Annotated in this window: 50 protein-coding genes and 2 pseudogenes (1 of these 52 only partly in view); 24 read left to right on the top strand and 28 right to left on the bottom strand. The window is 61.9% G+C overall.

The genetic code is table 11. The features are described from left to right. The 9 genes from M0D67_RS09400 to M0D67_RS09360 all read right to left on the bottom strand — a co-directional run. Positions 1-1,320, bottom strand: partial view of an NAD(P)/FAD-dependent oxidoreductase gene (locus M0D67_RS09400; protein ID WP_266238658.1) — the 5' portion only. The gene continues 51 nt to the left of window position 1, outside the view; the window shows 1,320 of its 1,371 coding nt (coding positions 1-1,320); it begins with the start codon at positions 1,318-1,320; its stop codon lies beyond the left edge, outside the window. Beyond that, on the bottom strand, positions 1,305-1,619 hold the full coding sequence (locus M0D67_RS09395; protein ID WP_266238657.1) for a (2Fe-2S)-binding protein: 315 nt from the start codon (positions 1,617-1,619) through the stop codon (positions 1,305-1,307). The genes M0D67_RS09400 and M0D67_RS09395 overlap by 16 nt, the downstream gene beginning before the upstream one ends. Then, entirely contained in the window at positions 1,616-3,460 is a 1,845-nt protein-coding gene (locus tag M0D67_RS09390; RefSeq protein WP_266238656.1) for an ABC transporter ATP-binding protein, read from the bottom strand. Before M0D67_RS09390 ends, M0D67_RS09395 begins: the two co-directional genes overlap by 4 nt. Next, complete coding sequence (locus M0D67_RS09385) at positions 3,460-4,413, bottom strand: ABC transporter permease (RefSeq protein WP_266238655.1); 954 nt, start codon at positions 4,411-4,413, stop codon at positions 3,460-3,462. Before M0D67_RS09385 ends, M0D67_RS09390 begins: the two co-directional genes overlap by 1 nt. After that, positions 4,410-5,363: an ABC transporter permease gene (locus M0D67_RS09380; protein WP_097394290.1), complete on the bottom strand. Its 954-nt coding sequence runs from the start codon at positions 5,361-5,363 to the stop codon at positions 4,410-4,412. The genes M0D67_RS09385 and M0D67_RS09380 overlap by 4 nt, the downstream gene beginning before the upstream one ends. Before the next feature lie 122 nt (positions 5,364-5,485). Then, positions 5,486-7,102: an ABC transporter substrate-binding protein gene (locus M0D67_RS09375; RefSeq protein WP_266238654.1), complete on the bottom strand. Its 1,617-nt coding sequence runs from the start codon at positions 7,100-7,102 to the stop codon at positions 5,486-5,488. A 67-nt stretch (positions 7,103-7,169) separates the two neighbouring features. Beyond that, entirely contained in the window at positions 7,170-8,444 is a 1,275-nt protein-coding gene (locus M0D67_RS09370; protein ID WP_266238653.1) for an FAD-binding oxidoreductase, read from the bottom strand. Between the two features lie 54 nt (positions 8,445-8,498). After that, positions 8,499-9,167, bottom strand: coding sequence for a haloacid dehalogenase type II (locus M0D67_RS09365; protein WP_154562435.1), 669 nt, complete (start codon positions 9,165-9,167; stop codon positions 8,499-8,501). A gap of 299 nt (positions 9,168-9,466) precedes the next feature. After that, entirely contained in the window at positions 9,467-10,969 is a 1,503-nt protein-coding gene (locus M0D67_RS09360) for an aldehyde dehydrogenase (RefSeq protein WP_266238652.1), read from the bottom strand. 278 nt (positions 10,970-11,247) lie between these two features. Between M0D67_RS09360 and M0D67_RS09355 the strand changes: the two genes are divergently transcribed. From M0D67_RS09355 to M0D67_RS09340, 4 genes are all read left to right on the top strand, one after another. After that, positions 11,248-12,141 carry a GNAT family N-acetyltransferase gene (locus M0D67_RS09355; protein WP_266238651.1) on the top strand — a complete coding sequence of 298 codons (894 nt, stop codon included), beginning with the start codon at positions 11,248-11,250 and terminating at the stop codon, positions 12,139-12,141. Between the two features lie 6 nt (positions 12,142-12,147). After that, positions 12,148-13,074 carry a glyoxylate/hydroxypyruvate reductase A gene (locus tag M0D67_RS09350; RefSeq protein ID WP_266238650.1) on the top strand — a complete coding sequence of 309 codons (927 nt, stop codon included), beginning with the start codon at positions 12,148-12,150 and terminating at the stop codon, positions 13,072-13,074. A 197-nt stretch (positions 13,075-13,271) separates the two neighbouring features. Then, positions 13,272-14,669, top strand: a complete 1,398-nt coding sequence (locus M0D67_RS09345; RefSeq protein ID WP_154562441.1) for an aspartate aminotransferase family protein — start codon at positions 13,272-13,274, stop codon at positions 14,667-14,669. Between the two features lie 53 nt (positions 14,670-14,722). Continuing rightward, positions 14,723-15,220: an Lrp/AsnC family transcriptional regulator gene (locus M0D67_RS09340; RefSeq protein WP_054039304.1), complete on the top strand. Its 498-nt coding sequence runs from the start codon at positions 14,723-14,725 to the stop codon at positions 15,218-15,220. Positions 15,221-15,232: 12 nt separating this feature from the next. Here the strand turns inward: M0D67_RS09340 and M0D67_RS09335 are convergent, their stop codons facing one another. From M0D67_RS09335 to M0D67_RS09325, 3 genes and pseudogenes are all read right to left on the bottom strand, one after another. After that, the gene (locus M0D67_RS09335; protein WP_266238797.1) at positions 15,233-17,518 is read right to left on the bottom strand and encodes an LPS-assembly protein LptD; all 2,286 of its coding nucleotides are present in this window, start codon (positions 17,516-17,518) and stop codon (positions 15,233-15,235) included. A gap of 146 nt (positions 17,519-17,664) precedes the next feature. Continuing rightward, positions 17,665-18,066 (bottom strand): annotated as a pseudogene (locus M0D67_RS09330) (hypothetical protein). Beyond that, on the bottom strand, positions 18,059-18,238 hold the full coding sequence (locus M0D67_RS09325; RefSeq protein WP_266238649.1) for a hypothetical protein: 180 nt from the start codon (positions 18,236-18,238) through the stop codon (positions 18,059-18,061). The pseudogene M0D67_RS09330 and the gene M0D67_RS09325 overlap by 8 nt, the downstream one beginning before the upstream one ends. A 335-nt stretch (positions 18,239-18,573) precedes the next feature. Here M0D67_RS09325 and bamA point away from each other — a divergent pair, with 335 nt between their 5' ends. Both bamA and M0D67_RS09315 read left to right on the top strand, forming a co-directional pair. Beyond that, entirely contained in the window at positions 18,574-20,883 is a 2,310-nt protein-coding gene (bamA, locus tag M0D67_RS09320) for an outer membrane protein assembly factor BamA (RefSeq protein ID WP_266238648.1), read from the top strand. Positions 20,884-21,239: 356 nt separating this feature from the next. Next, entirely contained in the window at positions 21,240-21,938 is a 699-nt protein-coding gene (locus M0D67_RS09315; RefSeq protein WP_266238647.1) for a winged helix-turn-helix domain-containing protein, read from the top strand. Between the two features lie 80 nt (positions 21,939-22,018). On the opposite strand, the gene M0D67_RS09310 is transcribed toward M0D67_RS09315, so the two are convergent. Together M0D67_RS09310 and M0D67_RS42090 are read right to left on the bottom strand one after the other, a co-directional pair. Next, entirely contained in the window at positions 22,019-22,357 is a 339-nt protein-coding gene (locus M0D67_RS09310; protein WP_266238646.1) for a hypothetical protein, read from the bottom strand. Between the two features lie 123 nt (positions 22,358-22,480). Next, entirely contained in the window at positions 22,481-22,843 is a 363-nt protein-coding gene (locus M0D67_RS42090; RefSeq protein WP_308112563.1) for a DUF2866 domain-containing protein, read from the bottom strand. Positions 22,844-23,099: 256 nt separating this feature from the next. Between M0D67_RS42090 and M0D67_RS09300 the strand changes: the two genes are divergently transcribed. Together M0D67_RS09300 and M0D67_RS09295 are read left to right on the top strand one after the other, a co-directional pair. Further along, positions 23,100-24,764, top strand: a complete 1,665-nt coding sequence (locus M0D67_RS09300; RefSeq protein ID WP_266238645.1) for an ATP-binding protein — start codon at positions 23,100-23,102, stop codon at positions 24,762-24,764. Continuing rightward, positions 24,761-25,468 (top strand): response regulator, encoded by a 708-nt coding sequence (locus M0D67_RS09295; RefSeq protein ID WP_266238644.1) that lies wholly within the window; start codon positions 24,761-24,763, stop codon positions 25,466-25,468. Before M0D67_RS09300 ends, M0D67_RS09295 begins: the two co-directional genes overlap by 4 nt. 56 nt (positions 25,469-25,524) lie before the next feature. Here M0D67_RS09295 and M0D67_RS09290 read toward each other — a convergent pair whose 3' ends face one another. Beyond that, the gene (locus M0D67_RS09290; RefSeq protein WP_266238643.1) at positions 25,525-26,466 is read right to left on the bottom strand and encodes a LysR substrate-binding domain-containing protein; all 942 of its coding nucleotides are present in this window, start codon (positions 26,464-26,466) and stop codon (positions 25,525-25,527) included. Positions 26,467-26,601: 135 nt separating this feature from the next. Here M0D67_RS09290 and M0D67_RS09285 point away from each other — a divergent pair, with 135 nt between their 5' ends. The 6 genes and pseudogenes from M0D67_RS09285 (at position 26,602) to M0D67_RS09260 (ending at position 31,468) form a co-directional block, all read left to right on the top strand. Continuing rightward, positions 26,602-27,684: a tartrate dehydrogenase gene (locus tag M0D67_RS09285; RefSeq protein WP_154562463.1), complete on the top strand. Its 1,083-nt coding sequence runs from the start codon at positions 26,602-26,604 to the stop codon at positions 27,682-27,684. 53 nt (positions 27,685-27,737) lie between these two features. Then, positions 27,738-28,721, top strand: coding sequence for a succinylglutamate desuccinylase/aspartoacylase family protein (locus M0D67_RS09280; RefSeq protein WP_266238642.1), 984 nt, complete (start codon positions 27,738-27,740; stop codon positions 28,719-28,721). A gap of 34 nt (positions 28,722-28,755) precedes the next feature. Next, positions 28,756-29,100: a cupin domain-containing protein gene (locus M0D67_RS09275; protein WP_154562467.1), complete on the top strand. Its 345-nt coding sequence runs from the start codon at positions 28,756-28,758 to the stop codon at positions 29,098-29,100. 258 nt (positions 29,101-29,358) lie between these two features. Continuing rightward, positions 29,359-29,645 (top strand): annotated as a pseudogene (locus M0D67_RS09270) (hypothetical protein); the annotation flags it as partial. Further along, positions 29,642-31,000, top strand: coding sequence for an MFS transporter (locus M0D67_RS09265; RefSeq protein WP_266238641.1), 1,359 nt, complete (start codon positions 29,642-29,644; stop codon positions 30,998-31,000). The pseudogene M0D67_RS09270 and the gene M0D67_RS09265, both read left to right, overlap by 4 nt. 138 nt (positions 31,001-31,138) lie before the next feature. Next, complete coding sequence (locus M0D67_RS09260) at positions 31,139-31,468, top strand: hypothetical protein (protein ID WP_266238640.1); 330 nt, start codon at positions 31,139-31,141, stop codon at positions 31,466-31,468. A gap of 57 nt (positions 31,469-31,525) precedes the next feature. Here M0D67_RS09260 and M0D67_RS09255 read toward each other — a convergent pair whose 3' ends face one another. The 6 genes from M0D67_RS09255 to M0D67_RS09230 form a co-directional block, all read right to left on the bottom strand. Further along, the gene (locus tag M0D67_RS09255; protein WP_266238639.1) at positions 31,526-32,683 is read right to left on the bottom strand and encodes an arabinogalactan endo-1,4-beta-galactosidase; all 1,158 of its coding nucleotides are present in this window, start codon (positions 32,681-32,683) and stop codon (positions 31,526-31,528) included. A 150-nt stretch (positions 32,684-32,833) separates the two neighbouring features. Further along, complete coding sequence (locus M0D67_RS09250; protein WP_266238638.1) at positions 32,834-34,798, bottom strand: beta-galactosidase; 1,965 nt, start codon at positions 34,796-34,798, stop codon at positions 32,834-32,836. Positions 34,799-34,835: 37 nt separating this feature from the next. Continuing rightward, on the bottom strand, positions 34,836-35,687 hold the full coding sequence (locus M0D67_RS09245; protein ID WP_054039330.1) for a carbohydrate ABC transporter permease: 852 nt from the start codon (positions 35,685-35,687) through the stop codon (positions 34,836-34,838). A gap of 19 nt (positions 35,688-35,706) precedes the next feature. Beyond that, on the bottom strand, positions 35,707-36,612 hold the full coding sequence (locus M0D67_RS09240) for a carbohydrate ABC transporter permease (RefSeq protein WP_266238637.1): 906 nt from the start codon (positions 36,610-36,612) through the stop codon (positions 35,707-35,709). A gap of 65 nt (positions 36,613-36,677) precedes the next feature. Next, positions 36,678-37,931: an ABC transporter substrate-binding protein gene (locus M0D67_RS09235; RefSeq protein ID WP_266238636.1), complete on the bottom strand. Its 1,254-nt coding sequence runs from the start codon at positions 37,929-37,931 to the stop codon at positions 36,678-36,680. Between the two features lie 126 nt (positions 37,932-38,057). Next, positions 38,058-39,197, bottom strand: a complete 1,140-nt coding sequence (locus M0D67_RS09230) for an ABC transporter ATP-binding protein (RefSeq protein ID WP_266238635.1) — start codon at positions 39,195-39,197, stop codon at positions 38,058-38,060. 206 nt (positions 39,198-39,403) lie between these two features. Between M0D67_RS09230 and M0D67_RS09225 the strand changes: the two genes are divergently transcribed. The 7 genes from M0D67_RS09225 (at position 39,404) to M0D67_RS09195 (ending at position 47,039) form a co-directional block, all read left to right on the top strand. Beyond that, complete coding sequence (locus tag M0D67_RS09225) at positions 39,404-40,420, top strand: LacI family DNA-binding transcriptional regulator (protein ID WP_266238634.1); 1,017 nt, start codon at positions 39,404-39,406, stop codon at positions 40,418-40,420. Positions 40,421-40,629: 209 nt separating this feature from the next. Then, positions 40,630-42,102, top strand: coding sequence for an NAD-dependent succinate-semialdehyde dehydrogenase (locus M0D67_RS09220; RefSeq protein WP_154562485.1), 1,473 nt, complete (start codon positions 40,630-40,632; stop codon positions 42,100-42,102). Positions 42,103-42,254: 152 nt separating this feature from the next. Beyond that, on the top strand, positions 42,255-43,154 hold the full coding sequence (locus M0D67_RS09215; RefSeq protein WP_154562487.1) for a LysR family transcriptional regulator: 900 nt from the start codon (positions 42,255-42,257) through the stop codon (positions 43,152-43,154). Between the two features lie 247 nt (positions 43,155-43,401). Next, on the top strand, positions 43,402-44,724 hold the full coding sequence (locus M0D67_RS09210; protein WP_154562490.1) for an MFS transporter: 1,323 nt from the start codon (positions 43,402-43,404) through the stop codon (positions 44,722-44,724). Positions 44,725-44,812: 88 nt separating this feature from the next. Then, positions 44,813-45,853: an amidohydrolase family protein gene (locus tag M0D67_RS09205; RefSeq protein ID WP_154562493.1), complete on the top strand. Its 1,041-nt coding sequence runs from the start codon at positions 44,813-44,815 to the stop codon at positions 45,851-45,853. After that, positions 45,850-46,530: an RraA family protein gene (locus M0D67_RS09200; protein WP_154562495.1), complete on the top strand. Its 681-nt coding sequence runs from the start codon at positions 45,850-45,852 to the stop codon at positions 46,528-46,530. Before M0D67_RS09205 ends, M0D67_RS09200 begins: the two co-directional genes overlap by 4 nt. A gap of 110 nt (positions 46,531-46,640) precedes the next feature. Then, positions 46,641-47,039, top strand: coding sequence for a hypothetical protein (locus M0D67_RS09195; protein WP_266238633.1), 399 nt, complete (start codon positions 46,641-46,643; stop codon positions 47,037-47,039). A gap of 23 nt (positions 47,040-47,062) precedes the next feature. Here the strand turns inward: M0D67_RS09195 and M0D67_RS09190 are convergent, their stop codons facing one another. Further along, positions 47,063-47,917, bottom strand: coding sequence for an AraC family transcriptional regulator (locus M0D67_RS09190; RefSeq protein WP_266238632.1), 855 nt, complete (start codon positions 47,915-47,917; stop codon positions 47,063-47,065). A 23-nt stretch (positions 47,918-47,940) separates the two neighbouring features. Then, a complete protein-coding gene (locus M0D67_RS09185) occupies positions 47,941-48,654 on the bottom strand; it encodes an alanyl-tRNA editing protein (RefSeq protein ID WP_168435785.1) in 714 nt (237 codons plus the stop codon). A gap of 223 nt (positions 48,655-48,877) precedes the next feature. On the opposite strand from M0D67_RS09185, the gene M0D67_RS09180 reads away from it, so the two are divergent. Both M0D67_RS09180 and M0D67_RS09175 read left to right on the top strand, forming a co-directional pair. Beyond that, the gene (locus tag M0D67_RS09180) at positions 48,878-49,444 is read left to right on the top strand and encodes a chromate transporter (protein WP_154562503.1); all 567 of its coding nucleotides are present in this window, start codon (positions 48,878-48,880) and stop codon (positions 49,442-49,444) included. A 2-nt stretch (positions 49,445-49,446) separates the two neighbouring features. Then, positions 49,447-50,019, top strand: coding sequence for a chromate transporter (locus tag M0D67_RS09175; protein ID WP_154562505.1), 573 nt, complete (start codon positions 49,447-49,449; stop codon positions 50,017-50,019). Between the two features lie 10 nt (positions 50,020-50,029). Here M0D67_RS09175 and M0D67_RS09170 read toward each other — a convergent pair whose 3' ends face one another. The 5 genes from M0D67_RS09170 to M0D67_RS09150 all read right to left on the bottom strand — a co-directional run bounded on the left by M0D67_RS09170 (position 50,030) and on the right by M0D67_RS09150 (position 55,555). Further along, positions 50,030-51,277: an enolase C-terminal domain-like protein gene (locus tag M0D67_RS09170; RefSeq protein WP_266238631.1), complete on the bottom strand. Its 1,248-nt coding sequence runs from the start codon at positions 51,275-51,277 to the stop codon at positions 50,030-50,032. A 115-nt stretch (positions 51,278-51,392) separates the two neighbouring features. Next, positions 51,393-52,685 (bottom strand): MFS transporter, encoded by a 1,293-nt coding sequence (locus tag M0D67_RS09165; protein ID WP_154562510.1) that lies wholly within the window; start codon positions 52,683-52,685, stop codon positions 51,393-51,395. An 80-nt stretch (positions 52,686-52,765) separates the two neighbouring features. Then, complete coding sequence (locus M0D67_RS09160) at positions 52,766-53,533, bottom strand: SDR family oxidoreductase (RefSeq protein ID WP_171926694.1); 768 nt, start codon at positions 53,531-53,533, stop codon at positions 52,766-52,768. Positions 53,534-53,623: 90 nt separating this feature from the next. Next, a complete protein-coding gene (locus tag M0D67_RS09155; protein ID WP_168435786.1) occupies positions 53,624-54,343 on the bottom strand; it encodes a FadR/GntR family transcriptional regulator in 720 nt (239 codons plus the stop codon). Between the two features lie 216 nt (positions 54,344-54,559). Continuing rightward, the gene (locus tag M0D67_RS09150) at positions 54,560-55,555 is read right to left on the bottom strand and encodes an ABC transporter substrate-binding protein (RefSeq protein WP_154562515.1); all 996 of its coding nucleotides are present in this window, start codon (positions 55,553-55,555) and stop codon (positions 54,560-54,562) included. A 345-nt stretch (positions 55,556-55,900) separates the two neighbouring features. On the opposite strand from M0D67_RS09150, the gene M0D67_RS09145 reads away from it, so the two are divergent. Then, complete coding sequence (locus M0D67_RS09145; RefSeq protein WP_154562518.1) at positions 55,901-57,259, top strand: MFS transporter; 1,359 nt, start codon at positions 55,901-55,903, stop codon at positions 57,257-57,259. Positions 57,260-57,411: the final 152 nt, after the last annotated feature.

The raw sequence follows: 57,411 nt of genomic DNA, 5'->3' as shown, positions 1-57,411 counted from the left end.
CTGGCCGCGCAACCGTCCCACCGAAGACAACGGCACACAAGCCGCCGCCGCGATGATTTCCGCGCCTGCGTGGCCGCAATAGCGCCCCTGACAGCGGCCCATGCCGATGCGCGAAAACGCCTTCGCGCGATTGGCTTCCTGCGCGCCGGTCGCGTGCACCACACGGCGCAGTTCGCCGGCTGTAATTGCTTCACAGCGGCAGACGATCGTTTCATCCGGCAAGGACGCGGCGAATTTCGCCGGCCATGGGAAGGCTTCCCGCAGGCCCGTGGCAAAGCGCGTGAAACGTGCGAGTTCGGCGCGCAACTGCTCGACGCCTCCGACCTGCATGCCGTGATCGCGCAACGCCGCCAAAGCCGCGAGGCGCCCCGAACGTTCGGCTGCATCCGCACCGCGCACTCTTGCGCCATCGCCCGCCAGGTAGACGCCCTTGACGCTGCTACGGCCGTCGTCGTCGATTTGCGGAAGCCACTGCTGCGTGTTGTCGTCGAACAGGAAGCGGCACCCGGCGAGGTCAGCAAGCTGCGTCTCCGGACGCAGGTGATAACCGAGTGCGACGGCATCGCATGCCAGTTCCAGCAGCTCGCCGTCAGCCAAAGCAACCAGGACGCCGCTTACGCCGTCTTGCGGCGAGCCTTTGATCTCCAAAGGTTGCACGCCGCGATGAACCGGCACGCGAGCCTTTGCCAACACACGCGTCAACGCAATCCCCTTTTTGAGCGCGGCGGGAATCGCCAGCAAACGCGGCAGCGCAGCCACACGCTGCATGAATGTCGACGTATCGAGCACTGCGGCCACTTGTGCACCCGCCTTCACGTATTGCGCGGCCACGAGATACAGCAGCGGCCCGCTGCCCATCATCACGATGCGCGAACCGATCGCGCAGCCCTGCGATTTCAGCGCGACCTGCGCGCCGCCGAGGCTATACGTGCCGGCCTGGTGCCAGCCCTTGACCGGCATCAACCGATCCGTCGCGCCGCTGCAAACAATCAGGGAATCGAACCTTAGCGTCTGGTAATGCGTGCCGCTTGCCAGATGCACGGTGTTCGGCGAAATATTCCAGACCAGCGTCTCCGGCAGATAATCTATCTTGCCCTTCAGCGCATCGAAGCTTTGGTGCAACGAAGCAGCGCGCTCAGCCTCAGTGCCGTACAACGTCTCGTAGCTGCGCGAAAACCCTTCCGGTTGCCGCCGATAGATCTGGCCACCGTCGCGCCGCCCTTCATCGATGACTGTCGGCCGCAGCCCCGCTTCGACCAGCGCCTGTGCAGCGCGCACGCCCGCCGGCCCGGTGCCGATGATCACTACACGCGGGGCCATACACCCTCCGCAGCTTCGGCCAGCTTCGTCACGATCGACATGCCCGGCGCCGCAGGCGTACTGCACGCCCGCATGCGTTCGCCTTGCGCGGTCCAGACCCAGCAATCCTGGCACGCGCCCATCAAACAGAAACCGGCCCGGCGGCCATCGCCGAATTCGGAATCGCGCAACGTGCTCACGCCGGTCAGCAAGGCAACCATCAACGTGTCGCCCTCGGCGGCGTCGCGCTCGACGCCGTCTACGGTAATCGAAAACGTCTTGCGGCCCGTCTCCGCGAGCCGCACAAATCGTCCGTTCATACCGGGGCCACCTCTTCGGTCTGCAAGCGATTCAACTCGGCGGCCGGATGATGGCAAAGAATCTCCGCGCCCGAAGGTAGTTTCTTCAAGGACGGCGGCGTCATATTGCACATACCGTCGATACGCACCGGGCAGCGCGCGCGGAACGCGCACAACTCGGGAATATCTGCGCTCTCACCCATCGCCGGCAACGTGGCACAACCGATCTCGCGGCGCGCATCGAGCCAGCCCGGTTTCAAAGCAGGCACCGAATCCACCAGCAATTCCGTGTACGGGTGATACGGCGGCGCTGCGAGCACATCGCGTTGCCCGGCTTCCACGCGATGCCCCGCATACAGAACGATCACTTCGTCGCAAATCGCTCGCACGGTCGAGATGTCGTGGCTGATGAACATGTACGACACGCCGAGTTCACGGCGCAATTCGGCCAGCAGATCGAGGATCGCCGCACCGACCACCGTATCGAGCGCGGAGGTCACTTCGTCGCAGAGGATCAACGCGGGATCTGCCGCAAGCGCGCGCGCCAGATTCACACGCTGCTTCTGGCCGCCGGACAGTCCGGCAGGCGTGCGCGTGGCAATCGAAGCCGGCAGCTTCACCAGATCGAGCAGTTCCAGCATGCGTTTCTTCGCAGCCGAGCCACTCAGATGGTGATAGAACGCGAGCGGACGGCCCAGGATATCGGCGATGGAATGACTCGGGTTCAGCGCCGTATCGGCGTTCTGAAACACGATCTGGATCTGGCGATACTGCTCCGGCGTGCGGCGCGACAGTTGTGCGGGCAACGGCTTGCCGTCGAACAACACTTCGCCGCCCGCACGGTCGACAAGACCGGCCACCACGCGCGCGAGCGTCGTCTTGCCGGAGCCGGATTCGCCGATCACGCCGAGCGTGCTGCCGCGCGGAATCGACAAACTGACGTCGTCGAGCACGCGCACGGCGGGATTACCGAAGCGATCGATACGTCCGTAACCCGCCGAGAGCCCACGAATTTCGAGCAGCGGCGGGATGTGCTTGCCGAGATTCTTCGGCGTCTCCAGTTCCGCTTCCGGCCGACGTGTAGCGGCAAGCAGTTGACGCGTATAAGCATCCACCGGCGCATCGAGCACTTGCGCGACCACGCCGTTCTCTTTCACCGCGCCGCCATTCAGCACGACGATGCGGTCCGCCATCTGCGCGACCACAGCCAGATCGTGCGACACGTACACGGCGGTCGTGCCCAGTTCGCGAATCACTTTCTTGAAGGCCGCAAGCACCTCGATCTGCGTGGTGACATCTAGCGCGGTGGTCGGCTCGTCGAACACCACCACCGCGGGATCGGTGATCAACGCCATCGCGGCCATCAAGCGCTGCAACTGGCCGCCGGACACCTGATGCGGATACCGCTCGCCGATCGTCTCCGGCGCGGGCAGCGCCAACGCGCGAAACAGGTCGATCGCTTTCGCGCGCGCGGCGTCTTTCGTCATCAAGTGATGCAGCAATGCGGGCTCGGTCACCTGATCCATGATCGTGCGCGCCGGATTGAACCCTGCCGACGCACTCTGCGCAACATACGCCACAGTCCGTGCCCGCAGTGCGCGACGGCCCTTGGCATCGAGCGACAGCACATCCACCTCGCCGACGCGCACCGAGCCACTGCTGATCGAACATCCTGCCCGCGCATAACCGAGCAACGACAACGCGATGGTCGTCTTACCCGAGCCCGACTCGCCGATCAGCGCCAGCACCTCGCCCTTCTTCACCGAAAAATCGACGCCCTTGACGATCTCCGTCACCGGCCCCGGCGCCGCACCGGCGACGACCCGCAGGCCCTTCACTTCAATCATGTCCCGATCAGCCATCATGCACCTCCATGGCGGCCACGGCGCCGCAAGTTGTCGATCAGCAGATTCATGCCGATGGTCAGCGTCGCAATCGCAACGGCCGGCATCAGAACGGCAGGCGCGCCCTCGGACAAACCACCGATGTTCTCGCGCACGAGCGACCCCCAATCAGCATTCGGCGGCTGCACGCCAAGGCCGAGGAAACTCAGCCCGCTCAGCAGCAGCACGATGAACACGAAGCGCAAACCAAAATCGGCGAGCATCGGATGAATCATGTTCGGCAGCACTTCGACGCGTGCAATATAGAAGATGCCCTCGCCGCGCGCTCTCGCCACCTGCACGTACTCCAGACCCATCAGGTTCACCGCGAGCGAGCGCGAAATACGGAATGCGCCGGGGATGTAGGCCAAAGCGGCAACCGTCGTCAACATCGGGATCGACGAACCGAACGCCGCGATCACCACGAGCGCGAGCACCTTGCTCGGAATCGAAATCAACGCGTCGAACAGACGGCTCAGGATTTCATCGACCCAGCGCCCGGACACCGCGGCGAGCAAACCGAAGAACGTGCCGATCAAACTGGCGAGCACGGCTGCGGCCAGCGCGAGGCCCATCGTATAGCGCGCGCCGTAGAGAATCCGGCTCAACATATCGCGGCCGAGATAGTCGGTGCCGAGCGGATATGCCGCGCTATAGCGGCCGAAAATCTCCGTCGACGTCAGCGTGCCGCCTTTATACGGTGCAACCAGCGGCCCGATGAACGCGACGATCAGCCAGAAAGTCACCAGCACGAGGCCGATCAGGCCGAGCACGGAGAAGCGGTGCACCAGCCGTTTCAACACGCCCTGCTTCAGCGCGGCCGTCTCGACGACTGGCGTCTCGATGACGGGTTCATCGACGCCCAGGTCGTACAGCTCAGTAGTGGCATGGGGAATATGAGGAACGTGGGGATTGGTAGGTTGGCTCATCATCGACGCAGCCTCGGATTGGATACGATTTGACACAGGTCGGCGATCAACACCAACGCGAGATACGCTGCGCAGAACACCATCACGCAGCCCTGCACGAGCGGCATGTCACGATTGGTGACGGCATCCACCATCAAGCTCGCGAGGCCAGGATAGTTGAAGATCGATTCCACGATCACCACGCCGCCGAACAGATACGAGAGGCTCAACGCCACCGCATTGGCAATCGGGCCGATGGTGTTGGGCAACACATGCCGCAGCACCACGCGCGCAGGCGACGCGCCCTTCAACACCGCCATTTCCACATACGACGAATTGAGCTGATCAAGCACCGCGGCTCGCGTCATGCGCGCCATCTGCGCGACGATCACGCAGCACAGCGTCATCACCGGCATCGCGTAGATGCGCAGCAGCGCGCCGAACGAATGCACTTCCGAGAGATACGACAGCGCCGGCAGCCAGCGCAGCTTGACGGCGAAGATCAGCACGGCGATGGTGGCAATCAGAAACTCCGGCACGGCCACCGTCGACAGCGTGAGCACGTTGAGCGTGCGATCGAGCAGCGAACCACGGAACATCGCCGACGAAATACCGATCAGCAAGGCCACGGGCACCGAGACCAGTGCCGTCAGCCCGGCCAGCACCAGCGAATTCGGCAGGCGCGTGGCGATCAACTCGCTCACGGGCAGATTGTTCGACAGCGAGGTGCCGAAGTTGCCGCTCACAATATGAATGAGCCACTCGAAGTAGCGTTGCAGCGCCGGCTGGTCGAGCCCGAACTGATGCCGCAATGCCGCGACGGCTTCCGGCGTTGCCGCCTGGCCGAGCGCCTGTTGAGCGGCATCGCCGGGAAGCAGCCCGGTGATGGCGAACACGACCGCGGAGACCAGCAGTAGCGTAAGCAGCGCGAGGCCAAGGCGCGCGGCGATGAGTCGTTGCGCATGTGCTTTCATCGAAAGTCGGCTCCAAGGGTGAAGCCGCACGCCGCGAACAGGCGGCGTGCGTATTGCCGGGTTCGACTTCCCAGTTCGTCAGACTGGAAACCCTTTGTTACTGTCCGTCAGGCACGGCCGGCTCAAGCATCCAGCCAGACGTTTTCCGCGAACATGAAGCCCATCAGGCCGGCCAACGGAATCGAGCCGAGGCCCTTGAGCTTCGCCGTGTAGGCATCGAGCGAACTCTGGAACAGCGGAATGCCGACGCCGCCGTTTTCATGCACCAGCACCTGCATGTCGCCGTAAATCTTCTTGCGCTTCGCATCGTCCGGTTCGCCGCGTGCCGCAAGCAGCATCTGGTCGAACTTCGGGCTCTTCCAGTTCGCTTCGTTCCACGGTGCGTCCGACTTGAAGAACTGGGTGAAGATCACGTCGGCGCTCGGACGCGCGTTGACGTTGCCGAAACCCAGCGGATGCTTCATCCAGTGGTTCGACCAGTAGCCATCGGACGGCACGCGCGATACCTGCAGATTCAGGCCGGCTTGCGGCGCCACCTGTTGAAGGAACATCGCCATTTCAACCGAGCCTTCCGCCGCCGGCGACGCGAAAATCTGGATCGGCGCGCTGCCGACCTTCGCCTTCTGGAAATAGAACTTCGCTTTGTCCGGATCGAAGGTACGCTGCGGCAAACCGGCCAGGTAGTACTTGTTGGTCGGATCGATAGGTTGGTCGTTGCCGATCGCGCCGTAACCCTGGAAGATCGCGCGGCGCATCTGCTCGCGGTCCTGCAGGTACATCATGCCTCGCCGAAAATCGTCGTTGCCGGTAATGCCGCCTTCGTCGCGAACCACCAGGTCGGTGTACAGACCCGTCTTCGTCTCCAGCACGGAGAAACCGCCAGCGCCCTTGATCTGCGTGGTCGAACGCGGGCTCACCGCGTTGATCAGTTGCACGTCGCCCGAGAGCAGCGCGTTCACGCGCGCCGACTCGTCGCCGATGCCGATCAGTTCGACTTCGTCCAGGTGCGGCAGGCCCGGCTTCCAGTACTTCTCGTTCTTCACGCCAACCGTACGCACGCCCGGCGAGAATTCCTTGACCTTGAACGGGCCCGTGCCGACCGCCGTTTTGAAATCCTTGGTGCCGTCCTTGATGATCTGGAAATGCGAGGTGGCGAGAATCACCGGCAGATCGGCGTTCGGACCTTCCAGCGTGATCGTCACTTCGTTCGGGCCCGTCGCCTTCACTTCCTTGATCTGATCGGCGAGCGTCTTCGCTTTCGACGCCGTCGCCGGATCCTTATGGCGCATGATCGAGTACACGACGTCTGCCGGTGCGAGCGACTTGCCGTCGTGGAACTGCACGCCGGGACGCAGCTTGACGACCCACACCGTCGCATCCGTCGTCTCCAGCGAGGTGGCGAGCGCCATCTTCGCGCCGAGATGCGAATCGAGTTCGGTCAGGCAGTTGTAGAACATGAAGCCGCGGACATAGTCCGTGCCGAGCGCGCCCTTTGCCGGATCGAGCGTGTCGGCAGCCGAAGCGGACTGCGTCGCCACCCGGATCTTGCCGCCCTGCTTCGGCTTCGCTTGCGCGAATGCCTCGCCGCTCGCGGTCAACAGGCCGGCGCCCGTTACCGACATCATCCCGGCCGCGGCCATCGCGCGCAGCACACCGCGCCGCGACGTGCCTTTTGACGTCAATCGCTCCAACTCGGTGCCGAGTTGAAGAGCGCCATGTTGTGAGGTTTCCTTATTCATCGAACTTCTCCGCGAGGGTGACAGGGATAGCAGCGTGGTTTCTAGTGGCAAATACAACAGTGAAGAATCAATAGAAAATGTCTTTGATGCGGTAGTACGTCCCTACCAGCGGCAGGAACCAGGGTTTGCCGGTGTGGCCTGGAATCGCGGGCCATTCGGACTCTCGCCACGGATTGCGCTCTTCGTGGCCGTCCATCACGTCGGCCATCACCTGGCCCATGTGCGTCGACATCTGCGTGCCGTGGCCGCTGTAACCCAGCGAAAAATAGATGCCGTCGTGCTGCCCGGCATGCGGCAGGCGGTCCGCGGTCATGTCCACAAGGCTGCCCCAGCAATAGTCGATGCGAGCGTTGGCCAGCATCGGAAACATCGCGGCGAGACCTTGCTGCAGAATCCTGCCGCTCTTTGCATCGGAAGGCCGCTCGGACGCCGTGAAGCGGGCACGGCCACCAAACAGCAAACGTGAATCGGGCGTCACGCGGAAGTAGTTGTGCATCAGCCGCGTGGTGGTGTACGCGCGCCGGTTCGGAAACACCTGTGCCAGCAATTCCGGCGACAGCGGTTCCGTCACGACGATGAACGAACCGACCGGCGCAAGCCGCCGCCGATACCAGCCGAACGGCCCATGCCGCGACGGGCCGGTGGCGATCAACACCTGCTTTGCGCGCACTTCACCGCGTGCGGTGGTGACCTTGAAGCCGGCGCCGTCCTTCGCAATCGCGGTGACCGCCGCGTTTTCATACAGCTTCGCGCCGCGACGAACCGCGGCATCGGCGAGTCCGACCGTGAACTTGCCCATATGCATCTGGCCGCCGTGCCGTTGCAGCAGTCCGCCGTAAAAACTGTCCGACTGGATCTCGCTGCGAATCCGCTCACGTCCGATTAATTCGATATCCGTATCGACTTCGCGCCGGATCAACTCCGCCGTCTTCTCCAGATGCGCCAGGTGATGCGGTTTCGACGCCAGTTTCAGCTTGCCGGTCGCGCTGTAATTGCAATCGATGTCTTCCTCGCGAATCAGACGCTCGACCGTATCGACCGCATCCGAAAACGCGCGGTAGCAGGCGCTCGCCCGCTCCACACCGAGTTGCGCGACCAGCGCGACGAAGTCCTGTGCGACGCCGGTATTGACCTGCCCGCCGTTGCGCCCGGACGCGCCGCCGCCGATTCGCCCCGCGTCGAGCACCGTCACCGAAGCGCCGCGCTTGCCCAAGGCCTGCGCCGCCGACAGCCCGGTGAAGCCGCCACCGATCACGACGACATCGGCCTGGCCCTCGACCGGACCTTCACACGCCGAAACGAGCGGCGGTGCGGTGTCGAGCCAATAGGAATCGAGCTTCATCCGGTCTGTCCTTGAGATGGGCAATGAGCGAGGCGGTAAATGTGCAAACGTCGCTTACAGGCCGAGTTCCGCGGCCAGATGCGGAATGTCGTTGACTTCGTAGTACTGGTAGTACGGCGTCGACGGTTCATGGCCGCGCTTGACGAAGGCCTTGTGTTTGACTCCCATGTCATGCACTGTCATCAGGTCGTAGCGCAGGCTCGACGACACGTGCAGCACGTCTTCCGGATTGCAGTTCAACTGGTCGAACATGTATTCGAAGCCTTGCATGCGCGGCTTGTACGACTGCGCCTGCTCGGCGGTGAAGACTGCGTGGAACGGCGCGCCGAGCTTGTCGACGTTGCTCTGGATCTGGTTGTTCGACGCGTTCGACAGAATCACCAGCTTGTACTTCTTCGCCAGACGCGAAAGGCCTTCCGGTACGTCCGGATGCGGACCCCAGGTCGGCACCGCCGTGTAGATCTTCTCGGCTTCGACTTCATTGAACTCGACATTCATGCGCTTGCAGGCGCGGCGCAACGCATTGACGACCACGTCGCGATACGGCTTCCATGCACCGAGCACTTCGTCACGACGATAGCCGGAGTAAAACGTAACGAGCTTCTCCAGGTCGTCGCCTTGCAGCACGTGGCCGAACATTTCGCGGGTCATGTCCGCCATGCGAAATTTGGTCAGCGTGCCGTAGCAGTCGAAGGTGATGTACTTCGGTTCGAATTCGATCATGGTGCAGTCCTATCGTGGTGGTGAACCCACATTGAGTTCAGTGACGAAAACAGTTGATGCTCATTCCTGTTAAAGATTTAATCAGCGCAAAAACATAGATGTTCCTGATTAGGGCGCTGCTGATGACACAAACCATGCGTTTTGAGGCCGTTGCGCAGCACAGTCTGCGGTGGACGGGCTGAAAGCCCCGTCCGTATTGGCGTTGCGGGATTCGCTGCTGATCGACTCGTTGTACCGGCCGGTGAAAGCCGAACCCGTGGAACCGCGTACGGGTTTCCGCTTACGAGTCATTGCTGACATCAAGCACGCAAGTCGATCAACACGCTCTTGAAGCGCAGGTTTGCCTCGTAAGCCTGACGACCGAGGTCCTTGCCGATGCCTGAACGCTTGTAGCCGCCGGTGGGGATCATGAAGTCGGAGGTGCGGCCGTAGCGGTTGACCCAGACCGTCCCCGCTTCGAGGCCGCGTACGAAGCGCAGCGCCCGGCCGAGGTCGGCGGTGTGCACGCCTGCTGCGAGGCCGTACTCAGGATGCTGGGCGAGCGCGAGCGCTTCTTCTTCGGTGTCGAAGGTTTGCAGTGTCAGCACGGGGCCGAACACTTCTTCGCGCACGGCTTCGGAGTGGGCCGTGACGTTCGTGAGCAAGGTGGGTGTATAGAACGCGCCGCTCGATGCACCGGCCACCCCGCCGTCGGCCCGCACGCCGCCAAAGCGCAGCGTCGCGCCCGCCTCCAGCGTGCGCCCGACAATCCCTTCGATGCGCGCCGCCTGTGGCGCGGAGATGATCGGCGACAACGTAGTGCCCGCGGCCCACGTCGCGCCGGGTTTCAACTCGGCGAAGACCTTGCCGATACGCTCGGCGAGCGGCTCAGCCAGGCTTTGCTCGACCAGCAGCCGCGAGCCCGCCACGCACACCTGGCCCGCGTTGCCGGTAATAGCGCCGGCGATCCGGCGCGCCACATCGTCGAGACGCGGGGCGTCGGCGAACACGATTTGCGGGCTCTTGCCGCCCAGTTCGAGCGTGACCGGCTTGGTACCGCTATTGGCGCAGGCCGCCATGATCGCGGCGCCGGTACGCGTGGAACCGGTGAAGGTGACCTTGCTGATCTTCGGATGGCGCACCAGTTCATCGCCGGTGACACGGCCATCGCCCTGGATCACGTTGAAGATGCCGGCCGGCACACCCGCCTGCACGGCCAGCTCGGCAAGCCGCAACACCGAAAACGGCGTCATCTCCGAGGGCTTCAACACGACGGCGTTGCCCGCCGCCAGTGCGGGCGCGATCTTCCACGACGCCATCACCAGCGGGAAATTCCATGGCGCGATTGCCCCGATCACGCCGTACGGCTCGGCGATGGTCATGCCGAGGTGGTCATGATCGGTTGCTGCCACATCGCCACCCACCTTGTCGGCGAACTCGGCGTAGAAGCGGATGCCCTCGGCAGTGAACGGCACGTCCCAGCCAACTGCCTGAGCAATCGGACGCGTCGAACCGAGCGCCTCCAGACGGCCCAGGAACGGCGCATCGGCTTCGACCAGCTCGGCGAAACGGCGCAGGATCTTCGCGCGCTCACGCGGCGCCATGCGCGCCCAGCCGCTCGTTCTGAAGGCCTGCCAGGCGTTCTCCACCGCGCGGTCCACCATCCCGGCGCCGGCGAGCGGCACAGAGGCATAGATCACCCCGTCCGAGGGGCGCGCCACCTCGATGCGGCGCTCACCGCCGCGCTCGTTCTCGTCGACATACTCACCGCCGATGAAATGCCCGCTGCGAATCGCGACGTCGTCCGGATTGAAGCTGTCCATGAGAAAGGTTTCCTGTGTGACTGCTGTGGGTCCCGGGCGGTGCGTCTCGACCGCGCCGCCGCCATGGCAAAATCGTAGAGCCACAGGCGCGGCATATATCGCCGACAAAAATCCCCACGCAGCAGAACACGCTTGTAATGCACGATGAAACGTGGCGTTTTGCATCGATTTGCGATGCGGCCCTGTCGGGCGGCCCGGATAAAAAGATCGTCCTAGTCACACCGCGCACCGAATGACAAAGTGACGGCGTGAGCCTTCAGCCATCCAGGGAGTACGGCGTGTCCGATTCGATTACCTACAGACGCTTTACCCACGAGGACATCGCCGCCGCGCATGCGCTAACGGTCGAGCTCAAATGGCCGCATCGCCCGGACGACTGGAGATTCGTGGCGCAACTCGGCGTCGGTTTCGTCGCGGAAGATGCGAGTGGCGTGATCGGCACGGCGTTGTGCTGGAAATACGGCGCCGACCGGGCCTCACTCGGGATGGTGATCGTCTCCCCCGAGCAGCAAGGGCGCGGCATCGGCAGGAAGCTGATGGACCTGGTGCTGGAAGAACTCGGCGGCCGGATCACGTTGCTGCACGCCACCACGGCGGGGCAGCCTTTGTATGAAAAGCTCGGTTTTCGCGCGATCGGCACGCTCGACCAGCATCAGGGCGCCGCATTTCAGCCGCCCCTCGTTTCATTGCCGCCGGGGGAACGTCTGCGCCCGCTCGGTTCAAGCGATACGGCACGACTGGTCGAACTGGCCTCGCAGGCAAGCGGTCTGGATCGCGGAGAAGTCTTGCCCGCACTGTTGAGCGCCGCCGACGGCATTGCCCTCGATCGCGACGGCGAACTGGTCGGCTTCGCCCTGTTTCGCCGCTTCGGACGGGGCTTTGCGATCGGACCAGTGGTCGCACCCGAGTCGGAAGATTCGAGCCGCGCCAAAGCGTTGATCAGTCACTGGCTCGCGCTTAACGAAGGTGTGTTCGTTCGCATCGATACGCCAGGCGAAAGCGGGCTGACCGAATGGCTGGAGCAGTTGGGGCTGCCGCGGGTGGATACGGTCGTCAAAATGGTTCGGCACGCCACGCCCGCTGATCTTGCGAGCACGGGCAACACCAGCACCAGCGCCGGCAAGGACGCGCCCTATCTGCAATACGGCATCATCAACCAGGCAATCTGCTGATCCACCATGGCCTTCCTTTACAAAGCCGACCCGGCGCGTGGCGCGCAATGGGCCAAACTCTTCGCACAGAAAGCACCGAACCTGCCGTTCCACGTCTGGCCCGATCTCGGCGACCCAGCCGCGATCCGCTATCTCGCCGCCTGGCAACCGCCGGAAGATCCCACGCGCGCCTTCCCCAACCTCGAAATCGTGTTCTCGGTCGGCGCGGGCATCGACCAGTTCGACCTGTCGGGCGTGCCGGCCCATATACCGGTGGTACGGATGATCGAGCCGGGCATTATTGAAGGGATGGTCGAGTACGTGACGCAAGCCGTGCTGACGATCCATCGCGATCTGTTCGACTATGGCCATCAGCAACAACAGCAGGTCTGGCGTGAACTGCCCGCCCAGCCGGCCAGCGCTCGCCGCATTGGTGTGCTGGGGCTCGGCGTGCTGGGCACGGCGGTGCTGGAAAAGCTGCGGCTATTCGGCTTCGCCTGCGCGGGGTGGAGCCGTTCGCCGCGTGAGATCGCAGGCGTCGACTGCTATGCAGGCGAAGGCGCGCTAGATGAGTTTCTCGCCCGAACCGACGTTCTGATCTGCCTGTTGCCGCTCACGCCCGCCACACGCGGCCTGCTCAATGCCGAATTGTTCGCGAAGCTGCCGCGCGGCGCATCGCTGATTCAAACGGGGCGCGGTCCGCATCTGAATCAGCCTGATCTGCTGGCAGCGCTGGACAGCGGCCAGTTGCACAACGCCATTCTCGACGTCACCGATCCCGAGCCGCTACCCGCTGGTCATCCGTTGTGGACGCATCCACGTGTGCGTATCACGCCCCATATCGCCAGCTCGACGCGCCCCGAGAGCGCTGTCGACGTGGTGCTCGAGAACCTGCGCCGCCATCGCGAAGGCCTGCCGATGCTCGGTCAGATTGACCGGACCCAGGGATATTGACTCTGGGACACTGAGCGCAGCGCTGAATGGAACCCCCACCCGTCGCGGCTTTTCAGCGTCCGCAGCAGAAAATGCTGAGGCCGCACATCAAAACGCGTCGGATGCGCTTTTCAGACAATTGTTTAGGTGAGCGGGCGATCGTCGTGGGTCAGTAGTATGGAACAGTCAACAGCCCTTCCCCGCGACGAGAAACCATCATGCCGATTCATTCGCTCATTGAAGCCGACCGCAAGCATCTGATTCACCCGGTCATCAACTACCGCGCGCACGAAGCCCGCGGCGTCACCGTCCTCGAATCGGCCAGCGGCGCGTTCCTGCGCGACGCGGCCGGCAACGAACTACTCGATGCCTTCTCCGGCCTCTGGTGCGTGAATGTGGGCTATGGCCAGCAAAGCATTGTCGACGTCGCCACCGAGCAGATGAAGAAACTGCCCTACGCGACCAGCTATTTCCATTTCGGCTCGGCTCCGGCGATCGAATTGGCGCAAAAGCTGGTGGAGGTGTCGCCCGCTTCGCTGCAACACGTGTACTTCACGCTCGGCGGTTCCGATGCAGTGGATTCGGCGATCCGTTTCATCACGCACTACTTCAACGCAACCGGGCGGCCGTCGAAGAAACACATCATCGCGCTGCAACGCGGCTACCACGGCTCGTCGACGATGGGCGCGGGGCTGACCGCCTTGCCCGCGTTCCACCGCAATTTCGATCTGCCGCTGCCGAACCAGCATCATCTGCCGTCGCCGTACGCGTACCGCAACGATTTCGCCGACGGCGCCGCGTTGATCGCCGCCTCGGTCGCCGCGCTCGAAGCAAAGGTGGCCGAACTCGGCGCGGACAACGTCGCGGCCTTCTTCTGCGAACCGATCCAGGGCTCGGGCGGCGTGATCGTGCCGCCGGTCGGCTGGTTGAAAGCGATGCGCGAAAGCTGCCGTAAGCTCGGCATTCTGTTCGTCGCCGATGAAGTCATCACCGGTTTTGGCCGTACGGGTCCGCTGTTCGCATGCCAGGGCGAAAACGTCGAACCGGACCTGATGACGGTGGCAAAGGGTTTGACCTCCGGCTATGCGCCGATGGGCGCCGTGCTGATGTCTGACGAAATCTATCAAGGTATCGCCGATGGCGACGCCGAAGCGATCGTCGGCCACGGCCATACGTATTCGGCGCATCCGGTCAGCGCGGCGATCGGTCTCGAAGTGCTGCGCCTCTATCACGAAGGCGGCCTGCTTGCGAACGGCGTGGCACGTGGCCCGCGTTTCGCCCGCGGCCTCGACGCGCTGCTCGCGCATCCGCTGGTGGGCGACTCGCGCCATCGTGGCCTGCTCGGCGCACTCGAACTGGTATCGGACAAGGACACCAAAGCGGGTTTCGATCCTGCGCTGAAACTGTCCGAACGGATCGCCGCGGCTGCGTATGAAAACCGCCTGATTTTCCGCGCGTTCGGCGACAATATTCTCGGCTTCGCGCCGGCGCTGTCGTACACCGAGGCCGAGTTCGATCTGATGTTCGAGCGCCTTGAAAAAACCCTCGATGACGTTCTCGGAGAAGCCGATGTCCGGGCCGCGCTGAAGGTCAAAATTCATGCCACTGCATGCTAGAGTAGAGGGTCCTTCGAGACCCTTTCACCCATCGCCGGAGCGATAACGTTACGATGAGCAGCGACAGCAAGCTGGACCGGATTGACCTGCGCATACTTTCCCAGTTGCAGAAGAAAGGCCGCATAACCAACGTCGAGCTTGCCGACGCGGTCGGCCTTTCGCCCAGTCCTTGCCTGATCCGCGTCAAGCGTCTGGAGAAGGCCGGCTACATCATCGGGTACGGCGCGCAGATCCAGCTCGAAAAGCTCGGCGACGTGCAGATCGTGTTTACCGAAGTCACGCTCGCCGATCATCGGCGGGAAGACTTCATCAAGTTCGTGAATGCGATCAAAGACGTCGACGAAATCGTGGAGTGCCATCTGGCGAGCGGCGGCTACGATTACCTGCTGAAGTTCGTCACCCGCAGCGTGAGCCACTATCAGAGCATCATCGAGGGTCTGCTGGAGCGTGATATCGGCATCGAGAAGTACTTCAGCTACGTGATCATCAAGTCGCCGTTCGTGAAGAGTCACTATCCGCTCGAAACGCTGTTCTCGCAGAATCACAACTAGTCCAGCAGCCCGTTACGGATAATCGCTGAAGCGGGATGTCGGTTCGGTTTCCGTTGTCGCCGGTGTATAGCCCGGCACATTCGCGCGAAACTGATTGAGCAGACCGTTATCGACCTGCGAAAAGCCTTTGAGCTGAAGCTGCATCAACACGCGCGTGCCGGTGCTCGGCGACGTGGTCGAGCTGGTGGCGTTGGTGTATTTCTCGAACGCCACGCCGAGCGACCAGCAATCCGCGTCGTATTGAAGTCCCAGCAAGCCCGCGATCAGCCGATGGGTGCTCATGTCGTAATTGACACGCGCCACGCTCACAACGTTGTGCAATAAGGGCCATTGCTCGGACACGATGAACTGATTGACCGGTTGAAAATCGAGCGTGCTGTTGGCACGCGTATAGCGATACGCGACATTCAACACCTGCCGTGAAGCCGGTGACCAGCCAAAGCCGGCTTCCGCATTCGTCAGATAGTGGTTGGCCTGACTGTACTCCACCGCCTGTTCCGCCGAAAAACCCGCCCCCAGCTTGTACGACGCGCCGCCAATCACACTCGTGCGCGCAACGGTGCCAATTGCATCGTCTGTGTTGAGCGTCACGCGTGGCGTGCGAAAGTCGTATTGCTCTGCAAGGACGAAACGGGATCGTTCGTCACCGCTCGAAGCATCGATGAAGCGCGTCGTCAGCGCCGCCGTGAGGCGGTTAGCATCCGACACCCGGTCATTGCCGACGAAGCTGTTAGGCATGAACAGTTCCGCCAGCCCGAAATCGGCCGTCGCCGTATCGAACAGCGGCGCGAATGCCTGGTTGCGGTAAGGCGTGTACACATAGAACAGCCGCGGTTCGAGTGTCTGGATGTACGACTGTCCGAAGAGCCGCACGCTTCGCTCGAAGCGCATGCCCGAATCGAGGGTGAAGGTCGGCACGTTGACGTCGAACGTCTTGGGCTGCCCGGCAGGCGCATCCGATCCGATCGTCGTCAGGTCATACGCGGCGAAATGCCATGCGAGCTTCGGCGTGATGAACCAGCCAGGACGCTCGATCGGATAGCTGACGTACGGGTTGAAAACGAAGCGGCTGCCTTGCGTCGCATCGGCCGACGAAATCGTGAAGCGCGTCGCATCCGCTTCGGCGCCGAAGTCGAAGCCCCCCACGTTATAGCGTGCGTAATGAACGTTGACCTGCGGTTCGCGGTTATAGGTCGAGTCGCTTGTAAAAGCCTGCCAACGTTGCTCGCGAGCCAGCACACTCCACGGCCCGTTTGAGTAAGTCAAACCCGCTTCCTGCTGATACAGCGTGGTGGAACCCGTCGGAAACGCGACACCCGACGCAAGATCGGTCACCACCGTCGAGTCCGACACCCGGCTGTAGTTGACGTAGGCGCCAAAGCCCGAGCCGAGGTTCCAGTTCTGATTCAGCGCGATCGAGTACCGATCGGTGTTGGTGATCGCATCGTGTGGCAGCCACGCGATCGAGAGCGTCCCCGAATCGTTCGGCTGCAGATAGCGGTAGTCCGCCGTCAACATCTCGCCTCGCTTCGACATGATGCGAGGCGTCAGCGTTAAATCGTAGTTCGGTGCGAGGTTGAAGTAGTACGGCAACGCGACGTCGACGCCGTTGGTCGAACTGATCGAGAACGTCGGCGGCAGGAAGCCGCTGCGCCGCGCGCCGGACAAGGGAAACGATAGCCATGGGCTCGCCAGTAGCGGCACGCCCTGAAAAAACAGCACACCGTTGTGCGCGATCCCCTCGTCGTTGCCGCTGTCGATGTCGAATTCGGAGGCCTTCAGATACCACGCGGGTTCCGACTCGCATTGGCAGGTGCTGTACGTACCGTGATGAACGACCGTGCGCTCGTTATCGACCAGATCCACGCGTTGAGCGCTACCCCAGCCACCTGTCAGATGAAACCGGTATTTCGGCACGCTGATGTAGCCTTCATTCGCTTCGACGTAGAAATGCGCGTCCGGGCCATCGAACACATTGCCGTTGTCGACCAGTCGCACCTGTCCAAAAGCGTCGGCCTTGTCGGTATCGACGTCGTAGTGCAGTGCATCGCCTTTAACGATCGACGCGTAACGCCGCAGTTGCGCGTGACCCTTCAGCGAAACGTCCGTGGCGGTGGTGGCGGTTACCGAATCGGCGATGGCCGAAGTAACGGACTTGTCGCCCGGCCGCAGGGGTTGCTCGGTCAGTTGCGGATCCAGCCGCAGACCCCAGACACCGTCGAGCGGTTCCGGAATCGCAGACGCACCGACTAATTGAGCATATCCGGCGAGGGGCACGCATCCAGCCGTACCCAGTATGAAAGAAACGAGAGGCCTTAAGCGTAGGCGTCGAAATACACCGCGTAGTATCAAAACAGATAAGGATCGGAAAGGATGACAGACGCATCAAGGCGAACGGAAGCCCTGACTTGCGTCAGGATGAACAGCGGCGAATGCACACGGTGCTATTGGAGTGTGACGTCGTTAGAGCGGGGGTCCGCTGCTGCGCCTGCCCCGCTCGCAGCGCCGCCCAGCGCCTGAAGCAGATACGGAATCTGCTCCGCAGGCAACGAAAACGACAGCCCCGCGCTGCCGGATAGACGGAACCGGATCACGACCATTTCCATGCCGTTCAGTCGGCCGACTTCCCAACCCTGGCAGTGCAGCGCGAAGCCCATCTCCTGATTGTTATGAATCACGCGGTCGGCGTGCTCTATTGCGTTAGGCAGCGCCACCAGCAGATCGTTGAGCACCGAACGGTGCAGCGCCGCCGTGGGTTAATTGCCGTGAATCAGCAGATATTGACCGTCCGCCGTCAACTGCATATCGGTGATCGAATTCAGCATGAACGTCGACGGATCAGACATGACGTGTGCCCTCCTGCACAAGCTCGGAGCGGCCTGCCGCACCGCTCACCGAGTTGCCGGGCGCAGCGCGAAGCGTGCGCATCGACGCCATTGCCAGACGGACTGAAAAGATCGGTGAGGAACTGACGCGCAAGACAGCCGCAAGAACCGCCGGTGAAAGAAATTCAATCATGACCACTTCTCCAGATCGCGTTACGCAGGTAGCGGAATCGACAATTTGACGATAGCAGTGCAAAGTCGCCGCCAGGTTACGCGCGGACTACGCTTCTTTTGAGTCTGTAACGCATTATTTCGACACTCGCGCTCCAATCGGCGTCCGCCTGCGCGGGCGCTCGATGCGCACCTTGGCGGCCTGAATGGTTGGAAAGTTTTCAGTAACGATCGGCAGAAAACGCGTCCCTATACTTCGCGCTTTCCAGAGTCATGGAACGTCGTTTCGAATGCGTCGCTTGCTTTCGAGCGCTCCCGTCTGCGCTCCGCGCGCTGCATCAGGACTGAAAACCCAAGATGAAACTTCAAGTTTTAACGAACCGTATCGCCGGCGCACTCTCGCTCGCCGGTGTCGCGCTGACAAGCGGGGCAGTCCACGCAGCGCAGCCGTTCGTGGTGCAGGACATCCGGATCGAGGGATTGAAGCGCGTCGAGCCCGGTACCGTGTTTGCTTACCTGCCCATCAAGCAGGGCGCCACGTTTAACGACGATAAGGCTTCGGAATCGATTCGCGCGCTGTACGCCACGGGCTTCTTCAACGACGTCAATATCTCGACCGAAGGCAATGTCGTCATCGTTCACGTTCAGGAGCGCCCCGCGGTCGGCACGATCGACTTCGCCGGCATTCACGAGTTCGACAAGGAAAACCTGACCAAGGCACTCAATGCGGTTGGGCTTTCGCACGGCCGCTACTACGACAAGGCGCTAGTCGACAAAGCCGAGCAGGAGTTGAAACGCCAGTACCTGACGCGTGGCTACTATGCCGCCGAAGTCACCACCACGATCACGCCGATCGACCGCAACCGGGTCGCGATACTGTTCTCTGTCGCAGAAGGCCCGAGCGCGAAGATCCGCCAGATCAACTTCATCGGCAACAGCGTTTTCAGCACGGACACGTTACGCGACGAAATGCAGATGTCCACGCCGAACTGGTTCTCGTGGTACACGAAGAACGACCTGTACGCGAAAGACAAGCTGACCGGGGACCTGGAGCGCATCCGCTCGTACTACCTGAACCGCGGCTATCTGGAGTTCAGCTTCGAGTCGACCCAGGTATCGCTTACGCCGGACAAGAAGGAGATGTACCTCACGGTCACGCTGCACGAAGGCGAGCCGTACACGATTTCGTCGATCAAGCTCGCGGGCAATCTGCTCGATCGCGAGCCCGAGCTGGCCAAGCTGATCAATATCAAACCAGGCGAGCGTTTCAACGCTGAAAAATTGCAGGCAACCACCAAGGCGATCGTCGACAAACTCGGTGAATACGGCTACGCGTTTGCCACCGTCAACGCGCAGCCGCAGATCGATCAGGAACACCACAAGGTCGACCTGACGCTGCAAGTGGACCCGAGCCGCCGCGTGTACGTGCGTCACATCAACGTGGTCGGCAACTCACGCACGCGTGATGAAGTGGTGCGCCGTGAAATGCGTCAGCTTGAAAGCTCGTGGTTCGATTCGAACCGCCTCGCGCTGTCGAAAGACCGGGTCAACCGTCTCGGCTATTTCACCGATGTCGACGTGACCACAGTGCCGGTGGAAGGCTCGCCGGACCAGGTCGATGTGGACGTCAAGGTGAGCGAAAAGCCCACCGGCGCGATTACCTTGGGCGCGGGCTACTCGTCCACGGACAAGGTGGTGTTGTCGGCCGGGATTTCGCAGGACAACGTGTTCGGCTCCGGCACCAGCCTCGCCCTCAACGTGAACACCGCGAAGACCTACCGCACCCTGACCCTGACGCAAACCGATCCGTACTTCACGGTGGACGGCATCAAGCGGATCACCGACGTCTACTACCGAACCTCCTATCCGCTTTACAACTATACCGACACGAGTTTCCGGATCATCACCGTGGGCGCGGACCTGAAATTCGGCATTCCGTTCTCCGAAGCCGACACCGTTTACTTCGGCGCCGGTCTCGAACAGGACCGGCTGTCCATTGATTCGTCGACACCTCAGAGCTACAAGGACTACGTAGCCGAATTCGGCAGCGTGGTGAACAACGTGCCGCTCACGGTGGGCTGGGCCCGGGACAATCGCGACAGCGCACTGGTGCCTAGCCGGGGCTATTTCTTTCAAGCCAATGGCGAAGTGGGTACACCACTTGGCAACACCGAGTACTACAAGGCGGACGTTCAGGCGCAGTATTACTATTCGTTCGCACGCGGTTTCATTCTCGGCTTGAATCTTCAAGGTGGCTACGGCAACGGCTTTGCCGGAAAAGCCTATCCGATCTTCAAGAATTACTACGCGGGTGGTATCGGCTCGGTACGCGGCTACGACGCGGGCTCACTCGGTCCGACCGACAAGACGACCGGCGACCCGATCGGCGGCTCGCGCATGGTCGTGGCCAACGTCGAGATGACCTTCCCACTGCCGGGCACCGGCTGGGACCGCACGCTGCGCGTCTTCACCTTCATGGATGCGGGCAACGTCTGGGGCGACGAAGGCAACAGCACGGGCGCCAACGGCTTGCGGTACAGCTACGGCGCCGGTCTTGAGTGGATTTCACCGATCGGCCCACTCAAGCTGTCCGTTGGCTTCCCCCTGATCAAACACTCCACTGACAAGTACCAGGTATTCCAGTTTCAGATCGGCACATCGTTCTGATCACGTCGTTCTGCTTTTCAACGCCCGCGGTCATGGCATGAAGACCGCGAGCATCACCTGCATCATTCCCTCACGCTTTCAGTCGCGCCCAGGCGCCCAACCGGTATGAATCGGTTCGGGGCCCGTTCAAAGCACATCATCTGCGTCCTGCTGCTCCAATTTCACAAAGTCTCCTCAATTTCACCATTGTTGCTGCGACATTGATATCTATCATTCGCTCATCATCAGCGCGACCCTGTCCGGTCCGCTTGCTGAGTTCGATAGGTCGCTCCAAAGCAGCGGATGGTTGAATTGGCTGAACGTGAATATCGCACGGGCTGCAACCGTCGATTCCGGTTGGGAGGTAACGCAGATTTATGACGATCAGCCTTCTTGTAGTCGAACCCGATCAATCCGTCCGGGATCAGTTGCGCTTTCATCTTCACAAGAACCAGATCGCACTCTCCGTGCTGTATAGCGCGGCTCAGCTTGTCAGCCGGGTGGAACTGGAGTGTCCGTCAGCGATCCTGCTACGCGCCGAGTCGCCGATGAGCGAGGCGCGAGAGGCGCTCCGGCAACTGCGGCTAGCCGGCTACGACATGCCCATCTTCGTGCAAAGCACTTCTGATGAGATCGTCGACAAAATCGTCGCCTTCGAACTGGGTGCGGACGACTATATCGTCGACCCAATCGATCCATACGAATTGACCGCCAGAATCAAGCGCGCCGTGCAACGCTGCAACCGATCGCTTTGCGACGCGCCAGAAATTCGTGAGAAGGTGTTATTCGGCAGTTACCAGATAGACTTCGCTACGCGGCGTCTGCTCAAGGACGGTTGCGAAATCTCGCTGCGCTCCGGCCAGTTTGCGTTGCTCAAGCTGTTCGCAAGCAATCCGATGCGAATCTTGACGCGTTCGATGGTCAACAGCCAGCTAGGAAGAGCGGAGAGCCAGAAGGCGAGTCTGGATGTTGCGGTCTGCCGCCTGCGCGGCGTGATAGAGGCAGATCCGGCCAATCCCAGGTTCATTCAAACCTTGCGCGGACGAGGCTATATGTTCGTACCGTCGCTCGAATAGCTCGAATAACAACCCTTGCTTGAGGCGGGCAAAAGCGAACGGCATCGCACGACACGTTGCGTGCTTGCCGCCATACCGCGTTACTTTTGACCTTCTTCTAACGCTAGCTGCATGATGGGCAACGTCATCGCGGCGTCGATCACGTCAATGATGTCGATATAGCCGACATAGTCGGAATACAGGTCACTGGTCGCCGCCAGCAGGCCACCGAACCCGTAGTTGAAATCCGCCGAAACGATTGGCCTGAATCCCGATGCATAGTGTGCCCGCGACGCGCACCCGTTCAGATCATCGACAACGCCGGCAGAAACGCTGTGATTCCCAAGTGCGAAAGCATTGATGCTCTCCCGGCGAAAACCATGGCGAATTGGAGGGCAGCAGATCGATGCCACGACCAGGACGACGATGAGGATGCGCATAAGGGAAGTGTTCAGAGTTGATCTTGAAAGTCAGACAGCCATAGGATAACGAAGTTTTTTTGGCTCAATTACAATCCCTTTCCGCTGGCCCGACCTACATGCAGCAACCAGGTTCAGCAGCGCTCAACCACGCCGCAGACGCCCGCGGCCCGCAGGCGTAGCGGGGTCGTCTGCCAGAGTGTGGCGCTGACCGTTGCGATGCATCCGCACGCGCTCCCGAATCTCGGCCGCGGTCGCGGCGCCTCGCACGGCAACGCAAGAGTATTCACCGTTGCGGTTGATCCATTCCACGATCCGGCAGCACTCGCCCCACGGCTGCATGAGCGGTGCTGACACGCGGCAGCCGCGTATCTTCACGACGTCGGTGGCGAGTGGTGCGCTAACGCCGTTTTCAGCCGCGCCGCGAGTTGCGGCAGCAGTTGCTGTCTTTCGGCCGGGCCGGAAACCGCGCGACTCGGCGCGATTCACAGGTGAGGAGACTTGCATGAGATTGCTCCACTGACGGATCTGATCACCGGACATGGCCTCTTTGTCAGGCCATCGTAAAAGTGCCATACCATCATATCCAGACAACACGCAGACACAACGAAGAAAGGATGGAGAAGTTGTGGAGATTCGTCGGTAAGTGTGGATTGACGTAGCATTCATCTAGAATTCAGACATGCAAAGTGAAACTATCCGAATTCGTCCAAGCCGCCCTTTAGGGACCTTTCTCTCGCGCGCGCGGCAGCAGCGAACGAAGATGCGCTTTGGCATTACCTGGAAAATGTTCCTCGCCGTTTTAATCGCTTGTCTCGCGATTTCCCTGACGATGGGCTACGCCTTGCGCGTGAGCTTCGAAAACGGCTTCCTGCACTACGTTCGGGAACGCAACGCCGGGCGCATCAAAGCCGTCATGGCGAAGGTGACGAGCGAATACGCCGCTCACGGCAACTGGAATTTCCTGCGCGAGCATCCCGAAGCATGGCTCACGCTGCTGGACGGCGCCGCGCACGACGCCCTGCGCGAAGAACTCGCCACGGCGCAGATGGGCAAGTTGCCAGGCTGGAGAACCTTTCCCGGGAGTGGCAGCGTGCAGCAACTGCTTGGGCCGCTTTCCGGCCCGTCTGAGGGACCGCACTGGGGCATGCGCCTGCCACCGGCGCCACCTTCCGGTCCAGACATCGCAATGGAACGTGACCGTGTATCGGCAAGCGGTGTCGTGAGCGGCGACAGTCGCTATGACCGGCCGCCTCCTTCAGCCCCATTGGCGTCGTCTCCCGTCTCGCCCCCGTCGCATGACAGCATGACCCGTGACACGCCGCCCGAGGGGCCGCCCGTCACACTCTACGACGCCCGCCATGAACTCGTGGCGAGCACCGGCCAGCCACCCCCACCCGGCAGCACGATGCGACCCGTCGTCTACGCCGGCAAGGTGGTGGGCTGGCTTGCCGTGAACGGGCCCGACACCCTGTCGGACGCCGCCGACATCGCATTCCAGGCACAGCAGAAACGCGCGACCTGGGAGATCGCGGGCGTGGCTATCGTGCTCGCGGCGCTAGTCGCGCTGGTCCTTGCGCGCATAGTGCTCGCACCGGTCAAGCGCTTGATGAATGCGACCCACCGCCTGGCCGGCGGGGACTACACGGCCCGGGTACCGGCCGGCAGACGCGACGAGCTCGGCAGGCTTGCGGGCGACTTCAACGTATTGGCCGACTCGCTGCAAAAAACCGAGCGCTCCCGGCGCGATTTCATTGCGGATATTTCACACGAGCTACGCACGCCGCTCGCCGTGCTCCGCGGTGAACTGGAAGCCATCGAAGACGGCGTGCATGTGTTCAACCGCGATTCGCTCACTTCGCTGCAAACCGAAGTGAACATGCTCAACAAGCTCATCGAAGATCTGTACGAGCTTTCGCTGAGCGATATCGGCGCACTCAGCTATCGCAAGACGCCGACCCATGTCGGGCAACTGGCGCGGGCGTCGATCGAGGCCATGCGGGAGTCGTTCAAGGCGAAACGGATCCAGCTCGACCTGACCTGCATGCCGGACATTGCCGACACGACTTTCGCGGTCGATCCCGCGCGTTTCGTCCAACTGCTGAAAAACCTGTTGCAGAATTCGTTGCGTTATACCGATCCGGACGGCCACGTGCGCGTGTCGCTTTCGCAGAGCGCCAGCGGTTGGCAACTCGACGTGCAGGACTCCCTGCCCGGCGTGCCCGATGCCGCGCTCGCGCACCTGTTCGACCGTTTCTATCGCGTGGACGAATCGCGCAGCCGTCAGAACGGCGGTGCGGGCCTCGGCCTCTCGCTGTGCCACGCGATTGTGACGGCGCATGGCGGCACGATCGGCGCCAAGGCCTCGCCTCTGGGCGGCGTCTGGATCACTGCCCGCTTTCCATCGGAAGGAGACGTGACAACATGACCGAAGGGCGCCCTTCGCACATCCTGATCGTCGAGGATGAACCCAAGCTCGCCGCCGTGCTCGAAGCGTATTTGCAGCTCGAGGGCTTTGTCACCACGATCCTCGACGATGGTCATCAAGTGATGCCCTTCATTCGTTCAACGCCGCCGGCGCTGATGCTGCTCGACCTCATGCTGCCCGGGCGCAGCGGCATGGATATCTGCCGCGAGCTACGGCAATTTTCGGCATTGCCCGTCATTATCCTGACCGCGCGCATCGACGAAATCGATCGTCTTCTGGGTCTCGAGATCGGTGCCGACGACTACGTCTGCAAACCGTTCAGTCCGCGCGAAGTGGTGGCGCGCGTCAAGGCGATCCTGCGCCGTGCAACGCCCGCCGCGGCGGCTGCGGACGGATTGCCACAGGGGCAACCGGGTTCACAGGGTCTCCAGGTCGACGAGCAGTTTCATCACGCCTTACTCGACGGTAAGGAACTCAAGCTCACGCCGCTTGAATTGCGGCTCCTCGCGCTGCTCATGAAATCGCCGGGACGCATTTTTTCCCGCGACTACCTGCTGAGTCATCTCTACGCGGATCACCGGGTGGTCACCGACCGCACCATCGACAGCCATATCAAGAACCTGCGCCGCAAGCTGCAGGGTGCGCGGCCGGACAGCGAACCTATCGCGTCCGTGTACGGCGTAGGTTACCGGCTGGAAATCTGATCGATACGATCGGATGCCTCTATGCCGTCTTCATCTGACGCTGGCCGTTTTCGAATTCAGCTCGCCTTTTCCGCCGCCGTTGTATCGGGCGGCGGACTCCATTGCGCGAACTCCTCGCTCAGAAAGTCGACACATACCCGCACTTTCGCCGACTGAGCGAGCCGCGCCGGATACACCGCCCACAGGTTCGCGGGTTGCGTGACATCCGGCAACACCTGCCGCAACTGGCCGCTGTCGAGCAACGGCCGCACGTCCCACATCGAGCGCAGCACGATTCCGCGTCCGGCCAACGCCCATTGCACGGCCACCTCACCGTGATTGGTCGACAGCGGTCCCGTGACCTTGATCGATGCCGCCTCGCCGCGCACCGTCAAACGCCAGAGACCGAATGGATGGTCGCGCTCCTTGATCGCAAGACACGCGTGCGACGACAGGTCCGCAAGTTGCCGCGGCGCACCGTGCCGCGCGAGGTATTCCGGCGACGCGCACAGTACCCGATGATTCGACGCGAGCCGTTTGGCAATCAGGTGCGGCGCGATTTCGTCGCCGATACGGACATCGAGGTCGAAGCCTTCGCCGCCCACGTCGACGAGCCGGTCGAACAGATCGAGCCGCACACTCAATTGCGGATACCGGTCGGAGAACCGGGCCAGCGCGGGCGCGACGAAACGGCGGCCAAAGCCGAAGCTGCTGGAGATGCGCAATTTGCCGCCAGGGATGCGGCGCGTAGTGGAAACGTCTTCCACCAGCTGGTCGACGTCGTCGAGAATCTTTTCGGCCCAAGTGTAGACCCGTTCACCAGCCTCCGTAATCGCGACGCGCCGCGTGGAACGGTGCAATAACCGCGTACCGAGCGTAGTCTCGAGCACATTGATGCGTTTGCTGACGTACGCCGCGGACACCGACAGCGCCTCCGCCGCCGCGCTGAAACTCGATTTGCGCGCCACTTCGCAAAACACGCGCAAATCGTCTAGATCGGGTGATGGGACGGCGTTCATAGGTCGCTCGGTCGCAGATTGTTTGTACACGATTCGTGCACAGTGGCTTAACTAAAGCGACTATTTTAAGCTCAAACAGCAGGAATAAAATAAGCGTTATCGAACCATCGAAATTCCCAACGGAGGAGCAGGAACATGTCGAAGACCTATCGGATTGCGGTCATACCGGGCGACGGCATCGGCGTCGAAGTGATGCCGGAAGCCATTCGCGTGCTGGAGACGGTGAAAAAACGCTTCGGCATCGAACTGGAGTATCAGCACATCGAATGGGCGAGCTGCGATTACTACGCAAAGCACGGCAAGATGATGCCGGACGACTGGAAGGCCCAACTGCAATCCGCCGACGCGATTCTGTTCGGCGCGGTCGGCTGGCCCGACACGGTGCCCGACCATATTTCGCTGTGGGGGTCTCTCCTGAAGTTCCGGCGCGAATTCGACCAGTACATCAACCTGCGCCCTGCCCGGCTCTTCGCCGGTGTGCCTTCGCCGCTCGCAGGCCGCAAGGCAGGCGACATCGATTTCTGGATCGTGCGTGAAAACACCGAGGGCGAATATTCGTCTGTGGGCGGCGTGATGTTCGAAGGCACCGAGCGTGAGTTCGTGCTGCAGGAATCCGTCTTCACGCGGCACGGCAGCGAGCGCGTGCTGAAGTTCGCATTCGACCTCGCGCAACGGCGCGAACGCAAGAAGATCACCGTGGCGACGAAGAGCAACGGCATCGCGATCAGCATGCCGTGGTGGGACAAATGCGCGGCCGGCGTCGCGGCGCAATACCCGGATGTGACGTGGGACAAGCAGCACATCGACATTCTCTGCGCGCGCTTCGTGCTCAACCCGGATCGCTTCGACGTGGTGGTCGCCACCAATCTGTTCGGCGACATCCTCTCCGATCTCGGTCCGGCCTGCACGGGCACGATCGGCCTCGCGCCGTCGGGCAATCTGAACCCGGACCGCAAGTTTCCGTCGCTGTTCGAACCGGTGCACGGTTCGGCGCCTGACATCGCCGGCAAGAACATCGCCAATCCGATTGCGATGATCTGGTCCGCCGCGATGATGCTCGACTTCCTCGGCAATCACGAAGGCAAGGAACGCGAGGCGCATGACGCGATTCTCGCGGCGATCGAAGCAACGCTGATCGAAGGCCCGCATACTGGCGACCTCGGCGGCAAGGCGAACACCACCGAAGTCGGCCAGGCAATCGCGGCTAAACTCGCCTGAGCCCAACGATCTGTCGATCTGTCGATTCCAACCCTCTGCGAGGACACGTTCGAATGAGCATGGAAGCCTACCCCATCGAAGTCGAATTCCCCGATATTTCAGTTCACGAGCAATCGCCGTCCGGCATCGCCTACGTTCATACGTTCGACTCGGGCGTGCCGGGACCGCACGTGATGATCAATGCGCTCACGCACGGCAACGAAGTGTGCGGGGCGATCGTCGTCGACGAACTGCTGCGGCGCGCGTTGAGGCCACGTCGTGGGCGCCTTACGCTTGCCTTTGCGAACGTCGCTGCGTATCGGCGCTTTGACCCGGCTAAGCCCGACGCCGCCCGCTTCGTCGATCAGGACTTCAACCGCGTGTGGACCGCCGCGGTGCTCGACGACACGTCGCGCACGTCGAGCGAATTGGCCCGAGCACGCGAGATGCGCCCGGTGATCGACACAGTCGATGCGCTCCTCGATCTGCATTCGATGCATGAGAAATGCAAGCCGCTGATCGTGGCGGGACCGCTGCAGAAAGGCATCGACCTTGCGGTGCGTCTCGGCACACCCGCCACGGTGATCTGCGACGAGGGCCATCCCGAAGGCCGCCGCATGCGCGATTACGAAGGCTTCGGCACCGCGGATAGCGCGAAACACGCCTTGCTGATCGAATGCGGACAACACTGGGAACGAAGCGCAGTCGCCGTGGCTCGCGATACGACCGCACGCTTTCTGCTGCTGGCAGGCGTGATCGATGAAGCCGATCTGCCGGACGGCTGGCTGGCGCCGCTGCCGCCCACCCAGCACATCGTCCGCGTCACACAGCCGGTGGTCGCGACCAGTATGGATTTTCGTTTCGCGGCGCCCTACACCGGACTGGAGATCTTTCCGGAGGCCGGCACGGTCATCGGCTGGTCGAATGGCGAAGCGGTGGTCACGCCTTACGACAACTGCATGCTCGTGATGCCGTCGCTGCGGCAATTGCGTCCCGGTGTCACCGTCGTGCGGCTGGGCAAGATCGAACAGACCGTGACGAACACGAGCGGCCGGTGACTCGGCTCATGCACATTCAAAAGGTAACGTGAAAATGAAGGTTCAAAGCATCAAGCAAAGCGTGAATCTGCAGAATCTGGAGGACTGGGGCACGGCGGGGCTGCCGGGCACGACGCCGATTCAGGTGTCCGGCGTGCAGCGCGTGATCAAGGGCAGCGAAGCCATCGACACCGGTATTTTCGAATGCACGGCGGGCACGTACCGTCGCTCGGTCAAGCAGGCCGAGGTGATGCACTTCCTCGCGGGACGCGGCCGCTTCACGCCCGATAACGAAGAGACCATCCATTTCGAAAGCGGCGACACGCTCTTTTTCGAAGCCAATACCGAAGGTCTTTGGGAAGTCGAGGAAACCATGCGAAAGGTCTATGTGATCTTTTGAGCACGGCCCCGAGCGCCGTCCTCGGCGCTCGCCCCACCTGCACGTCCCGTTCCCGGCGCACCCTGCGCCGCGGCATCCCCAGCCATTCCCACTGTTCTGTCGCTCTGCCTCATTGGATGGGGCCTCAGTGCCATGGTCGGGTAATCCCGCGTTGCCCCTCGTTGTCAAACTACTTACAGTTCGGCGTGTTCTTATAGAGAATCAGCGTTCTTTATACGAACAAACCAGGTGAAATTATCGGCGCCTGGATCACCTGCATCTTCTCGCAGGTCGAGGCAGGTCAACCTGCCCGAGTACTATGCATTGTCGAAGCGCATCGATCTGTATGCGCTACAGGCGTTCCAGCGCACCAACGGCAACACGCTCGGCACGGCAGGTTCGGGCCTCATCGTCACGGCCAGCGCGACCATCGGCGATGGCTTCCACAGCGCGCCGTCGCCGGCATAGGCATCGTGCACCGCTTCCAACCGGCGTACGATCGTAATAGAAAGGAAGGCTCGTTACGGCGAGCCTTTACGTATTCTGCAGTCAGGAGACCACCATGAGCCGCAGCAACGCTGTGAACGTTCAAACGTTTATCAACGACCACCCCTTCTCGCCGTTCCAGTGGCTCATCTTTTTCATGTGTTTCATCATCGTCCTGCTGGACGGTTTTGACACGGCCGCGATCGGCTTCATTGCACCGTCGCTGATCTCCGAATGGGGCATCACCCGGCCGGCGCTCGCGCCAGTGTTGAGCGCGGCGCTGTTCGGCCTCGCGTGCGGCGCGCTCGTCTCAGGGCCGCTGTCCGACCGGCTCGGGCGGCGCTCGATGCTGCTCGGCTCGGTGCTGCTGTTCGGCGTGACCTGCTTCGCTTCGGCGTTCTCGAACAACATCGAACACCTGACGATCTTGCGCTTCGTCACCGGCGTCGGCCTCGGCGCGGCCATGCCGAACGCCGTGACGATGATGGGCGAGTACTGTCCGGATCGCCGCCGCGCGACCGTGATCAATCTGATGTTCTGCGGCTTTCCGCTCGGCGCCGCCTTCGGCGGCTTTCTCGCTGCGTGGATGATTCCGCACTTCGGCTGGCGCAGCGTGCTGGTGCTTGGCGGTATCACGCCGCTCTTGCTGCTGATCGTGCTGGTGCTGAAGATGCCGGAATCGGTCCGCTATATGGTGGCCAATAGCAAGCCGGTCGAACGGATCCGCGCAGCGCTGGCACGCATTTCGAGCGACGCCGCGCAGGCCGACAGCTTCGTCATGACCGAAACCGCGCCGCAAACCGGCGGCAAGGGCATAGGCGTGGTGCTCTCGCGCTCGTACATCGTCGGCTCGGTGATGCTGTGGATCGCCTACTTCATGGGCCTCGTGATCTTCTACGCGTCGATCAACTGGATGCCGATTCTGCTGAAGGACGCCGGACTCACGCCGCAACGCGCGACGCTGATTTCCGCGCTGTTCCCGCTCGGTGGCGTCGGCGCCGTGCTGTGCGGCGTGCTGATGGACCGCTTCAACGCGAACCGCATCATCGCGGCCTGCTATGCGCTGACCGCGGTGAGCGTGTATTTCATCGGCCAGGCAGTTGGCAATGTGGGCGCGCTGGTGTTTATCGTGTTCGTCGCCGGCGTGCTGATGAATACCGCGCAATCGTCGATGCCGGCGCTTGCCGCCGCGTTCTACCCGACGCAGGGTCGCGGCACAGGCGTGGCGTGGATGCTGGGGATCGGCCGCTTCGGCGGGATCGCGGGCTCGTTCCTCGTGGCCGAGTTGACGCGCCGCCACTTCACCTTTGGCGGCATCTTCGCGATGGTTGCGGTGGCGGGCCTGATTTCGTGCGTGGCGTTGCTGATCAAGCAGGCGGCACGGCCGCACGTGGCGGCAGGGGCTGGCGCGAAAGCGGAGTCGTTTGGGCATTGAAAAAAGGCGGGAGGTGCGAGTAAAAGGCACCGTCCGCCACTTCCCGATAAACTACGCCGTTATTGATTCGGGCGGGCATGGCAATGGTCAATACCACTGCCTTTGCACCGTCGCCCATCTAACGACAGGATTCACGTCATGAAACGCGTAGTTGTATCGGCCGTGCTCGCACTGTGCCTCGCGCAGCCGGCCGTTGAAGCCGTTGCACAAACAGTCAGCGATCAATGTTTTGCAATCGGCGATATTGCCGGCCAGGTGGCCTCGTGGCGTGCGCACAAGAAGACGAAAGCGCAGGCGCTTGATCAAGCGGCCAAGTACTACAAAGGTGAATCCGACCGGCAAGCAGTCTCCGCCATCGTCGAAAAGATCTACAGCCCGAACGCCCCCCACTTGACACCCGATCAGGCCAGCATGGCGTTCACCTCGGACTGTGCAAACCAGCAAAAATCGCAGGCACCCGCGCAGTAGTGCCTGCTATCCGCACGGCTATTTCGCCGCACTAGCGGCTAGTAGTTAGAGCCAGGGCTACCGCTTCCTGAACGCATCCAGCGACGTCAACGCATTGCCGTGAAAATCGAACAACGTGTTGTTGTCCCACTGGTCACCCGCGCCGACTTTCCAGCCGACATTCGGCGTCGGGATCCATTCCGGCTCCCACCAGAACACGCCCTTGCCGTGGCCGCCGGGTATCGCCTTCACGATATCCGTCACCGCACCGATAAATTGCGCCTGGCCGGCCGGTGTTTGCGGGAACGTTGTGGAGCCGGTATTGGTCATCGCGTTGGGTTCCGAATCGCCGTCGCTCGTGGTCCACGGATATGCGGTCTCGACGACCATCACGTCCTTGCCGTAGCGCGTCGCCATATCGTTCGCATTGTTCTGCAAGTCGCTTAGCGAGCCTTGCCACTGCGGGTAGTAGGACAAGCCGATCACATCGAACGTGACGCCGCGTTGTACCGCGCTGTCGAACCACCAGCGGCTCGTTGCATTGTTGCCGCCGCTATCGAGGTGCAGCATGACCTTGATCCGGTCATCGACGGATTTGACCGCGTCGTGCCCGGCCTTAAGCAGTTGAGCGAGGTTGTCCCACTGGTCGTATTTGCCGAGCGGCCACAGCATGCCGCCCGTGATTTCATTGCCGACTTGAACCCACTCCGGATGCACGCCATCGCGCTTGAGCATCGTGAGGACCTTCGACGTGTACTCGGACAGCAGCGCACAGGTTTGCTCGATATCCTTGCCGGCCCAGTCGTGAGGCGGATACTGCTTGCCCGGATCGGCCCACCAGTCGCTGTAGTGGAAATCGATCAGTATGCGCATACCGAGCGCAGCAGCGCGGCGAGCCAGCACGCGTACATGTTCGGCATTGTTGTAACCTGCGGCGGGACTTTGGTCGGCTGGAAAAAAGTTCGGATTGCCGGGATCGTTCCACACCTTGATGCGGATCGAGTCGACACCGTGACTCTTCAGAATGAAGAGACAGTCAAGCGGCACACCGTGCTCGTAAAACTTCGCGCCATTGGCTTCGAGTTCCAGCAGCGTCGACACGTCCGCTCCCTTTGCAAACCCTTTTCCGCGGCCGAACAAACCCAGTTCGCCGGCGACGGCTGGCACGCCGACCGTTGCGCCAACACCAGCAGCCCCAGCAGATGCGAGCCATCCGAGCATTTCTCTTCTGTTCATCTGTCATCCTCCATCGATTGAATGGCGGCTCTTTTAGAGGCCGCCTGTTCCGGGTTGAAGCGCTTAAATTTCTGGCGCCATTTCTCCCTCCGATAACGCGCTCATCTCACTTCTCGCTTCTCACTTGCTCAAGCCCGTTGATGTGCTGGGCTATGCGTTCCTCCACGCACAGACGTCACCGGTTTTCAACTGTGAATGTCCCAGCACAAACGTCGCATTGGCCGGCGCGGGCGCCTGCGCCTGCTCCGGACCGAAGTTGAACGCGAAGGTCAAATTGCCGCGTCGGCGAATGCGCAAGCCCTCAGCCAGCAATTGCGTCTCGATACCCGCCTGCTTCGCCGCCTGCTGCAAAACCTCGCGATGCAACGCGTGCGACAACCACCCCGCCACATAGCGAACCCTTCCGTGGGTGAGTATCGCCGGCCACGTGTCGTCGAATTGCGCGTCGACGGTCGTCTCGCCATTGGCGCGAACGTGCTCACGCCAATGCAGCGCAACGCCCTGCGTGTCTCCGATCGAAAGCGCTGGCGTAAGCGTCGGGCGCAGCGTTTCGACTTCGAGCACCTGCATCGGCAGAACGCGTTGCAATGCGCCGGGTGGCAAGCTCGAAGGAATGGCGAAGGTCGTGGTCTTCGAACCGCTCCTCGGGCCGAATACCCATTGCGCCGAACTCCGCTCGATCTGATCGACGAGCGTGTCGTCGATCACGGCAATGCTCGGCACCACCACTAACCGGTACGGCGAAAGATCGGCCTTGCTCGACACGATATCGACGTCGAGGCCGAGTTCACGCAGCGCCTCGTAGTAGTCGAACGCCAGCGTCTGATAGTCGAAGGTTTTGCCATGACGCTGAATCTCGAACATCCACTGCGTCTCGTAGTCGAACACGATCGCGGTGGCCGCGCGCGCCGGCGCACCGAGGCCGGACAGCGCTGCGGACGAGGCAATTTCCCGCGCTGCCTGCTGCACTTCGAGGCCGCCAGGCGACAGTTCGTTGTTCGGCAAGTTGAGACCCGAATGCATCTGTTCCTGCGCATACGGACACTGACGCCAGCGAAAATACGACACCAGTTCCGCGCCATGTGCGAACGCTTCATAAGCCCACAGCCGGACCATGCCCTGCGCGGGCACCGGATTCCACGGCGCCCAGTTCACCGGCCCTGCCTGTTGCTCCATCACCCAGAAACGGCCCGCGCCGATCGCGCGGTAGCGGTCGTGATCGAATGCCGAGACGTCCGGATGCGCGGTACGTGCGTAGCGCGCCTTCTGTTCTTCAGGCAGTGCGATCGATTCCGTGCGCGCGATCGGATAGCTGTCCCAGGCCACCACGTCGAGCGCGTTGTCTTCGGCGAAACGGTAATGATCGAAGGTCGTGAAGAAGCCCATGAAGTTGTGCAGCAGATCCGCCTCGGGTGCATGCTCACGCAGCACGTCGATCTGCTCGCGATGGAAGCTGGCTACCTCATCCGACATGAAACGGCGGAAGTCAAGCAGATGGATCGGATTGGCGTCGGTGGGCGTGAGGTTAGGCAGGCCGATCGCCTCGAACGACGGATACTCCATGCTCCAGAACACATTGCCCCATGCATCGTTCAACGCCTCGACGCGCTCGTAGCGATGCTGCAGCCAGGTCTGAAAGCGCGCCAGTGCCGCGCTCGAATAGCTCGGCACGGTCTCGTGGCAGCCGAGTTCGTTGTCGGTCTGCCACGCAACGATAGACGGATGGCGTCCATAGCGCTCCACCATCGCGGTGACAATGCGTACGCACTCACGCCGATAGGTTTCGCTGGAAATATCGTAGTGGCGACGCGAGCCGAAATTCCAGCGCACGCCGTCCGCACGCACCGGCAACACATCCGGGTGTGCGTCGATCAGCCACTTCGGCGGCGACGCGGTCGGCGTGCCCAGCACGAGTTTCAGCCCCGCGGCTGCCAACGTCTCGACGGCTTCATCGAGCCAGCCCCAGGCGAATTCGCCGGCGCGCGGCTCCATCCGGCTCCATGCGAATTCGGCGATCCGCACATGCGTGATGCCGAGTTCGATCATACGTTTCGCATCGTCGGCCCACATCGAACGCGGCCATTGTTCGGGGTAGTAGCAAACACCAAGTTGCATGAGAGAGTCTCTTTGTTAAATGACGGCAAACGGGCGATCAGCCCTTGCTTGCGCCGAAAGTCAGGCCGGCGACGAAATGCTTCTGCATCAGGAAAAACATCAGCACAGAGGGCAAAGCGGCGAGCACCGAGCCGGCGGCAACCAGATTCCATGCCGTGGTCCATTGGCCTTTAAGCGCGGCGACGCCCACGGTGATCGGCGCAGCCTCATCGCCTTGCGTGAGGCACAGCGCCCAGAAGTAGTCGTTCCAGACAAACGTGAACACGAGGATGCCCAGCGCGGCGAGCGCGGGACGAATCAGCGGCAGCACGATGCGCCAGTAGATCGTCCATTCGCTCGCCCCTTCCACGCGCGCCGCCTCGATCATCTCGAACGGCAACTGCTTGATGAAGTTGCGCAGAAACAGCGTGCAAAAACCAGTTTGAAACGACACATGAAAAATCACCAGCGCCCACACGCTGTTGAAGAGGCCCACTTTCAGGGCCATGTCGCGCACCGGGATCATCAGAATCTGGATCGGTACGAAGTTGCCGGCTACAAAGGCGAACAGCACAGCGGTATTGCCCGGGAAGCGGTAGGTCGCCAACGCAAATCCCGCCATTGAAGCCAGCACGATCGCGCCGATCACCGAGGGCACCGTGATCAGCACGCTATTGGCGAAGTAATGCAGCATCGGCGTTTGGGTAAGCGCCGTGCCGTAGTTTTCGATCAACGCAAAATGCTTGGGCCAGCCCCAATAGTCGCCTTGCGACAACTCGTCCGACGAGCGGATCGACGTGACGAGCACGGCCAGCATCGGCAGCAGCCATATCAGCAGCGCGAGCGGCAACGACGCTTTGTACAATGTGCGGTTGAGCGGTTTCCAGCGTTCGACGGGAAGCGGATACATGACGCGTGACTCCTGGAAATCAGTGTTCTTCGCGCAGCATGCGGCGCAGATGGAACACGATGTAGACGAGCATGATGGCGAACAGCACGACGGCAATTGCCGCGGAATAGCCTTCGCGGTAGTACTTGATTGCCTGGTCGTACATGTAATAGGCGAGCACGGTCGAGCTATCGAAGGGACCGCCGCCGCTCATCACCGCAATCAGGTCGAAGCTGCGCAGCGCGCCGATCACGGTCAGCACCACTGCCATGAATGTGGCAGGCCGTAGTTGCGGAAGGATCACGTGCCATAGCAGACGCACGCCTTTTGCGCCCTCCATGCGTGCCGCCTCGACCACTTCGGGATTGATGCCTGTCAGCCCGGTGAGATACAGCACCATGCAAAACGGCGTTTGCGGCCACAGCGCGGCGAAGATGATGCCGAAGGTCACCGTATGCGGATCGCCGAGCACAGGAATGCCATGACCGACGATCAACCTCAGCAAGCCGAAACCCGGATCGTAAAACCAGCTGAACACGAGCCCGACCACCACGCCCGATAGCACGAATGGCGCGAAAAACAGCGACTTCACAACCCTCATGCCACGGATATGCTGGTTCAGATACAACGCGAAGAGCAGCCCGAGCGGCAGCGCCAACAGGAATAGCGCGAGCCAGATCAGGTTGTTCTTGAGCGCCGTGTAGAACGTGTCCGCGTGAAACAGTTCGATGTAGTTATCGAAGCCCGCGAACGTCTTCGGCGTCATGCCGTCCCAGTTGTAAAAGCTGAGCGAAATACTGCTGATGATCGGGTAGACCACGCACAGGCAAAACAACACACAGCCCGGCAGCAGGAAGAAAAGCGCCGCGCGGTGCTGATGACGGCGCGTCGTGGAGACGTGCCGGTGCCGCGCCGCGGGTAGGCGGCGCGCTGCGGAATGAGACATGATCGGGCCTCGTCGGAGATCGAAGGCGAGCGCCAGCGCTTGCTGCCTTGCTGGCGCTCCGGGGCTTACTTCTTGTAGATGCGCTTGCGGGTCGCTTCGAGGCGGACCAGCACGGCGTCGAGTTGCGACGGATCGCTGTAGAACTGCTGCATCGCCTTCATGCCTTCGTCGGCCATTTCCTTCTGCATGTCGCGATCGTAGAACTGCGCGATACCGCCCTTCGTGTTCGCGAGAGTCTGGAAACCGACCTTCGAAATCTCGTCTTCAGGTTCGGCCGCTTGGCTGTTCGACGGCAACGTCCCCCAACCCTTCGCGAGATCGGCGTTGATCTGCGGCTGTTCCATGAAGGCAAGCAGTCTGCGGGCATCGGCCTTGTTCTTTGCTTTGGCCGGAACCAGCAGCACATTGACCGGACCGTCTTCGGCCATCGGTACGTTCGCGTCGATCACCGGGAAGCGGAAGAAACCGGTCTGCGGCCGGAGGGACGCCGGAATGCTCGCCGAGAAAAACGTGCCCATCAGCATCATCGACGCCTTGCCATTCACGAGAAACGGCGCAATCGAATCGAGGTCGTAGGAGAGCGCGTTGTCGATGAAGTAGTGATCGTCGATCAGCGTTTTCCACGCGGTGTAGACCTTTTTAACGCGTGCATCGGTGTAGGGAATTTCGCCGGCCATCAACTGCTGGTGGAATGCGTTGCCGTTGATGCGCAGGTCGAGATAGTCGAACCACGCGGCAAGCGTCCAGCTATCGCGCGCCGCGACGGCGATCGGTGCCACGCCGCTGGCCTTCAGCTTCTTGCAGGCGTCGAGAAATTCATCCCACGTTTTCGGTTCGCCTTTGATACCGGCCTTCTCGAACAGATCCTTGCGATAGAAGAAGCCGTAGGCGTCGTAACCGAGCGGCGCGGCGTACTGCTTGCCCTTATACGTCGAGGCGTCCTTCACCGACGCATACTGCTGCGACCAGCCGTTCTTGCTCCAGTCCGAGGACAGATCTTCTAGCAGGCCGCGTTGCGCGTAATACGCCATGCGCTCGCCGTCGTGCCACGACACGACATCAGGCGGATCGGTGGCGAGCCAGCCGCCCATCTGCACCTTGTACGCTTCCTCGCTGATGTAGGTCACCTTGAGGTCGACGTCGGGATTGGCTTTCTTGAACTTGTCGAACGCGTCCTGCCACGTAGAGCGCTGATTACCGCGCGCCGATACGTTGACGGTCAACGTGGCCGCGTCAGCCGCGGTGGCGCAGAGCGCGCCTGCAACCAGTGCGACCCCAATCGACGCGTATGCCAGACGGCGAAGGCGAAGAGAAATCATCTTATGTCTCCTTGACTACCTTGTTGGCTGACAGCGGCTCGCTGCCAGACGATGTACCCGCTCTTTGGCGGAATAGGGTTTTGTGAACTCGGTGGTGCCCTGGATGCCCGAGATGCGCCAGGCGCCTCAAGCGGCGACCCGCTCGGGCTCGAACATGCTGCGCCGCAGTGCAACGCCATCCGCATCGAACAGATGACATGCGGCAGGCGGAACGTGAATGCAGATGCGCTCGCCCGATCCGATCGGCGTATCGCCCGCGGCCTTGGCGATGAGCGTGCCGCCCGCGTGATCCGCGTGAATATAGCTGTGCTCGCCCAGCCGTTCCGATAGCACCGTGACGCACTGGATGAACTGCTCGTCGCCAGATAGACGCAGATGTTCCGGGCGCACGCCGAGCGTGACGGGCTGGCCGCGCTGAAGACGTTGACCGTCCACGTGAGCGACCAGCCGTTCGCCGCTTTCCGTCAGCGTGACGGCCACCTTGCCCGCTTCGATCGAATCGACCACGGCATCGATGAAATTCATTCGCGGCGAACCGATGAAGCCCGCCACAAAGCGCGACTTCGGATGGTGATACAACTCGAGCGGCGCGCCGCTCTGCGCGATGCTGCCGAAGCGCTCGGCGTCCGCTCCTGCATGCAGCAACACGATTCTGTCGGCAAGCGTCATCGCCTCGACCTGATCGTGGGTCACATAGACCACGCTCGCGTTCGCGAAGCGCTGGTGCAGGCGGGCGATTTCGACACGCGTCTGGCCGCGCAATGCGGCGTCGAGATTCGACAACGGTTCGTCGAACAGGAACACGCCGGGCTCACGCACGATGGCCCGGCCGATCGCAACACGCTGCCGCTGCCCGCCCGAAAGCGCTTTCGGATAACGGTCAAGGAAGGCGTCCAGTTGCAGAATGCGCGCGGCTTCGTGCACCTTCCGGTCGATCACGTCCTTGGGTTGCTTCGCGAGTTTCAGGCCGAACGCCATGTTGTCGAACACGGTCATGTGCGGAAACAGCGCGTAGCTCTGGAACACCATCGCCACGCCGCGTCCGGCGGCGGGCACATCGTTCATGAGGCGGCCGCCGATGTGCAGCTCGCCTTCGCTCAGGTCTTCGAGACCGGCGATCATTCTCAGCAGGGTCGACTTGCCGCAACCCGAGGGCCCGAGAAACACGCAGAACTCGTGCTGCGCGATCTCGAGATTCACGCGCCGGATCACCGGCGGATGGTCACCGTACGACTTCTGCACGTTCGTAAGACGAATCGTTGCCATGCTGCTGCCTCCTTGATTTAACCGCTTAAATTTCTATGAAAAATAAACGGCTGGCTCTTGTGCAGCAGGCATTTAATCGCTTAAATTCGAACTCAATGGAAAAAGTCATGATGGGTGTCTCCTGTCGTGTTTTCCAGCAAGTTATCAACGTCGCCGGTTGCTTGCAACATTTGAATCGCGCTCCCTGAATATGGGATAAACAGAACATGGTCACCCTTTCCGAAGTCGCAAAGCGCGCACACGTCACCGCCGCCACCGTTTCCAACGTCCTGCGCAACCGCGAGAAGGTCCGCCCGGAGACTGCCGAACGCGTGCTCAAGGCGATCGCCGATCTCGGCTACCGGCCCAATCTGAACGCCCGCGCGCTGGCCGAGGGTCACTCGTCGACCTTGGCCTTGATGTTGTCGAACATCTCGAACCCGTTCTACCCCGAGTTCGTGTTGGCCGCCGAGCGAGCGGCACGCAAAGCGGGATACTTCCTGATGGTTTGCAATACCGACGACGATGCGGAGGTCGGCCGTGCGTATCTGAACCAGATCGCCGGCACACTCGCGGACGGTGTCCTCGTGATGAACACGGACATCAAGTTCAACGAATTGTGCGCGTCGGCCACGCACAGCGCGCCGATCTTGCTGGCGATGTGGGAACACCCTGAGGCGCCGCCCGCCCTGCCCTGCATCGCCGTGGATTTTGCTCATGCGGGTGCGCTTGCCGCGAGGCATCTGCTTGAATTGGGTCACCGCGAGATCGGTCTTCTGATCGGCGACGGGTGCGGCGGCTTGCAGGATGCGCGCTCCAACGGATTTCGCGCGGTGGTGCACGAGGCCGGTATCGAAACAGACGCGGCCGCAGTGCTGCAGATCCGCGACTCGATCGACGCTGGCTACGCCGCCTGCATGCAGTTGATGGCGAACCGCCCTCACCTCTCCGCGATTTTCGCGACCAACGATCTGCTGGCGATCGGCGCGGCACAGGCGTTGATCACGCTGGGTCGCGCCGTGCCGAACGATGTGTCGGTCATCGGCATTACGGACATTCAACTGGCGCACCAGGTGCACCCTGCGTTGACGACAGTTGCGATCCAGACGGCAGCCGTCGCGGAGTTGTCGATCGAGAGTCTGATCCGGCTGATCCAGACGCCTGAACAGCAACCGTCGATGGTGCTCGCGCCGCCGCCGCAACTGATCGTGCGGGCGTCGACGGGACCGCGGCGTATGAGTTGAGGCACGAGCCTGTGCGTACAGCGGGCCGCGCAACAGGGCCGTCGCCAGCCGCCACCCATCCCGGCACGGTGCCTTCACCGCAGATTCAGCAGAAAATGCTGTGGCGGCCCGAAAAAAACGCTCCGTGCGCCGTCCAGACCTCGATTGGCGATTTCATCGACTGTCGCGCACGGGTAGCATCGAAGCATCAATCTGAAGGAGCAACCCCGATGTCTCTCGCATTGACCCGCAAAGAACTGATTCGCCCGCAGAACCTGATCGACGGCAAGTGGATCGACGCCGCCGACGCCGCGCGCTTTCCCGTCACCAACCCGGCCACCGGCGAATTGATCGTCGAAGTCGCGAACAGCGGCGCAGCGGACGCCCGCGCCGCCACCGACGCCGCGGCCCGCGCGTTCCCCGCATGGCGCGACAAGCTGCCGCGCGAACGCGCGGAGATTCTGCGCCGCTGGCACGCGCTGATCGTCGCCAATACCGAAGACCTCGCCAAGCTGATGTCGACGGAACAAGGCAAGCCGCTCGCGGAAAGCCGTGGCGAAGTCGCCTACGGCGCCTCGTACGTCGCGTGGTTCGCCGACGAGGCGACACGCATCTACGGCGATCTGATCCCGCAGCAACAACGCGGCAAACGCATGAGCGCGGTGAAGGAACCGGTCGGCGTGGTCGCGGCGATCACGCCGTGGAATTTCCCGCTGGCGATGATTGCGCGCAAGATCGCGCCCGCGCTCGCGGCTGGATGCACGGTCGTGGCCAAGCCCGCGGAAGACACGCCACTCACGGCGCTCGCGCTGGCCGCGCTCGCCCAGGAAGCGGGCTTGCCGGACGGCGTGCTGAACATGCTGTCGGCTTCGCGTGAACAGGGCATTGCGGCGGTCGCTGACTGGCTCGCCGACGGACGCGTACGCAAGATCACGTTCACGGGCTCGACGCCGGTCGGCAAGCATCTCGCCCGCGAATCGGCTGGCACGCTGAAGAAGCTGTCGCTGGAATTGGGCGGCAATGCCCCCTTCATCGTATTCGACGACGCCGATCTCGACGCGGCGGTCACCGGTCTGATGGCATCCAAGTTCCGCAACGGCGGTCAGACTTGCGTGTGCCCGAACCGGGTTTATGTGCAATCGGGTGTCTACGCGCGTTTCGCCGATCTGCTCGCGAAACGCGTCGCCGCGCTGAAGGTTGCGCCCGCAACCGATCCGGACGCGCAGATCGGCCCGATGATCAACGAACGCGCAATCGACAAGATTGCCCGGCACGTAGAAGATGCCGTCAAACACGGTGCAAAAGTGCTGACTGGCGGAAAGCGCCTGACCGAACTCGGCCCGAACTACTATGCACCGACCGTGTTGACCGACGCGCGGGACGACATGATCGTTTGTTGCGAAGAAACCTTTGGGCCCGTTGCGCCGCTGTTCCGTTTCGATGACGAAGCCGAAGCGATCCGTCTTTCCAATGACACGCCTTTCGGCCTCGCCGCCTACTTCTACACGCAGGACGTGCGACGCATCAATCGCGTCGCAGCCCAGCTCGAAGCGGGTGTGATCGGTATCAACGAAGGCGCCGTGTCGAGCGAAGCGGCGCCGTTTGGCGGGGTGAAAGAATCGGGCTACGGCCGCGAAGGGTCGAAGTACGGGCTCGACGATTACATGTCGATCAAGTATCTGTGCCAGGGCGGACTGGATTAAGGAGCCGCCGCGCGTTCCATGATCTGGCGCCCCAACGCGGCCTCTTCGAGGAGCCGCTGCGGCGCCAGAACTTCCCCCCGGGCGCACCGGCATTGCACCGTCCACCGCATAACCCGTTATCCTCTTCCTACTGAAGATCAGGAAAAACGGATATGAATCTTAGGGCGTTGCAGTGCTTCGTGATTCTGGCGGAGGAGCTCAATTTCAGCCGCGCCGCCGAGCGCTTGCATATCGCGCAGCCCGCGTTGAGCCAGCAGATCCGATCACTTGAGGAGCGGCTCGGCACGCAACTGGTCGATCGGGCAAGACGCCCGCTGAGTCTGACCGAAGCCGGCCACTACCTCTGCACGGAGGCGCGTCAGATACTGGGTTCGTTGGAACAGGTGTCCCTTACAGCGCAAGAAATCGGTGTCGGCCGGCGCGGCTGGCTCAGCATCGGCTTCACGCGCTCGGCGATGTACAGCATCCTGCCGCCCGCGCTCAAGGCGTTTCACAACGCGTTCCCTCAGGTCGAACTCAAGCTTTTCGAGTTGCTCACCGAGGAACAAACCGATGCGTTGCGCGACATGCGCATTCACATCGGCATCGGGCGACAGCCGCTCGCGATTGATGGCTGCACGTCCTATCCGCTGCTGCGCGAGCGTGTCATGGTCGCGCTCGAACCGGGTCATCCGCTCGCCGCGCACAAGACCGTGCGAATTGCCGAGCTCGCCGATACGCCCTTGATTCTGTATCCGAAGCACCAGAACGCACAGTTCAAACGCTCGGTGCAAACGCTCTATCGCGATGCGGGCGTGACTCCGGTTGTCGCTCACCAGGCCTATGAAATTCAAACCGCGATTGCACTCGTAGCAGCGGGCCTCGGCGTGACGTTCATCGGCGAATCGGTTGCACGGCATGGACGCACGGACGTTGTGTTCCGCCACCTTAGTGGTCCCGGTTCGTCATACCGATCGACGCTCGCGGCCACCTTTCGCACCGACGATGCCTCACCGCATCTGCGCGCCTTCCTCGCCTGTCTCCCCGCGCCGCTTGCTGACGCCGCACTATAAGTAAAAACCTATACAAGCATAAGCAAGCGGTCTTGGACTCTCCGTCCGGGCGTTCTTATCATTGGCTTCACGCTTCAGCCACCGCCCGTTCATGAGCGCATCAGCGCATACAGGCACGAGCGGCGGCCGCTGAAGTCCGGCCGTCAAACGTGCGGCCAACGGGACACTGCCGGCGTTCGATCCGGCAGGCCAACCATAAGAACGCCGCCACGGCTGATGAAGCCGTCGCAGCAAGGTAGGAGACAGCATGACCTCATTCGACGAAGCCGCCACCATGCGCAAAGTGTACGGGCGATTAATGCCCCTGCTCTTTGCGATGATGTTCTTCAACTATCTGGACCGGATCAATATCGGATTCGCCGCGCTGGACATGAACAAGCAGTTGGGCTTCAGTCCAGCCGTGTTCGGTTTCGCGGGCAGCATCTTCTTCGTCGGCTATATGTTGCTGGAAGTGCCGAGCAATCTGTTGCTGCATCGGGTCGGCGCGCGCCGCTGGATCGCGCGCATTCTGCTGACGTGGGGCGCGGTCGCGGCAGCCACCGCCTTCGTCTTCAACGATTCGAGCTTCTATGTGTTGCGCTTTCTGCTGGGCGTGATGGAAGCGGGCTTTTTGCCGGGCGTAGCGGTCTATCTGACGAAATGGTTTCCGGTGCGCTACCGGGCGCGCGCGGTGGGCGGCTACATCATCGCGGGTTCGTTTTCGGCAGTACTGGGCGGTCCGATCTCGACAACGTTGATGACCTACGCGAACGGCATTCTCGGTTTGCAGGGATGGCAATGGATGTTCATCCTCGAAGGCCTCCCGGCGATGGCGCTCGGTCTGCTGACGCTGCGCATCATGACCGAACGTCCGGCCGACGCCAAATGGCTCTCCGATGACGAAAAGCGTTGGCTCGAATCGACGCTCGCAGCCGAACGCGAAGCTGTGGGCGGTAGCACCCATTTTCCGCTGCTGCGCGTGGCGAGTGACATCCGCGTATGGAGTCTCGCGTGTCTGTTCGGCTGCGCGCTGGTCGGCATTTATGGCCTGTTTCTGTGGCTGCCGCAGATCGTCAAGAGCCTCGGCCATCTGAGCAACATCGAGGTCGGCTTTCTGTCCGCCGCGCCGCCGCTCTTGGGCGTGTTGGGCACGTTCCTGATCAGCCGCAGTTCCGATCGCACGGGCGACCGCAAGAAGCACCTCGCCTTCGTGTACGGCATGAGCGCATTGGCGATTGCCGGCAGTGCGTATGCGCCGAACCCTGTGATCGCCTACGCGCTGCTGTGTCTGACCGGTTTGTTCATCTATGCGGGTAACCCGCTGTTCTGGAGCCTCGCGTCGTCGTTCAGAACGGGCGCTGCGGGCGCCGCGACGATCGCGCTGATCAATACCATCGCGCAGTTCGGCGGTCTGGTCGGTCCCTGGAGCATCGGGCTGGTGCGCAACGCCACCGGCAACTTCAAGCTGGCCTTGCTGACGATTGCAGCGTTTCTGGTGGTCGCGACGATCATCGCACTCGTGATGCGCGTCACGCCGGCTGAAGATGAAGCCGCCTCGCTCGCGACCGGCGACCCTGCCCCGCGCATCTGAGCGCGCTGACTGACGAAACAGCGAACGTAGCGAACGCATAGCGCGGACAGGTAAACATCCACAAAGACATCAACGGATTTTTCACACCATGATCATCGATTGCCACGGTCACTACACCACCTCGCCGCCGCAGCACGAGGCCTGGCGCGCGCAGCAGATCGCCGCGCTGAAAAACGGCGGCTCGCCGCCACCACGCCCCCTCATTACCGACGACGAAATTCGCGAGAGCATCGAAACCGGCCAGATCCGCATCCAGCGCGAACGCGGCACCGACCTCACGATCTTTTCGCCGCGCGCCGCCGGCATGGGGCATCACCTCGCCACGGCCGAAGCCAATGCAGTGTGGTCGAGCGAATCCAACGACCTCATCCATCGCGTAGTGTCGCTGTTTCCGCGCAACTTCGTCGGCGTATGTCAGTTACCGCAAGCGCCGGGCGTGGCGCCGGCCAATTGCATCGCCGAACTGCGGCGTTGCGTGGAAGAACTGGGGTTTATCGGCTGCAATCTGAATCCGGATCCTTCCGGCGGACATTGGTCGGGGCTGCCGATTACGGACCGCTCGTGGTATCCGCTCTATGAAGCGATGGTGGACCTCGACGTGCCGGCAATGATTCACGTGTCCTCGTCGTGCAATCCGAATTTTCATGCGACGGGCGCGCATTACATCAACGGCGACACCTCGGCGTTCATGCAGTTGCTGCAGGGCGATCTGTTCGCCGACTTCCCGACCTTGCGCTTCATCATTCCGCACGGCGGCGGCGCGGTGCCCTATCACTGGGGCCGCTATCGCGGACTCGCGCAGGACATGAAGCGGCCGCTGCTCAGTGAATACCTGATGAAGAACGTGTTCTTCGATACCTGCGTGTATCACCAGCCCGGCGCTGAGCTGCTCGCCAAGGTCATTCCTGTTGAGAACATCCTGTTCGCCTCGGAAACCATCGGTGCGGTTCAGGGTATCGATCCGGAAACCGGTCACTACTACGACGACACGCGGCGCTATATCGACGCCATTGAATGGCTCAGCGCCGCGGACCGTCAGCGCATCTACGAAGACAACGCCCGCGCGGTGTACCCGCGGCTGTCCCATCAACTCGAGCAGCAATTCGCCACGCAAGGGGCAACGATATGACTGTCACTACGAATCCCATCGGCTGGCGCGAACACGAATCCGCGCCTCAGGCCAACCCGGCAACGCTCGACGCATTGCGTGAACTGGCGGTTTCTCTCCTCAGCGACAACATGGCGCGTGCGAGCGGCATGGTCGGCTTGCGGCCGTATCATCAGCCCAAACCGATGGCTGGCACGGCGGTCACGGTCCACACCCGCCCCGGCGACAACCTCGCGATCCATCGCGCGTTCGACTTTTGCCGGCCGGGCGACGTGCTCGTGATCGACGGCGCAGGAGATCTGACGCAAGCGCTGATGGGCGAGATCATGGCCAGCTTCGCGGAGAGTCTGGGCGTGCAGGGCCTTGTGATCGACGGTGCGATCCGCGATGTCGGCGCGCTACGTCAGCGCGATTTCCCGGTATACGCGCGCGGCGTGACGCATCGTGGGCCTTACAAGAACGGCCCTGGCGAGATCAACGTGCCGGTCACGGTCGGCGGGATGGTGGTTCATCCTGGGGACATCATCGTTGGCGATGAAGACGGTTTGCTCGCGATCTCGCCGGCTGACGTAGAAGCGGTGATCGAAGGCGCGCGGCGGCAGAATGCGAAAGAAACGGCGGCGTTGAAGTCGATCGCCAATGGGTGCTTTGACCGTTCGTGGGTCGTGCCGCATCGCGACCGGATGATGAACGGCTGACTTCACGCACGACGCCAGAGCGTGCATGATGCTGGCTGGTTCCTGCCGCGTAGCTTGAGTCGCGGCGAACCAGCTAACATCGTCCTAAACCTGCAGGAATCGTGTGCCTCATGGCGGAATATCTGAACGCTGCAATGCTCCTTGAACTCGCGCAACGTGCGGAGCAGCGCACTGCCGCGCCCTGCATGTGTACAAAAACGCCGCTGGACGGCTGGCACTCTCAGCCGTTGTCTCTCGACGAAACGCAGTTCAAGGAAATCGGCACGCTTGCACCGGAGGACGATCCGGAACCCACGTTCAGCGAATACCTGCCGGGCAAAACGACCTACTGGTCGGCGGACGCACCCATCGCGCCGCGTTACTTCCCGTACAACCGCTGTGCCGTCTGGCAGTGCGCGTTGTGCGACCGTCTTTATCTGCGCTACACGGAAGGGGGTGGCTACTTCGCCGATCGCAGGATTCGCACTATACAGTCGGCGCTGATCGAGGACGTTCCGCTTCCCGAGTAACGTTAGAGGCGCAGCGCGCGGACTTAATGCCCAGGCTTCAGCGCCGCATACGTCCCCGGTGTGATCCCATAGGCCCGCTTGAAAAGCCGGTTGAGATGGCTTTGATCGTAAAAGCCGACGGCCGCGGCAGCGGTCGCCGCGCTATGCCCCGCCGCGAGCATGCGTTTGGCCGCGAGTAGCCGCACCTGCGTTGCATAGGCGTGCGGCGGCAGTCCAAACTCTTTGCAGAAGGCACGCGTGAGGTAATAGCGGCTCAGCCCTACCAGTTCCGCCAGCTCATCGACCGGAATATCGCGCGCATAGTTGGCGGCGACGTACTCGCGCACCTGCGCCATCTTGTGGGCTTCGCGCCGTGCTTCGCCGAGCTCGTGCCGCGATTGCCCATACCGCCCGACCAGCATCCCCATCGCCGCCCACCAATTCGCCTGCCGCTCCATCAGCGAGACCGAGCCGTGCTGGTCGAGGCTCGCATGCGCCTTGACCAGCAGGCCGGCCAGATGTGCATCCTGATAGAGCCCCGGCGGGATCAGAAGCGGTTTGTCGGAACGCGAGTCCGGTGAAAACACAGCACCCAGCGCGCCTAGGCCTTCCATGTCGAGATAAATGGCGCGGTAATTCCATTCGCGGCCTTCCCACACCTCGCCGCTGTGATATTCGCCGGGTCCAAACACGAGCACGCTACCGGGTCCGGCGACATCGCTGCCGGTGCGCGTATGACACTGCCCCGCACCGGACTGCGTCATGACAATGACGAGTTCGTCGTGCAGATGCCGGTCGAATTTGTGCTCGCCGTAGCGGGCGCTCGCGAGACAGGCGCCGTCGAGCGCGCCGTCTCGCCAGCACACTACTTCCGGCTCGCTTTTATCCGATGTGTCCATGGCTCGCTCTCCCGGGATACCCTTCAAACCAGCTCTATTCTGACCCGGCGATTGCGGCGCCCCTTGTTTTCTATCTTCACGATGCGGATCGGTTTCGATTGCGCCGTGTTGGTCAGATGCGTGCCGCCGCAAGCCTGCCGGTCCAGGTCGCCGATTTCGACGATCCGCACCGTGCCGTCGGAGGTCGGCGGCGGCGCCACCGAGAGGCTGCGGATCAGGCCCTGCGTCGATTTTGCCTCCGCTGCGCTGACGTAGTAGGTCCATACGTCCATGGCGCTGCGGATCACCTCGTTGGCCGGTTCCTCGAGCAGGCGCAATGCATCGTTGTCCGCCTCAGGCAGATCGAAATCCATGCGGGCGGTGCCGTCGGCATTGATCTGCGCGCCGGTCACGAGTGCGCCGGCGAAGCGCTGATACACGAGGGCGTTGAGAATATGCGTGGCGGTATGAAGCTGGGCGACGGTGGCGCGCCGGGCCGCGTCGACGGCCACGTGGACCTCGCCGTTCAGTTCGAGCGGCTCGTCGAGCAGATGCCAGAGCATGCCGCCTTCCGGCGCGACGCCGGTAATGCGGACGGCGCCGTGCGCGTGGGTCAGGGTTGCGGCGTCCGAGACCTGGCCTCCGCCGCCCGGGTGCAAGGCCGTGCGGCCTAGCACGACGGCGCCGGGCCGCGAGGCGATCACGCTCGTTTCAAACTCGAGTAAGTCCGGCTGCTCATGGCAAAGATAGTGCGCCACCTTGAATTCCCCGCATGAAATGACTGATTACGCCTAGGATACTCAGTCTCATGGGAGGTCGTCTTGGTCAAAAATGCTCTGTGCGGTTGGGGCCGGACCATCAGTTTCACGGCGTCCGGAAACAAACCCCCGGTTGATATAATTTTCCAGTCGCCTATGACCGGGCACGCTCACCAGAAGCAAATATTTCGCCCGTCATACGTCAATCTGACTGGAAGATTCGATGTCCCAACAAATTGCCAACACGAGTCGACCGCCCACCCTCACCGGGCTTTTCCTTATATTCAGCCGTATTGGACTCACCAGCTTCGGTGGTGGCCTGAGCGGTTGGCTCCTGCGCGAATTCGTCCAGGATCGCGACTGGATCAGTGAAGAAGACTTTTTGAACGGCCTGGCCATCTCTCAAGCGCTGCCGGGCATCAACGTCAAAAACATGGCGATCTGGATCGGCCACCGTCTGCTCGGTTGGCGCGGCGCGTTGCTGGCGGTTGCCGGCATCATCATCCCACCCGCGATCGTCATCATTATTCTCGGCACAGTCCTCAGTCATCTGCTGCAGTATCCGCTCGCTCACATCCTGCTTGCGGGCGCAGCGGCAGCGGCCACCGGCCTGTCGTTGTCGATGGGCGTGACGACCGCACGCCGGGTGCCACGCAGACTCCTCCCGCTGCTGTTCCTCGCGGGTACCTTCGTCGCGGTCGGCATATTGCGCCTGCCGCTGGTGTGGGTCGTGATCGGCGCGGGAGGCCTGAGCGTGCTGTTCGAATACATCAAACTGCGCAAAGCCTGACCATGTCGAATCGCGTTCTTCTACAGCTTGCGGCCGTTTTCGCGCCCCTGTCACTGGTGACGATAGGCGGTGGCCAGGCCATCATCGCCGACATCCAACGGCAGGTTGTCGACGTGCATGGATGGCTGACACATGCCCAGTTCGGTGTCGACTTCGCCATCTCGCGCATGGCGCCCGGCCCCGGGTCGCTGCTAGCCACCTTGATCGGCTGGCAGATTGCCGGGTTCTGGGGCGCCGTGGTGGCCACACTGGCATTGCTCGCCCCGACCGGCATCCTGATCTACGGCGTGACCCACATCTGGACGCGCTATAAAGGCGCGGCGTGGAAACTGGCGCTCGAGCGCGGGCTGCGCCCCGTCGCCTCCGGCATGATTCTCGCCGCGGGATGGGTTCTGTTGAAATCTCTCGACGGTGGGCTTCCGGCTAAAGCGATTGCCCTCATGTCAGTGGGGACGCTGCTTGGCACGCGGATCAATCCGCTGCTTCTGTTGCTTTGCGGTGCGTTGATGCTGCTCGGTATGTACGAGCTTGGCGCCAGCCTTCCGTCCATCCTTCAAGTTCACATGGCAAGCTAGTGCAATTCCGTCACGGCGTCTGCAGCGTGCCGTCCTTCAAGCGGGTTTGCGTCCACGTCGTCACGGTGTTTTCGCAAGGATATTTCGCGGCCTCGGTTTCGTCGATGTCCACGCCCAAGCCCGGTTTGTCATTGGCATAAACGTGTCCGTTCCTGAATTCCGGCAGACCCGGGAAGACATCCAGCAAGGCGTCTCTCGGCCCCTTAAGGTCCTGGATCACGAAGTTCGGCGGCTCGGTTCCCGACCATTCCTGCACGCCGAAATTGCGCGCGGCGAGATCGATATGGATATTCGCTGCATGCGCCAGCGGCGACATATCGCCCGGACCGTGCCATGCGGTCCGTACCCCGAACTGCTCGGCGAATATCTGCAGCTTACGGCCTGCGGTGATGCCGCCGATCTGGCTGAGATGCACACGAATAAAGTCGATCAGGCGCTCGGTGATCAGAAACCGCCATTCATACGGGTTGTTGAACAGCTCGCCCTGGGCCAACGGCGTAGTCGTTTTGGCGCGTAGCTGACACATCCATTCGCCTTCCTCGAGCGCAATCGCGTCTTCGAGAAAGAACAGCTCGTACTGTTCCAGCTCGCACGCGAAGCGGATCGCTTCAACCGGCTTCAGGCGTTCATGCACGTCATGGCACAACTCGACGTCGAAACCAATCTTGCTGCGAATGCCGTCGAACAGCTTGAGCGTCTCCCGCATGTACTTTCTGCTGTCGAGATACACGCCATCCGCGGCGCCTTCGGGCGCGCTCGCTGGCGCCTTGCCGAAGCTACCCCCGCCATAGCCGCCGCTCTGGCAACGAATATGCGTGATGCCCTGCTCGCGATACTTCTGGATGTTCTCGCACAACTCGTTCAGATCGCGACCGTCCGCATGGCGATAAATCGGCACGCCTTCGCGGCACTTGCCGCCGAACAACTGATAGAGCGGCATGTTCGCCATCTTGCCCTTGATGTCCCACAGCGCCATATCCACACCGGAAATCGCGTTGTTCTCGATCGCACCGTTGCGCCAGTACGCGTTCTGATGCATCAGTTGCCACAGTTCCTCAATCGTCTCGGCGTCACGACCGATCAGCAACGGCCGCAGGTATTCCTCGATGAGGCACGTCACCGCCACGTGCCGGTAGGCGAATGTCGCGCATCCGAGACCGACCAGACCGGGCTGGTTAGTCTCGATCTTCACGACGATCAGGTTGATGCCTTCCGGCGCGGTCAGGATGACCTTTACATCGGTAATCAGGGTTGCCATGTTCTGTCTGCCAAAATCGAATCAATCAAACGAAGTCGAATTGCGCTCTTCTTCGCCAAAACGTGACGTCCGAGGTGTCAGGAAAGACGGACCTGCGCGAGAGATTCCCCGGGCGTTACGTGCGACGCAACGACAATGAAGCAGCACGCTTGGCGTGCTCGTCGGCATTCGCGGGCACGGTCATCATCAGGATCACCGAGAGAAGCAGGCCGGCCGCCATGAAAATATACGAAGCCGCCGGGCTGCCGGTCGCGCCGTTCAGATAGCCCACCACCCACGAACCGAGAAACGCCCCCAACGCACCGCATGCGTTGATGAGGCCGATCGCGCCGCCCAGCACGTTGCTCGGAATCAGTTCCGGCACGAGTGCGAAGAACGGGCCATACGGCGCGTACATCGTTGCACCTGCAACGACCAGCAGCGCGAACGAGATCCAGAAGTGCGAGCCGCCGATCAGATAGGAAGCGACGAACGCAATGGTCCCGACGAGCAGCAGCGGCCAGACGAACAGCTTGCGATTACGCGTCTTGTCCGAGAGCCACGACGCGAGCAGCATCAGGATGATTGCGGCGAGATAAGGCACAGCGGCGAGCCAGCCCACCGACACGATGTCGATCGTCGAGGCGGCTTTGAGGATCGACGGCAGCCACATGATGAAGCCGTACACGCCGATGCTCCACAGCGCATGAATCGCGCAAAACTTGATCACGATCGACGAACGGAACGCTGCCTTGTAATTACGCACCGGCGCGATATGGGCCTGCTCGGCCGTCAGGCGCGCGTCGAGTTCAGTCTTTTCGGCATCGCTCATCCAGGGCGCGTCGGCCGGACGGTCTTTCACCGTGAACCACCAGACCACGGCCCATGCGATGGCAGGCATGCCCTCAAGGATGAACATCTCGCGCCAGCCGAAACTGCGAACCAGATAGCCCGACACCACCGACATCCACAGCACCGTCACCGGATTGCCGAGAATCAGGAACGTGTTGGCGCGCGAGCGCTCGCTGCGTGTGAACCAGCGGCTGATGTACATCAGCATCGACGGCATCACGGCCGCCTCCACGACGCCGAGCGTGAAGCGCAGCACCATTAGCATCGGAATATTGCTGACCATGCCGGTCGCCGCCGCGCACAATCCCCACAGAATCAGACTGAAGAAGATCAGCTTCTTCACGCTATTGCGCTGTGCGTAAATCGCACCGGGCACCTGAAACAGGCAGTAGCCGAGAAAGAACAGCGAGCCAATCAGCGACGAAGTGCCATGGGTGATGCCGAGATCCTTGTCGATCCCGGCCGCGGCGGCGAAGCCGTAATTCGCGCGGTCGAGATAGGCGAGGCTATACGTGATGAAGATGATGGGCATCAGATACCACCATCTTTGAGTTGCTACGGGTTTGACGCTTTCCATGATGTCTCCGGATCAGTGCGGCGCACGAACTATCTGATGCGAGTGGCTGTTTGTTTTGCTCTACTCGCGTGGACCTGCTTTTAAAGAACGGCTAGCCAGCCACCATCGACGTAGATGATCTGGCCGTTCACATAGCTCGACGCCGGTGAAGCCAGATACACCGCCGTGCCGACGAGTTCTTCCGGCTTGCCCCAGCGTTGTGAGGGATTGCTGCTCTTGACCCATGCGTCGAAAGCGGCGTTCTCGATCAGCGGCTTGTTCATGTCGGTCAGGATGTACCCCGGGCCGATCGCGTTCGCCTGAATGTCCGAGGCCGCCCACTCGGCGCTCATGGCGCGGGTCAGCATCTTGATGCCGCCCTTCGCCGCCGTATAGGCGCCGACCGTCGCGCGCCCGGCTTCGCTCGTGAGCGAGCCGATGTTGATGATCTTGCCGCCCGTGCCGCGCGCGATCATGCGGCGCGCGGCCTGCTTCGCGACGATGAAGGCGCTCGTCAGATTGGTGTCGATCACGCGCTGCCAGTCGCTCAGTTCGAGTTCGACGAGCGGCTTGCGAAACTGGATGCCGGCGTTGTTGACCACGATATCGACTTGCACGCCGTCCTTGTCCCACTGCGCGAATGCGTCGGCAACGGCGCTTTCGTCGGTCACATCGAAGGCGCGGCCTTGCGCATTGAAACCCTTGTCGCTCAGACGGGCGACCGCTTCGGCCACCGTGTCGGCGCGCGTGCCGTTCAGGATGACGTTCGCACCGGCGGCCGCCAGTCCCTCGGCAAGCGCGAATCCGATGCCGCGCGCCGAGCCGGTAACGAGTGCCGTGCGGCCGCTCAGATCGAATAGCTGTGTCATGCGTGTGTCCTCTCGATGTTCAGAAACGAGGCGCGAGTGCGCCCCTCGCGATCCCGACGAGGGTCGCGATGAAATGGGTTACGACGATTGCTACGCGGGTTGATCGTTGGCGGTTCGGTCCAGCGCGGCGCGGTCCTCGAAGTCCTGCTCGGCGCGCCTGATGAGCGTGAGTACGGCCTCTTCCGCCGCGACGGGATCCCCCTTCTCGATCGCGACGCACAGTGCCTCGTGCATCGGCAGCGAACGGGCCGGACCGCCGGCGATTTCAGAGCTGAGTTCGAAACTGGTGCGCAGGATCGCCGACAGCGCGTTCTGCATCTGCTGGACGAACTGGTTGTGGCAGGCGGTAAGGATGGCGCCGTGAAACGCGAGGTCGGCGGGAACGTACTCGCCGTGGCCGGCGACCGCGCGTTCCATTGCCTTGAAAGCCCGCCGGACCGCGATGCGGTCTTCATCAGTTGCGCGTTTCGCGGCAAGCCTCGCCGCGTTCGGCTCGATGATCAGGCGCAGTTCCATCAGATCTTCGATGAGGCCGGGCTCGACGGCGCTTGCACGCGCACGCCACATGATCACGTCCGGGTCGAACAACTGCCATTGCGCACGCGGCAGCACGACCGTGCCGTAGCGGCGGCGCACCTGCAGCATGCCCTTGGCGGAGAGCGACTTCATCGTCTCGCGGATGGTGATGCGGCTCACCTGCATCTGCTCGGCAAGCACCGGCTCGGCGGGAAGAATGTCGCCGGGCATGAATTTGCCTGAACAAATCTGTTCACCCATCTGATTCAGGACCTGCCTGTGCAAAGTCGCCACGATTTGCCCTCTATGTCATACGTATGATGTAGAAAGATAGGCGCGACGAGGCCGCATGGCAATTCGGGTTCACCCGCAGTGCGGGTGGGAAGGGGTAGCCGGTATGGAGGGCGTTGCTGCGATGGAAGGGATTGCCGGAGCGCACGGCGCCGGGCAAACGCGCTGCGGCTCCGCTGGGCACGGAGCAACGCGCCGCAAAGCGCACTACCGGTTGCGTCAAACCTTTGCGATATGCGTCTCGGCGATCGCGCGGACGTCGATACGGCGCGGCAGGATAGCGTCGCGATCCGCGCTATCAGCAACCTTCTGGAGCGCGGCGATATCCGCCTCGGTCACGAAGTGCTGTTTCAATGCCGCGCGCTGCGTGATCTGCTTCGCGGCGTCGAGTGGCGAGCGCGTCAAGGTCGAGTAGATCTGCGCGTAGGCATCGGGATTCGCAAGCGCCCAATCACCCGCGCGTTGCAGCCGAAGCAGAACGTCTGCGATAGCCGCGCGTTTGCGCGTATCCGCCAGCGCGGCGCCCGATGCAGTGATGAAGCCGAGGCCACTATTGATCCCAGAACCGTCCCGCAAAATACGCGCGCCACGTTGGACCGCGATACCGTAGTACGGATCGAATGTCGCCCACACGTCGATTGAACCGGACGCGAACGCCGCAAACGCATCGACCGGCAGGATGAAACGAACCTTGACGTCGTCCTTCGAGAGTCCTGCTTCGGCGAGCGCACCGTACAACTGGAATTGCGAAATGCTGCCGCGCGCCGACGACACGAATACGGTGCGCCCCTTCAGATCCGCCACCGTGCGAATCGGTGAATTGGGCGCAACCAGAATACCGAGTTGCGCGCCCGACCCCACACGCGTCGCGACGATCTTCAAGGTCGGATCGCCGACAGCCGCTGCAAGCACAGGCAAGTCGCCCGCCGGGGCAAGATCGACGGCGCCCGCGCGTTGCGCCTCGAAGAGTGGCGCGGCACCCTGGAAGTTAGCCCAGCGAAATGCGTACGGCGTGCCGTCGAGAACCTTGGCCGCTTCGGCAAGCGCCCGTGTGCCGCCGGCCTGGTCGCCGAGCACGATCGTGGTCGATGCCAGATCGGCGGCCTGCACGTTGAGTGAATGAAATGCGCCGGTTGCGGCAAGCGCCGGAACTGCGCCGAGCAGCTTCAGCGTGCGTCGCCGCGCGGAAAAAGATGTGGAAACAGAAACGGCCATATGCCCTCGCTTGCAATATTTCTGCAAGCGTAGCGATCAGGACGCTTCGTGAGAATGATTCAATTCCGATATCGTTATCTCGATCGGGCAGCTATCTTTTTCACCCCAGCGCGAGCCCGTCACTTACGACTTCTCGAATATGCCGCGATACGCGCCGTACATCGACAGAACGATCAGCGCGCTGACCAGCGGCGAGGACCGGCCGTCCGATCATTCGCCGCACTAATACAAAGGATTAGAAAACAGACTTTTACTTATTGTTTTTGGCTTCCGATAAAGGCACCAGGCCATGCGCGCAATGGCTGCGTTCATCCACTGAAACCGCCATGCCTCAAGGAGAAACCCATGACGTCCTACCGCCCCACGGACACGCCAGCGCCACCGCCAGGAGATGGCACCCCGGTCAACATGAAAAAGATCGCGGTGGCGAGTGTGATCGGCACGACTGTCGAATGGTATGACCTGTTCGTTTTCGCCACCGCCTCGGCACTCGTCTTCAATAAGGTGTTCTTTCCCGGCTTTGTCCCGTTGGTCGGCACCTTGCTGGCGTTCGGCACGTTCGCCTCCGCCTACCTCGCGCGCATCGTCGGTGCCGCCCTGTTCGGCCATTTCGGCGACCGCCTCGGACGCAAGGCGATGCTGCTGGTCTCGCTCATCATCATGGGCATCGCGACGTTCTCGATTGGGCTGCTGCCGAACTACGCGTCGATTGGCATCTGGGCGCCCATTCTGTTGCTCACCTTGCGCGTCATTCAGGGGCTCGCGCTCGGCGGCGAATGGGGCGGCGCCGTGCTGATGGCGGTGGAACACGCGCCGGCCGGCAAGCGTGGACTGTATGGCTCGTGGGTGCAAATCGGCGTGCCTGCCGGTACCCTGATCGCCAATCTGGCGTTTCTGCTCTGCAATGCCACGCTGTCAAACGACGCACTGCTCTCCTGGGGTTGGCGCATTCCGTTCCTTGCGAGCGCATTGCTCGTGGGTGTCGGGCTTTATATCCGCCTGAACACATCGGAAACGCCGTCGTTTCGCAAAGTCAAGGAGGCCGACGCGCAGGTCAAGTTGCCGATCGCCGAGGTTCTCACCCGATACTGGAAGCAGGTTCTGCTCGGCGGCATCGCGACGATGTCGACGGGCACCTCGTTCAACCTGATCGTCGCTTTCGGGCTAACCTATGGGACGCAGACGCTGGGCTTCTCACGTAACGCGATGCTTTCCATCGCGCTGATTGCCTGCGCACTCTGCATCGTGTTGTTGCCGGCCTTCGGCAAGTTATCCGACGTCGTGGGCCGCAAGCCGGTAATCATCGGCGGCATCGTCGCCGAGGCCTTGCTCGCTTTTCCGCTTTTCTGGCTGCTGGATACGCGCGAGTTTCCGTTCGCGCTGCTCGGCTATCTGCTGATGATGACCGCCTTCGCCGCGAACTATGGACCCATCGCCACCTTCCTCGCGGAGCTGTTCGGCACCGAGGTTCGCTACTCCGGTCTGTCGGTGAGCTATATGTTGTCCGGGCTGCTCGGCAGTGCGGCCACGCCCATTGTCACCACCGCGCTGTTGTCCGCTACAGGCCGCGGTTCGTCGGTGGCGTGGTACATGATGGGCTCGGCTGCTGTTTCGGTACTCGCGCTCGTGCTGCTCGCGGAGACGCTTCGCCGTGATATCTCGTCTGCGGCGCGCACCAATGCCGCCACGGCGAGCCTTTCGTGAAGGTCTGATATGAAAACGGAAAATGCCGCTCTGATGCAAGCCTCACCCGACTCATCCTTACTGCACAGTCTCGAATCCGTCAGCTTCCCGACGCTAGGGAAACGCTGATTAATGTACTGCCCGTTCGGTTTGCAGATGAAGCGGCGGGAAAC

Origin of the sequence: Paraburkholderia sp. SECH4 (assembly GCF_030511745.1) — a bacterium.
Classification (GTDB): Bacteria; Pseudomonadota; Gammaproteobacteria; order Burkholderiales; family Burkholderiaceae; genus Paraburkholderia; species Paraburkholderia madseniana.
This window is presented reverse-complemented; position numbering and strand designations above follow the sequence as displayed.

Coding starts and splice junctions, on each gene's coding strand:
- M0D67_RS09395 (WP_266238657.1), bottom strand. CDS start 1,619: ATGAACGGACGATTTGTGCGGCTCGCGGAGACGGGCCGCAAGACGTTT.
- M0D67_RS09390 (WP_266238656.1), bottom strand. CDS start 3,460: ATGGCTGATCGGGACATGATTGAAGTGAAGGGCCTGCGGGTCGTCGCC.
- M0D67_RS09385 (WP_266238655.1), bottom strand. CDS start 4,413: ATGATGAGCCAACCTACCAATCCCCACGTTCCTCATATTCCCCATGCC.
- M0D67_RS09380 (WP_097394290.1), bottom strand. CDS start 5,363: ATGAAAGCACATGCGCAACGACTCATCGCCGCGCGCCTTGGCCTCGCG.
- M0D67_RS09375 (WP_266238654.1), bottom strand. CDS start 7,102: ATGAATAAGGAAACCTCACAACATGGCGCTCTTCAACTCGGCACCGAG.
- M0D67_RS09370 (WP_266238653.1), bottom strand. CDS start 8,444: ATGAAGCTCGATTCCTATTGGCTCGACACCGCACCGCCGCTCGTTTCG.
- M0D67_RS09365 (WP_154562435.1), bottom strand. CDS start 9,167: ATGATCGAATTCGAACCGAAGTACATCACCTTCGACTGCTACGGCACG.
- M0D67_RS09360 (WP_266238652.1), bottom strand. CDS start 10,969: ATGGACAGCTTCAATCCGGACGACGTCGCGATTCGCAGCGGGCATTTC.
- M0D67_RS09350 (WP_266238650.1), top strand. CDS start 12,148: ATGGCCTTCCTTTACAAAGCCGACCCGGCGCGTGGCGCGCAATGGGCC.
- M0D67_RS09345 (WP_154562441.1), top strand. CDS start 13,272: ATGCCGATTCATTCGCTCATTGAAGCCGACCGCAAGCATCTGATTCAC.
- M0D67_RS09340 (WP_054039304.1), top strand. CDS start 14,723: ATGAGCAGCGACAGCAAGCTGGACCGGATTGACCTGCGCATACTTTCC.
- M0D67_RS09325 (WP_266238649.1), bottom strand. CDS start 18,238: ATGATTGAATTTCTTTCACCGGCGGTTCTTGCGGCTGTCTTGCGCGTC.
- bamA (WP_266238648.1), top strand. CDS start 18,574: ATGAAACTTCAAGTTTTAACGAACCGTATCGCCGGCGCACTCTCGCTC.
- M0D67_RS09315 (WP_266238647.1), top strand. CDS start 21,240: ATGACGATCAGCCTTCTTGTAGTCGAACCCGATCAATCCGTCCGGGAT.
- M0D67_RS09310 (WP_266238646.1), bottom strand. CDS start 22,357: ATGCGCATCCTCATCGTCGTCCTGGTCGTGGCATCGATCTGCTGCCCT.
- M0D67_RS42090 (WP_308112563.1), bottom strand. CDS start 22,843: ATGCAAGTCTCCTCACCTGTGAATCGCGCCGAGTCGCGCGGTTTCCGG.
- M0D67_RS09300 (WP_266238645.1), top strand. CDS start 23,100: ATGCGCTTTGGCATTACCTGGAAAATGTTCCTCGCCGTTTTAATCGCT.
- M0D67_RS09295 (WP_266238644.1), top strand. CDS start 24,761: ATGACCGAAGGGCGCCCTTCGCACATCCTGATCGTCGAGGATGAACCC.
- M0D67_RS09290 (WP_266238643.1), bottom strand. CDS start 26,466: ATGAACGCCGTCCCATCACCCGATCTAGACGATTTGCGCGTGTTTTGC.
- M0D67_RS09285 (WP_154562463.1), top strand. CDS start 26,602: ATGTCGAAGACCTATCGGATTGCGGTCATACCGGGCGACGGCATCGGC.
- M0D67_RS09280 (WP_266238642.1), top strand. CDS start 27,738: ATGAGCATGGAAGCCTACCCCATCGAAGTCGAATTCCCCGATATTTCA.
- M0D67_RS09275 (WP_154562467.1), top strand. CDS start 28,756: ATGAAGGTTCAAAGCATCAAGCAAAGCGTGAATCTGCAGAATCTGGAG.
- M0D67_RS09265 (WP_266238641.1), top strand. CDS start 29,642: ATGAGCCGCAGCAACGCTGTGAACGTTCAAACGTTTATCAACGACCAC.
- M0D67_RS09260 (WP_266238640.1), top strand. CDS start 31,139: ATGAAACGCGTAGTTGTATCGGCCGTGCTCGCACTGTGCCTCGCGCAG.
- M0D67_RS09255 (WP_266238639.1), bottom strand. CDS start 32,683: ATGAACAGAAGAGAAATGCTCGGATGGCTCGCATCTGCTGGGGCTGCT.
- M0D67_RS09250 (WP_266238638.1), bottom strand. CDS start 34,798: ATGCAACTTGGTGTTTGCTACTACCCCGAACAATGGCCGCGTTCGATG.
- M0D67_RS09245 (WP_054039330.1), bottom strand. CDS start 35,687: ATGTATCCGCTTCCCGTCGAACGCTGGAAACCGCTCAACCGCACATTG.
- M0D67_RS09240 (WP_266238637.1), bottom strand. CDS start 36,612: ATGTCTCATTCCGCAGCGCGCCGCCTACCCGCGGCGCGGCACCGGCAC.
- M0D67_RS09235 (WP_266238636.1), bottom strand. CDS start 37,931: ATGATTTCTCTTCGCCTTCGCCGTCTGGCATACGCGTCGATTGGGGTC.
- M0D67_RS09230 (WP_266238635.1), bottom strand. CDS start 39,197: ATGGCAACGATTCGTCTTACGAACGTGCAGAAGTCGTACGGTGACCAT.
- M0D67_RS09225 (WP_266238634.1), top strand. CDS start 39,404: ATGGTCACCCTTTCCGAAGTCGCAAAGCGCGCACACGTCACCGCCGCC.
- M0D67_RS09220 (WP_154562485.1), top strand. CDS start 40,630: ATGTCTCTCGCATTGACCCGCAAAGAACTGATTCGCCCGCAGAACCTG.
- M0D67_RS09215 (WP_154562487.1), top strand. CDS start 42,255: ATGAATCTTAGGGCGTTGCAGTGCTTCGTGATTCTGGCGGAGGAGCTC.
- M0D67_RS09210 (WP_154562490.1), top strand. CDS start 43,402: ATGACCTCATTCGACGAAGCCGCCACCATGCGCAAAGTGTACGGGCGA.
- M0D67_RS09205 (WP_154562493.1), top strand. CDS start 44,813: ATGATCATCGATTGCCACGGTCACTACACCACCTCGCCGCCGCAGCAC.
- M0D67_RS09200 (WP_154562495.1), top strand. CDS start 45,850: ATGACTGTCACTACGAATCCCATCGGCTGGCGCGAACACGAATCCGCG.
- M0D67_RS09195 (WP_266238633.1), top strand. CDS start 46,641: ATGGCGGAATATCTGAACGCTGCAATGCTCCTTGAACTCGCGCAACGT.
- M0D67_RS09190 (WP_266238632.1), bottom strand. CDS start 47,917: ATGGACACATCGGATAAAAGCGAGCCGGAAGTAGTGTGCTGGCGAGAC.
- M0D67_RS09180 (WP_154562503.1), top strand. CDS start 48,878: ATGTCCCAACAAATTGCCAACACGAGTCGACCGCCCACCCTCACCGGG.
- M0D67_RS09175 (WP_154562505.1), top strand. CDS start 49,447: ATGTCGAATCGCGTTCTTCTACAGCTTGCGGCCGTTTTCGCGCCCCTG.
- M0D67_RS09170 (WP_266238631.1), bottom strand. CDS start 51,277: ATGGCAACCCTGATTACCGATGTAAAGGTCATCCTGACCGCGCCGGAA.
- M0D67_RS09165 (WP_154562510.1), bottom strand. CDS start 52,685: ATGGAAAGCGTCAAACCCGTAGCAACTCAAAGATGGTGGTATCTGATG.
- M0D67_RS09160 (WP_171926694.1), bottom strand. CDS start 53,533: ATGACACAGCTATTCGATCTGAGCGGCCGCACGGCACTCGTTACCGGC.
- M0D67_RS09150 (WP_154562515.1), bottom strand. CDS start 55,555: ATGGCCGTTTCTGTTTCCACATCTTTTTCCGCGCGGCGACGCACGCTG.
- M0D67_RS09145 (WP_154562518.1), top strand. CDS start 55,901: ATGACGTCCTACCGCCCCACGGACACGCCAGCGCCACCGCCAGGAGAT.